This is a genomic window from Sphingomonas molluscorum (assembly GCF_039522995.1).
Taxonomy (GTDB): domain Bacteria; phylum Pseudomonadota; class Alphaproteobacteria; order Sphingomonadales; family Sphingomonadaceae; genus Sphingomonas; species Sphingomonas molluscorum.
The window spans coordinates 56090-113760 of the sequence record NZ_BAAAEL010000011.1 but is presented as its reverse complement, the minus strand read 5'-3'; the positions used below and the strand labels follow the sequence as shown (position 1 = coordinate 113760).

General features: G+C 67.1%; 43 protein-coding genes (2 of these 43 running past the window's edge). 11 read left to right on the top strand and 32 right to left on the bottom strand.

The genetic code is table 11. The annotated features are described in order from the left end of the window. Both ABDZ92_RS12670 and ABDZ92_RS12665 read left to right on the top strand, forming a co-directional pair. A protein-coding gene (locus ABDZ92_RS12670; RefSeq protein ID WP_125961186.1) for a TonB-dependent receptor crosses the window boundary here: on the top strand, positions 1 to 1062 show its final stretch. 1569 nt of this gene lie to the left of the window's left edge; 1062 of the gene's 2631 nt are visible here — the last part of the coding sequence; its start codon lies beyond the left edge, outside the window; its stop codon occupies positions 1060 to 1062. A gap of 2 nt (positions 1063 to 1064) precedes the next feature. After that, positions 1065 to 2153: a Ca2+-dependent phosphoinositide-specific phospholipase C gene (locus ABDZ92_RS12665; protein ID WP_241211877.1), complete on the top strand. Its 1089-nt coding sequence runs from the start codon at positions 1065 to 1067 to the stop codon at positions 2151 to 2153. Positions 2154 to 2319: 166 nt separating this feature from the next. Here the strand turns inward: ABDZ92_RS12665 and ABDZ92_RS12660 are convergent, their stop codons facing one another. Next, on the bottom strand, positions 2320 to 3297 hold the full coding sequence (locus ABDZ92_RS12660; protein WP_125961222.1) for a ParB/RepB/Spo0J family partition protein: 978 nt from the start codon (positions 3295 to 3297) through the stop codon (positions 2320 to 2322). A 255-nt stretch (positions 3298 to 3552) separates the two neighbouring features. After that, positions 3553 to 4755 (bottom strand): AAA family ATPase, encoded by a 1203-nt coding sequence (locus ABDZ92_RS12655; RefSeq protein WP_125961187.1) that lies wholly within the window; start codon positions 4753 to 4755, stop codon positions 3553 to 3555. 550 nt (positions 4756 to 5305) lie between these two features. Here ABDZ92_RS12655 and ABDZ92_RS12650 point away from each other — a divergent pair. Beyond that, positions 5306 to 6610: a replication protein RepA gene (locus tag ABDZ92_RS12650; RefSeq protein WP_125961224.1), complete on the top strand. Its 1305-nt coding sequence runs from the start codon at positions 5306 to 5308 to the stop codon at positions 6608 to 6610. 239 nt (positions 6611 to 6849) lie between these two features. Here the strand turns inward: ABDZ92_RS12650 and ABDZ92_RS12645 are convergent, their stop codons facing one another. The 4 genes from ABDZ92_RS12645 to uxuA form a co-directional block, all read right to left on the bottom strand. Beyond that, positions 6850 to 7611: an ABC transporter permease gene (locus ABDZ92_RS12645; RefSeq protein ID WP_125961189.1), complete on the bottom strand. Its 762-nt coding sequence runs from the start codon at positions 7609 to 7611 to the stop codon at positions 6850 to 6852. Next, positions 7608 to 8537, bottom strand: a complete 930-nt coding sequence (locus ABDZ92_RS12640) for an ABC transporter ATP-binding protein (protein WP_125961190.1) — start codon at positions 8535 to 8537, stop codon at positions 7608 to 7610. The genes ABDZ92_RS12645 and ABDZ92_RS12640 overlap by 4 nt, the downstream gene beginning before the upstream one ends. Positions 8538 to 8678: 141 nt before the next feature. Further along, positions 8679 to 11183 carry a PhoX family protein gene (locus ABDZ92_RS12635; RefSeq protein WP_125961192.1) on the bottom strand — a complete coding sequence of 835 codons (2505 nt, stop codon included), beginning with the start codon at positions 11181 to 11183 and terminating at the stop codon, positions 8679 to 8681. A 195-nt stretch (positions 11184 to 11378) separates the two neighbouring features. After that, positions 11379 to 12554, bottom strand: coding sequence for a mannonate dehydratase (uxuA, locus tag ABDZ92_RS12630; RefSeq protein ID WP_125961194.1), 1176 nt, complete (start codon positions 12552 to 12554; stop codon positions 11379 to 11381). Positions 12555 to 12721: 167 nt separating this feature from the next. Between uxuA and ABDZ92_RS12625 the strand changes: the two genes are divergently transcribed. Both ABDZ92_RS12625 and ABDZ92_RS12620 read left to right on the top strand, forming a co-directional pair. Beyond that, entirely contained in the window at positions 12722 to 14215 is a 1494-nt protein-coding gene (locus ABDZ92_RS12625; RefSeq protein ID WP_125961196.1) for a UxaA family hydrolase, read from the top strand. A 58-nt stretch (positions 14216 to 14273) separates the two neighbouring features. After that, a complete protein-coding gene (locus tag ABDZ92_RS12620) occupies positions 14274 to 15032 on the top strand; it encodes a FadR/GntR family transcriptional regulator (RefSeq protein ID WP_125961198.1) in 759 nt (252 codons plus the stop codon). A gap of 2 nt (positions 15033 to 15034) precedes the next feature. On the opposite strand, the gene ABDZ92_RS12615 is transcribed toward ABDZ92_RS12620, so the two are convergent. The 4 genes from ABDZ92_RS12615 to ABDZ92_RS12600 all read right to left on the bottom strand — a co-directional run bounded on the left by ABDZ92_RS12615 (position 15035) and on the right by ABDZ92_RS12600 (position 21778). Continuing rightward, positions 15035 to 16474, bottom strand: a complete 1440-nt coding sequence (locus ABDZ92_RS12615; RefSeq protein ID WP_125961226.1) for a mannitol dehydrogenase family protein — start codon at positions 16472 to 16474, stop codon at positions 15035 to 15037. Between the two features lie 23 nt (positions 16475 to 16497). Further along, positions 16498 to 17913: a glucuronate isomerase gene (uxaC, locus tag ABDZ92_RS12610; protein WP_125961199.1), complete on the bottom strand. Its 1416-nt coding sequence runs from the start codon at positions 17911 to 17913 to the stop codon at positions 16498 to 16500. A gap of 100 nt (positions 17914 to 18013) precedes the next feature. Then, complete coding sequence (locus ABDZ92_RS12605) at positions 18014 to 19036, bottom strand: LacI family DNA-binding transcriptional regulator (protein ID WP_125961200.1); 1023 nt, start codon at positions 19034 to 19036, stop codon at positions 18014 to 18016. 120 nt (positions 19037 to 19156) lie between these two features. Next, positions 19157 to 21778 (bottom strand): glycoside hydrolase family 3 protein, encoded by a 2622-nt coding sequence (locus ABDZ92_RS12600; protein ID WP_241211878.1) that lies wholly within the window; start codon positions 21776 to 21778, stop codon positions 19157 to 19159. 231 nt (positions 21779 to 22009) lie between these two features. On the opposite strand from ABDZ92_RS12600, the gene ABDZ92_RS12595 reads away from it, so the two are divergent. From ABDZ92_RS12595 to ABDZ92_RS12585, 3 genes are all read left to right on the top strand, one after another. Continuing rightward, positions 22010 to 22840 (top strand): 2-keto-4-pentenoate hydratase, encoded by an 831-nt coding sequence (locus ABDZ92_RS12595; protein ID WP_125961202.1) that lies wholly within the window; start codon positions 22010 to 22012, stop codon positions 22838 to 22840. Continuing rightward, a complete protein-coding gene (locus ABDZ92_RS12590) occupies positions 22821 to 24107 on the top strand; it encodes an MFS transporter (protein ID WP_125961204.1) in 1287 nt (428 codons plus the stop codon). The genes ABDZ92_RS12595 and ABDZ92_RS12590 overlap by 20 nt, the downstream gene beginning before the upstream one ends. A 62-nt stretch (positions 24108 to 24169) precedes the next feature. Beyond that, positions 24170 to 25777 carry a family 43 glycosylhydrolase gene (locus tag ABDZ92_RS12585; protein ID WP_125961206.1) on the top strand — a complete coding sequence of 536 codons (1608 nt, stop codon included), beginning with the start codon at positions 24170 to 24172 and terminating at the stop codon, positions 25775 to 25777. Between the two features lie 176 nt (positions 25778 to 25953). Here ABDZ92_RS12585 and ABDZ92_RS12580 read toward each other — a convergent pair whose 3' ends face one another. The 9 genes from ABDZ92_RS12580 to kduI all read right to left on the bottom strand — a co-directional run bounded on the left by ABDZ92_RS12580 (position 25954) and on the right by kduI (position 40679). Next, the gene (locus ABDZ92_RS12580; RefSeq protein WP_125961207.1) at positions 25954 to 27138 is read right to left on the bottom strand and encodes a DUF885 family protein; all 1185 of its coding nucleotides are present in this window, start codon (positions 27136 to 27138) and stop codon (positions 25954 to 25956) included. After that, positions 27135 to 30971 (bottom strand): LamG-like jellyroll fold domain-containing protein, encoded by a 3837-nt coding sequence (locus ABDZ92_RS12575; protein WP_125961209.1) that lies wholly within the window; start codon positions 30969 to 30971, stop codon positions 27135 to 27137. The genes ABDZ92_RS12580 and ABDZ92_RS12575 overlap by 4 nt, the downstream gene beginning before the upstream one ends. A 240-nt stretch (positions 30972 to 31211) precedes the next feature. Continuing rightward, the gene (locus ABDZ92_RS12570) at positions 31212 to 31940 is read right to left on the bottom strand and encodes a 2-keto-4-pentenoate hydratase (protein ID WP_125961228.1); all 729 of its coding nucleotides are present in this window, start codon (positions 31938 to 31940) and stop codon (positions 31212 to 31214) included. Positions 31941 to 32063: 123 nt separating this feature from the next. Beyond that, positions 32064 to 33053, bottom strand: a complete 990-nt coding sequence (locus ABDZ92_RS12565) for an alpha/beta hydrolase (RefSeq protein ID WP_272695569.1) — start codon at positions 33051 to 33053, stop codon at positions 32064 to 32066. Between the two features lie 64 nt (positions 33054 to 33117). Next, positions 33118 to 36072: a TonB-dependent receptor gene (locus ABDZ92_RS12560; RefSeq protein ID WP_125961211.1), complete on the bottom strand. Its 2955-nt coding sequence runs from the start codon at positions 36070 to 36072 to the stop codon at positions 33118 to 33120. Positions 36073 to 36359: 287 nt separating this feature from the next. Beyond that, entirely contained in the window at positions 36360 to 37934 is a 1575-nt protein-coding gene (locus tag ABDZ92_RS12555; protein ID WP_125961107.1) for a carboxylesterase/lipase family protein, read from the bottom strand. Further along, positions 37921 to 38934 (bottom strand): sugar kinase, encoded by a 1014-nt coding sequence (locus ABDZ92_RS12550; protein WP_125961108.1) that lies wholly within the window; start codon positions 38932 to 38934, stop codon positions 37921 to 37923. Before ABDZ92_RS12550 ends, ABDZ92_RS12555 begins: the two co-directional genes overlap by 14 nt. Then, a complete protein-coding gene (kduD, locus tag ABDZ92_RS12545; RefSeq protein WP_125961109.1) occupies positions 38934 to 39689 on the bottom strand; it encodes a 2-dehydro-3-deoxy-D-gluconate 5-dehydrogenase KduD in 756 nt (251 codons plus the stop codon). The genes ABDZ92_RS12550 and kduD overlap by 1 nt, the downstream gene beginning before the upstream one ends. Positions 39690 to 39836: 147 nt before the next feature. Next, on the bottom strand, positions 39837 to 40679 hold the full coding sequence (gene kduI / locus ABDZ92_RS12540) for a 5-dehydro-4-deoxy-D-glucuronate isomerase (RefSeq protein WP_125961110.1): 843 nt from the start codon (positions 40677 to 40679) through the stop codon (positions 39837 to 39839). 379 nt (positions 40680 to 41058) lie between these two features. Between kduI and ABDZ92_RS12535 the strand changes: the two genes are divergently transcribed. Beyond that, positions 41059 to 41610, top strand: a complete 552-nt coding sequence (locus tag ABDZ92_RS12535; protein WP_125961111.1) for a hypothetical protein — start codon at positions 41059 to 41061, stop codon at positions 41608 to 41610. Between the two features lie 47 nt (positions 41611 to 41657). Here the strand turns inward: ABDZ92_RS12535 and ABDZ92_RS12530 are convergent, their stop codons facing one another. The 7 genes from ABDZ92_RS12530 to ABDZ92_RS12500 are packed head-to-tail and all read right to left on the bottom strand — an operon-like array spanning position 41658 to position 50285. Further along, a complete protein-coding gene (locus ABDZ92_RS12530; RefSeq protein WP_425542291.1) occupies positions 41658 to 42806 on the bottom strand; it encodes an MFS transporter in 1149 nt (382 codons plus the stop codon). Between the two features lie 47 nt (positions 42807 to 42853). Further along, positions 42854 to 44170 carry an MFS transporter gene (locus tag ABDZ92_RS12525; RefSeq protein WP_125961113.1) on the bottom strand — a complete coding sequence of 439 codons (1317 nt, stop codon included), beginning with the start codon at positions 44168 to 44170 and terminating at the stop codon, positions 42854 to 42856. 47 nt (positions 44171 to 44217) lie between these two features. After that, positions 44218 to 45366 (bottom strand): Gfo/Idh/MocA family protein, encoded by a 1149-nt coding sequence (locus tag ABDZ92_RS12520; RefSeq protein WP_125961114.1) that lies wholly within the window; start codon positions 45364 to 45366, stop codon positions 44218 to 44220. Positions 45367 to 45415: 49 nt separating this feature from the next. Next, positions 45416 to 46696: a Gfo/Idh/MocA family protein gene (locus tag ABDZ92_RS12515; RefSeq protein ID WP_125961115.1), complete on the bottom strand. Its 1281-nt coding sequence runs from the start codon at positions 46694 to 46696 to the stop codon at positions 45416 to 45418. Further along, complete coding sequence (locus ABDZ92_RS12510) at positions 46693 to 47538, bottom strand: FAD:protein FMN transferase (RefSeq protein WP_125961116.1); 846 nt, start codon at positions 47536 to 47538, stop codon at positions 46693 to 46695. Before ABDZ92_RS12510 ends, ABDZ92_RS12515 begins: the two co-directional genes overlap by 4 nt. A gap of 4 nt (positions 47539 to 47542) precedes the next feature. Further along, complete coding sequence (locus ABDZ92_RS12505) at positions 47543 to 48853, bottom strand: Gfo/Idh/MocA family protein (RefSeq protein ID WP_125961117.1); 1311 nt, start codon at positions 48851 to 48853, stop codon at positions 47543 to 47545. A 16-nt stretch (positions 48854 to 48869) separates the two neighbouring features. Then, a complete protein-coding gene (locus ABDZ92_RS12500; protein WP_241211869.1) occupies positions 48870 to 50285 on the bottom strand; it encodes a 3-keto-disaccharide hydrolase in 1416 nt (471 codons plus the stop codon). 221 nt (positions 50286 to 50506) lie between these two features. Between ABDZ92_RS12500 and ABDZ92_RS12495 the strand changes: the two genes are divergently transcribed. Both ABDZ92_RS12495 and ABDZ92_RS12490 read left to right on the top strand, forming a co-directional pair. After that, a complete protein-coding gene (locus ABDZ92_RS12495) occupies positions 50507 to 51250 on the top strand; it encodes a FadR/GntR family transcriptional regulator (RefSeq protein WP_125961118.1) in 744 nt (247 codons plus the stop codon). A gap of 204 nt (positions 51251 to 51454) precedes the next feature. Beyond that, positions 51455 to 54514, top strand: coding sequence for a TonB-dependent receptor (locus ABDZ92_RS12490; RefSeq protein ID WP_125961119.1), 3060 nt, complete (start codon positions 51455 to 51457; stop codon positions 54512 to 54514). A gap of 82 nt (positions 54515 to 54596) precedes the next feature. Here the strand turns inward: ABDZ92_RS12490 and ABDZ92_RS12485 are convergent, their stop codons facing one another. The 6 genes from ABDZ92_RS12485 to ABDZ92_RS12460 form a co-directional block, all read right to left on the bottom strand. Continuing rightward, positions 54597 to 55643, bottom strand: coding sequence for a hypothetical protein (locus ABDZ92_RS12485; RefSeq protein ID WP_164521294.1), 1047 nt, complete (start codon positions 55641 to 55643; stop codon positions 54597 to 54599). A gap of 40 nt (positions 55644 to 55683) precedes the next feature. Continuing rightward, positions 55684 to 55950, bottom strand: coding sequence for a hypothetical protein (locus tag ABDZ92_RS12480; protein WP_125961213.1), 267 nt, complete (start codon positions 55948 to 55950; stop codon positions 55684 to 55686). Continuing rightward, a complete protein-coding gene (locus ABDZ92_RS12475; RefSeq protein WP_241211871.1) occupies positions 55947 to 56462 on the bottom strand; it encodes an SAM-dependent methyltransferase in 516 nt (171 codons plus the stop codon). Before ABDZ92_RS12475 ends, ABDZ92_RS12480 begins: the two co-directional genes overlap by 4 nt. A gap of 11 nt (positions 56463 to 56473) precedes the next feature. Next, positions 56474 to 56737: a hypothetical protein gene (locus ABDZ92_RS12470; protein ID WP_125961121.1), complete on the bottom strand. Its 264-nt coding sequence runs from the start codon at positions 56735 to 56737 to the stop codon at positions 56474 to 56476. Between the two features lie 203 nt (positions 56738 to 56940). Then, the gene (locus tag ABDZ92_RS12465) at positions 56941 to 57333 is read right to left on the bottom strand and encodes a hypothetical protein (protein WP_125961122.1); all 393 of its coding nucleotides are present in this window, start codon (positions 57331 to 57333) and stop codon (positions 56941 to 56943) included. Further along, positions 57330 to 57671, bottom strand: the 3' portion of a protein-coding gene (locus tag ABDZ92_RS12460) for a hypothetical protein (RefSeq protein WP_125961123.1). The gene runs 78 nt beyond the window's last position; 342 of the gene's 420 nt are visible here — the last part of the coding sequence; its start codon lies beyond the right edge, outside the window — the gene reads right to left on this strand; it ends in the stop codon at positions 57330 to 57332. The genes ABDZ92_RS12465 and ABDZ92_RS12460 overlap by 4 nt, the downstream gene beginning before the upstream one ends.

Here is a 57671-nt window from a genome sequence, read left to right as displayed (position 1 = left end):
GCCTTCTACGACGCCTTCTTCACCGATGCGGTGGCGAACGCTCCCCTCACCCCGGCCGACCAGCGCGCCTCCTATGTCGTTACGGAAGAGACGGCGAGCGGCTATGTGCGCGCCGATTACGGCTTTGTACTGGGCGGGATCGACGTCACCGGCAACCTGGGCGTGCGATACGTGCATACCGACCAGGTGGCGAGCGGCACGCTCACCATCGGCACCGCTCCGACGCCGGCAAGCTTCCCGCAGACCTTCAACAACTGGCTGCCGAGCTTCAACCTGCGCGCGGAACTCAGCCCGACCCTGGTGGGGCGTCTTGCGGCCAGTCGCGTGCTGACCCGGCCGAACGTCACCCAAAGCGCCCCGCAGATCAGCGTCTCCACCGACGCACCGACTGCGAGCGGCGGCAACCCGGAACTGCAGCCGTTCCTCGCGACCCAGTTCGACGGCTCGCTGGAATGGTATTTCAGCCGCAAGGGCTCGCTCACCGGTGCGCTGTTCTACAAGGCGATGGACGATTACATCACCGCCCAGAACATCAACGTCGAGATCCCGGGACGCGGCACGGTGCTGCTGAGCACCCAGGTCAACGGCGGCGATGCCAAGGTCTATGGATTGGAAGCGGCCTACAACCAGGTGTTCGACTTCCTGCCCGCGCCGTTCGACGGCCTGGGGGTACAGGCCTCCTACACCCACACCTCCGTCGAGGCGAACTACACCGCCGGCGCCCGGCCGATCGAGGATCAGCTGATCGGTCTTTCCAAGAACAGCTTCAACATCGTCGGCTTCTATGACTACGGTCCCTTCTCCGCGCGCCTGTCTTACGTGTGGCGGGACAAGTATCTCGCGGGCACGGGCAGCACGACCCAGGCTCCCACTTATGTCGATGCATTTGGATCGTTGGACGGAAACCTTTCGTTCCGACTGAGCGAAAAGACGATGCTGAGCCTGGAAGCGATCAACATCGCTGGCGCGAAACAGTACAGCTACAATGACGATGAACTTCGTTATGGTGAGATCAACTATTGGGGTCGCACCATCTTGTTCGGCGTGCGGACGGAGTTCTGAGGGTGAAAGCACTCCTTCTTGCAGCCGCGGCACTGGTTGTCGGCGGCAGCGCAGGCCCCCGCGCGATGAACGACGTTCAGATTGTGGGGTCACACAACAGCTTCAAGGCGCGCATCCCTGCCGCAGTGATGGCGAAGATCCGGGCAATCGAGCCGAAGCTGGCGGACGGGCTCGATTATTATCACCTGCCGCTTGCGCAGCAGCTCGATGCAGGCATCCGCCAGCTCGAACTCGACATCTTCGCCGACCCGCAGGGCGGGCGTTACGCAGACCCGAAGGGCGAAGCCTGGGCGCGTGCGGCGGGTGAGCGTACCGTCTTCGACCGAGAGGCAATGCTCAAGCCGGGGTTCAAGGTCTTCCATATCCCGGATGTGGATTATCTGAGCACCTGCCCGACACTGGTGCGCTGCCTGGGTGAGGTCGATCGCTGGTCGCGCGCCCATCCCGATCACCTGCCGATCATGATCACGATCAACGCAGCGGACACACCTTCGGACAGGCCGGGGATCACCACCCCTCTGCCCCTCGACAATCCCGAGCTGCTCGACGCCCTCGACGCCGAGATCCGGTCGGTGCTGCCGGGCAGGCGGCTGATCACACCGGACGAGGTGCGCGGGGGTAGCGCGACCCTGCACCAGGCGGTGCACAGCCGCGGCTGGCCAGCGCTGTCGGCGGCGCGGGGCAGGATCTACGTGCTGCTCGATGTCCGTGCCGCCGTGTCCGAGCTGTACCGCTCCGGCCACCCCTCCCTCGCCGGCCGGGCGATGTTCGGCTGGTATCCGGACGACCAGCCCGAATCCGCGATCCAGATCGTCCAGGACCCGCTGGTCGACGGCGACCGGATCCGGAACTGGGTCGCCAAGGGCGTCGTCGTTCGTACCCGCACTGATGCCAACACCGTCGAAGCGCGCAGGCGGGACTACAGCAAGGCCGACGCGGCCATGGCAAGCGGCGCCCAAGCCGTGAGCACCGATTATTATCCGGGAGCGCCGAACCCGCTGCGCACGAACTTCACGATTACCTTGCCGCAAGGTGCAATGGCGCGGTGCAGCCCGGTGCGCGTGCCGGAGGGATGCTCACTGGCGCCCTAGCGGCAAGCAGGAAGGCGCAAGTCCTCCTGCCTGCCAGGGGGCTGCGCCTGGCGGCGGTTCGGGTCCGGTATAGAGGTGGCGCCAAGGCCGGGGCGAGTCCCGGCCCTGGCAGCCGATCCTGCGCGCGGAGCCGCCTAGGACAGGACGCCCACCTCCCCGCTGCCGATCAGAGCGGCAGCAGGTCCTCGATGGCCTTCAGCAACTCTGCCCTGCTTGCCGCAGGCTTGGCGGGAATCTTGATCGTCACCCCCCCGCCCCGGCCCCTGGCATAGCGCAGGATCGCCTTTCCGCTCGGCCCGCAAACCTCCTTCTCGCCTGCCGCTTTCTGCGTCGGCTCCACCGTTGCGCGAACGAGCCGTTTAGCCACTTCCGGGCCGCTGAGCCGCAAGCCGCCGGCACGTTCCTCCGCGATCCGCTTTGCCTCCTCGCGCATCCGCGTGAGCGCCCTTGGATCGTTCGACAGCGGCTTGATGTCGCGCGCGATCCTGACGGTGATGTCGTGGGTGTCGGCGAAGGCGGCGACGATCTCGTCCGGTAGGCGCGCCACGTCGAGCAGGCGGCTAAGCCACGACCGTGAGAGCTTCAGATGCTCCGCCATTTGCGCCTGGGAGCCGTCGTAGAACTCGGCGAGCGCGAGCGTATATTCCTTTGCCCGCTCCCAGTCCGAGATGTCCTTGCGCGAACGGTTCTCGACGTCCGAGATCCGGAACGCCTCCTCGTCGCTGACGCTCTGGATCGTGACGAGATAGTCGAATTCGGGGTGGTGGTGCGCCCGGAGCCATCGCACCGTCCACCAGCGCCGGACGCCAGCGATGATCTCGAAGTCATGATCCGGATCATCCTTCAAGCGGCGGACGATTGCGGGAATGCGCTGTTTCTTGGCGGCAAGGAACGAGTCGATCAGATCGCGGCACGTCTCTTCGCTCAGATGATCCAGATCGCGGTTGTGCAGCCTCCAGGGCCGGCACCGCGCCGGGTCGACCCACTCCGTGCGATCGGCGACGGTCTTCCCCGTCGCGATGCGGGCGAGCGTCTGGCTGCGGCTGGCGATGATGCCCTCCGACGGGCTCGACTTGTCCAGCTGGCTTTCGTCGTCGAGGTTCTCGGTGAACATCGAGCCGAAGCCTCTATTTCCCTTAGCCATTCGGCTCGCTCCTTCCACCTTGCGCGGCCGGCACGCCGCGCGCTCCAAACCTCGGTTGCCACGTGGCAACATCCTCGCGATGAGCATTTCGACGACCGATTGCCGCGCGCGTAGTCGAGCGACAGACAACCCGTAAGTTATTGTTTGTTGGCATAATTCGCTGCTGGTTGCCACGTGACAATCGCTCTCCCGGCTGTTGCGAAAGTCCGAGATGCGCGACCGCTATTGGCCACCGTTGCCACGTGGCAACGCGCCTCAAAGCTGATCCCCCGCCCTGCTCGCCCATGTCCGCAAAACATCCTGCTCGATGTCCCGGCACACCTCGTTCAGGTGCTTCATGCAGCGGTTATACACCTCATGCGAGGTGACCGGCTTCTCTAATTCGAACACGGTCTTCATCCGGGAGCTGGCATTATCGATCTCGGCACTCGTCACCATGACTGACGATGACATCGATCCGCCGAACACCTGGCGCATCATCGACAGCACCTCCCGATGCATCGACTTGCTGTCGTCCACGCGGCTGCCGACGAGACGGATGAAGTTATAGGCCGGCCGCCCCCTGCCCGCGAGCTCTTCGAGCTGCTTCATGGTGGTTTTGGCCATGTCGATGAACGACACGGTCGATGCGAAGTCGACCAGGCTCGGCGGCACGGGAATGACCATGGCGTTCGCAGCCTGGAGCACTGCCATCGAGACCATGCCCAGGGCAGGCGGCGGGTCCATGATGATCACGTCATAGTCGTCCACGACCGTGTCGATCGCCTCGGCGATCAGATCGATGATCGCCAGGTTCTGGTTCCGCGCCAGATACCCCGCAATTTCATACTCGAGGTTGTAGAGGCGCAGGTTGGCCGGGATGAGATCAAGGCCATGGAAGTGGGTCTTGCGGATGATTTTCCGGATCCCCAGCAACTCCGGATTGTGGAAATGGCCATAGAGCGTGTCGTCCTCACCCAGATCCACGTCCGGGCGGTACCCGAACATCATCGTGGAGGATGCCTGGCTGTCGCAGTCGATGAAGAGGACCCGGTAGCCCCCGATCGCGAAATGCTGGGCGAGATGCAGCGCGATCGTCGACTTACCCACACCGCCCTTGAAGTTGCAGACCGAGATGATCGCGGGCACGTCGCCAGGATCCCGCCAGGGGCGGGTGCCGAACACCTCGCGCATATGGTCCAGCTCTTCGAGTGTATATTGCACGCGGTGCCCGGAGGCCGTCCGGCCGCGCTCCGGAAGACGCCCGTCTCGTTCGGCTTCGCGGATCGCGGATGCGGTTCTACCCACCAGCTTGGCAGCCTTGGAGATGGGGAAGGTCGGACCACGCTTCTGCCCGGTTTCAGGGTCTACGGCACTGTCGCGGATCCGTTTCAGGATCGTGAGTGCCTTACGATGGAGGACCTCCAGTCCGCCCTCGATCAAGTCCTCGTCCCGGACGTGTGCAGGTTCATTGGCCATTTCAATCCGCTTTTGAAGAGTGCGACCCCGTCCGTAGCTTTCCTGGCAGTTTCGAGCAACGATCGGCCACCAAAGTTACAATTTGACCGATGATCTTCGAGCACATTCGACAGGGGCGGTCGCAATACCGGGCGAGAGGCGGGCTCCACGGGGGCTAGCAACCTCAGCAAGATGGCCGCTGTCAGGGGTCGGTCAAGCAAGACGGCCGGGTGAGAGCACTAGCTCAAGGCGCACCGATGATCTCGGTGCCAGACGATGATGTCGGTGCGAAGCGGCGATGATCTCGGTGCGATTCCACCGATGATCTCGGAGCGCCAACCTATAATAAGAAACCCTGTATCAAAACCGATACGCGAATCGGCTTTGATGATTTTCCGGAGTAGAGGGCAGGTGAGGGTGGTCCCACCGCTTTAGCACCGAGATCATCGGTGGATTTGCAGGTTTTGACGCGGGATCGGCTCGCAAACTGCCAACCATCTTGATTTCGGCGTCCAAAGCTGTTGAACACGACTCATCCGAGGCCCGCGAGATTCGGGGAAGGGCAGAGACGATGAGCGGGGATGAGCACAGGCCGATCGGGCATCAGTATGCCCTAGCGATGCTCGACGGGGGAGCGGCGCGCGTTCGCGAAGTGGCTACTGCATCCGGTACGCAGGGTACGTTGGACGCATTCCTTCGGGTCCATGACGAAGAGCCAGTGCCCGCCTTCCTGCACTCGGCGCTGTGCGCGATGTCGCTGCCGACCAAAAGGCCCAAGGACGATACCCAGCCGATCGTCCGGGAAGACGGCAAGTACGCGCTTGCGATCAACCCACGGCCCGTGCTGCAGAACGTGGACGGCAAGTCCGTGCTGCGAAGCCTGGGTGTGCCATATGGCGCCTATCCGCGGGTCGCGTTGATCTACCTGCTTTCCCAGGCCGTGATGAAGCGGTCGCGTGACGTCTATCTGGGACGCAACTTCACCGAATGGATGCGTCGCCTGGGATACCAGACCGTCTCCTATGGCCCACGGGGTACGGCGAACCTCATGCGGGAGCAGGTGGATCGGTTGCTCGCCTGCGAGTGGCAGATCCGCTGGGACGGCACGGGTGCGGAGGACAATGCGTTCGCGGTTCGCGATGTGAAGATTTCCAATGAATACGCAGGGTCACTGGACAAGAACGGTGCTTTCGCGCGCGAAATCCGGATGTCGGAGGTGTTCTACAGCCACCTCATCGAGCACGCGGTTCCTCTCAACGAAGTGGCGATCCGGGAGCTGAAGGGGACGCCGACCGCACTCGATCTCTATACCTATCTTGCCTATCGCCTGCCTCGCATCAGCTCCGACAAGGGGCAGGTGATTTCATGGGATCAGCTGGCCAAGCACCTCGGCAACGACGCCGATAGCAAGCGCTTCCGGCAAACCGTGCGTGAGACCATGCAACTCGTCTCGGCGGTCTATCCCAACGCGAACGTGGACCTCTCCGGTCGCAAGGTCATCCTCCATCCGTCTCCGGCCCCGATGGAGCGCAAGCTGGTCGGCCCCCATCTTCGTCTCGTGAGCCCAGCGGTTCCTGAAAAGGCTCCGAGATCATCGGTCGGAGCAAGGGCAGGGAGGGGCGCTGCACCCGCCAAGGACGGGGAGCCACGCGTCGCCTTTCCCGAAGGGACTCTCTCCTATGGTGACCGCGAAAAGGCGTTCCGCGCCATCGGGCTCAGCAAGGGGCATCCCTGGTCGGTCGATGACATGGCGGCAGCCTTCCGGAAGGGGTTTCCCGATATCAAGAAGCTGAGGACGGAAGCCGAATGGCTTCGCGTCTGGGAAGCGTTCGTGATCCGGTACGCCGAACGTCGGGCGCTGCGACCCGACGACTGACCGATGATGTACGAGCCGTTTTCCCGAACGGCTCGTCGTTTTCGCGCGCCCATGAACCCTGTCTCGTCCGCCTTCGATGCCTCGCCAGCGGGGCACCGAAGACGGAGCGACGGGAAGCTGCGACTCTTCATCTTCTCCGCAGCCCTTGGTGAACGCCTACGCACATCGAACTCCAGCGCTCGCCATAAGGCAACGTTTACCCTCGCGGGAGAGCAGGGAAGGGGCCGCGACTGGAACGGTCAGTTCTTCAGCCGCCAGCCGCTCTTGAAGATCCAGGCGACGACCGCGAGGCAGGTCACGAGGAACCCCAGCGTCACGGCCAGGCTGACCGCGATGTCCACGTCGCCCTTGCCGAAGAAGCTCCAGCGGAAGCCGCTCACCAGGTACACGACCGGGTTGAACAGGCTGATCGTCCGCCATGGCTGCGGCAGCATGTCGATCGAATAGAAGCTGCCGCCCAGGAAGGTGAGCGGCGTGATCAGCAGCATGGGCACGAAGTTCAGCTGCTCGAAGCTCTTGGCCCAGATGCCCAGGATGAAGCCGAACAGGCTGAACGCGACCGACGTGAGCAGCAGGAAGGCGATCATCGCCGCCGGATGCATCACCGTAAGCGGCACGAAGAAGGCCGAGGTGGCAAGGATGATGGCGCCGATCACGATCGACTTGGTCGCGGCCGCGCCGACATAGCCCAGCACCATCTCCATGGCCGAGATGGGGGCGGACAGGAGCTCGAAGATCGTGCCGGTGAACTTCGGGAAATAGATGCCAATCGACGCATTCCCCACGCTCTGCGTCAGCAGCGAGAGCATGATGAGGCCGGGCACGATGAAGCTGCCATAGCCGACGCCCTCCACGCTCTGCATCCGGCTGCCGATCGCGCCGCCGAAGACGATGAAGTAGAGGCTGGTGGTCAGCACCGGGCCGACGAGGCTCTGCCACAGGGTGCGGAGTGACCGGGCCATTTCGAAGCGATAGATCGCCCAGATTCCGTGCAGGTTCATGCCCGTTCCCCCACCAGATCGACGAAGATGTCCTCAAGGCTCGACTTGGAGGTCTCCAGGTCCTTGAACGCGATGTGCCGGTCCGCCAGCGCGCGCAGCAGCGAGGGGATGCCGGTATCCTCCCGGGTGGAATCGAATACGTAGCGCAACGTGGTGCCGTCGTTCACCAGGCTGAGCTGCCACGCTTCCAGGCCCGCGGGCACCGCGTCGAGCGGCTCGACCAGCGTCAGGTCGAACTCGCGCTTGCCGAGCTTCTGCATCAGCGCGGTCTTGTCGTCGACCAGCAGCAGCCGGCCCTTGTTGATGACGCCTACGCGGTCCGCCATCTCTTCGGCTTCCTCGATGTAATGGGTCGTCAGGATGATGGTCGTGCCGCGCTCGCGCAGGCGATGGACCAGCTTCCACATGTCACGGCGAAGCGCCACGTCGACGCCGGCGGTGGGTTCGTCGAGGAACAGCACCTCCGGCTCATGGGCAAGCGCCTTTGCGATCAGGACGCGGCGCTTCATGCCGCCGGACAGTTCCATGATCCGGGCGTTGCGCTTGTCCCACAAGGACAGGTCGCGCAGCACCTGCTCGATGTAGGCGCTGTGGCCTGATCGCCCGAACAGCCGCCGTGAGAAGGTGACGGTGGCGAGCACGGTCTCGAACATGTCGACCGAAAGCTCCTGGGGAACGAGGCCGATCAGGCGCCGGGCGGCCTTGTAGTCGCTAATTGCGTCGTGACCGGCAACCCGGATCGTCCCGGTCGACGGCGTCACGATGCCGCAGATGATGCTGATCAACGTGGTCTTGCCGGCGCCGTTCGGGCCCAGCAGCGCGAAAATCTCGCCCTTGTTGATGGCGAGGTCGACGTCGTGGAGTGCGGTGAAGCCGCCCTTGTAGGTCTTGGACACGCCGCTCACGGCGAGGATCGGTTCTGGCATGAGGCCCCCTTTGTCGCGCGTAGATAGGAGCGGGCAGGGGGGCATTAAAGCCGTTCCTGCTCCTGGGGGCGCGCCGTCCCTCTCGCCGGTCGGGGGGAGCGCGTCCTGTCCAGCCTCACTGGCCGAACAGGACGCACCCGATCAGAGGCCGACGACGCCGCCGTCGTCGCGCGTGATCACGATCGTGGACGAGCGCGGACGCTGGCCGGGCGCCGCGGCCGCCTGGTTCGCGGGCCAGTTGCTGGTGATGTTGGCAGGATTTCCGTTCTCGCCAGGATGCTGGATGTTGACGAACAGCGAGCGACCATCCGGCGTGGAGTGGATGCCGGTGATCTCGCACTCCTTGGGCCCTACCAGGAACCGGCGCAGGGTCGCGCCGGGCGCCCGGCCTGCCCGCGTCGTGACGGTGGCCGTCTGGCCGTCCAGCGTGCTGGTCACCGTCTGCGCCTTGCCGTCGCCGACGATGCCGGGGATCGCCGCCAGCATCATGCAGTTGGTTTGGTCCGTGAATGCGCCGTCGTCGGTCTGCATCCACATCAGCGGCGTGACCTGTCCCGACGGATTGCTGGGGAGGCCGAACCAGAGGCCGTCGGGCGACGAAAAGTCGTTGGTCGCGTCGAGCCCCGACAGGTTGATGCCGGCCGGGTCGAGATCCGACCCGGCACCAAAGGCATAGATGTCCCAGGTGAAGCTGGTTGCCTCCGACGTGTCACCCGCTTCGCGCAGCCGCACGACATGCCCGTTGGCATTGCCGCGGGTGGGCGAGCGGCCGTCGCTGCGGGGGTCCAGATACGCGCGCGGATTGGCCGCATCGACCCGGCGCTGGCTCCCGCTCGCCGGCGCGACGGCGCGATTGCTGTTGTTGGTGAGCGTGCAGTACATCTCGCCCGTGACCGGGTTCACCGCCGTCCACTCCGGCCGGTCCATCGGCGTCGCACCCAGCGCATCGGCCGCGAGGCGGGTATGGATGAGCACATCGGCCTGGCTGGTGAAGCCATTGGCGGGGGTGAGGGGGCCCTGGCCGAAGACGAGCGGCAGCCACTCACCTTCGCCGCTAGCGTCGAAGCGGGCGACGTACAGGGTGCCGGTGTCGAGATACTTGTCGCCTACCGCCAGACGGTCGGGGCGGTTTGCGTCTGCGGCTGCCCAGGGCTGCTGCGACACGAACTTGTAGATATACTCGTTCTGCGCGTCGTCGCCCATGTAGAAGGCCGGACGGACGCCCGCCACCGTGCGGCCGATCTGGCAGCCCTCGTGGTTCATGCGACCGAGCGCCGTGCGCTTGCGCGGCGTGGAGGTGAGGTCGAAGGGATCGATCTCGACGACCCAACCGAACTGGAACGGCTCGTTGCGGAAGTCGCCGGTACCGTTCGCCGGTAGGCCTGCCGATGCGGTCGCATTCCAGCGCCGGAAGATCGTGCTGTCGACCGCGGCGGGCATAACCGTGGTCCAACCGTAATTGCCCGTGCGGCCTTCCGCGATACCGTAGCGGGCGAGCGATGCATTCTGCGCTGCTCGACCGGCGGCCGCGCGGGTCGCTGCATCGCCCGCGTTGCGCCGGAAATAGCCCGCCCAGTTCTCTTCATTGGTGAGATAGCTGTGCCAGGGCGTGGAGCCGTTGGCGCAGTTGTTGATCGTGCCGCGTCCGGCGGTGCCGTCCGGCGAGTAGGCGGTGCGCAGGCTGGCGTCGCCGCGTGCGGGGCCGTGGAACGCCATCGGCGTGTTGGGGGTGATGCGGCGGTTGAAGGCCGACCCCTGTGCATAGCTCCATCCGCCGTTGCTGCCGCGGGTCACCTCGATCACCGAGACGCCATGCGCCTCGATCTCCTTGAGCGCCTCGGCTTCGGGACGCACGCCGGCGACCGACGTGGGCCCGTTGGCGTGGAGATACGCCTGGGTGATGTTTTCATGGTTCAGCACCAGCAACCCGCGTGTGCTGTTCGCAGCATCGGGCGCGCTGCCGCTCGCCTGAAGCCCGAAGTAGCTCATGCCGTCATGGTGGTCGCCGGCGCGCCGGGCGAAGTCGCCGTCGGTGCCGTTGTTGCCATAGGGCGCGAGCGAAGATGCGATCGGATCACCCAGGCGGTACAGCACCGACACGGTGTAGCCGGCAGGTACGGCCACGACGTCTGCGAGGCTCTTGGGTACCGCCGCGAAGCCCAGTTCGGGCGCCCCTACCAGAACCGTCACCGTCGCCGAGGCGGTCGCAAGATTGGCGCCCGCGCCGGTGAAGCGGAAGGTGAGGTTGGTCGGTGTCGCCACCGCAGGCGCGATGAAGGTCGCAACGTTGGAGGTGGCATTGACCAGCGTGACCGACGTGCCGCTCGTCTGCGCCCAGGCGACGCTGCTGGCACTGCCGCCCGAGACCGTGCCGGTCAGCGTCACCACGCGGCCGGCCTTGGCCTCACCCGACGACGTAGCGGACACGGTGAAGCCGGGCGTGGAGCCGGTGTCGTCATCGTCGTCGTTGCATCCGGCCAGCACCGCGCTGCCGAACACGGCCGTCGCCATGGCCGAAATCCCGCCCATCAGGGTCTGCCGCCGCGAATAGCGCTCGGAGACCAGATCGTTCAGATGCCGCGAAGCGGTACGATTGGTGTCGATATCGCCATCGTCATAGCCGATGTCCGTCGTGTTCGAAGTCATGCAGAGCCCCCGAAGTTCTATTACCCTGGGGTGCCTGTGCCCGCGCCGTGCGTCAGGGCGGTGTAAGCTCGGCGAAATCCGCGTTGCATCCCGAAGTCAGGCTGATGACAGCCCTCCGATGGCGGGTGCTGCCGGCCTGTGCGCCCGTCTCACTCCTCGCTCCTGGAGCGGCCAGCGTACTTCCCGGTAAATGCCTCAGGCGACAGTACGTGCCGCCTGCGCAATGCCGCGCTCCAGACCGCGCAACTCGGCCAGCCCGCGCATCCGCCCCAGCAGCGAATATCCCGGGTTCGTGTGCTTGTTGAGGTCGTCCAGCATCTGGTGCCCATGATCCGGACGCATCGGGATCGATCGGCCCTCGCGCTGCTGGAGCGCGTAGATCGCCGCGACGACAGCGGGCATGTTCGCATCGCCTTCCAGGTGCTCCGCCTCGTGGAAGGCGCCGTCCGGCTCGCGCTGGACGGACCGCAGATGCAGGAAGCCGATGCGATTGCCCAGCCGTTCGACCATGCCCGGAAGGTCGTTGTCGGCGCGCACCCCGAACGAGCCGGTGCAGAAGCAGAGCCCGTTGGAGGGGTTGGGGACCCGGGCGAACAGGTCCGAAACGTCCGCCTCGGTGCTCACCACGCGCGGCAGGCCGAAGATGGGGAAGGGGGGGTCGTCCGGGTGAACGACGAGCCTGATCCCGAGCGCGTCCGCTTCCGGACAGACCGCCTCCAGAAAGGCCAAATGGTTGGCGCGCAGCCGGGCGGCGTCCACATCCGCGTAGGTGTCGATGCAGCGAAGGAATTCGGCAGAGGTGAAATGCTCTTCGCTTCCCGGCAGGCCGGCGATGATGGTCCGCTCCAGGCGGAGCCGTGCCGCCTCCTCCATGGCGTGATGGGCACGGTCGGCGGCATCGCGTATCGCGGGATCATAGTCCGCGGCGGCATCGGGGCGGCGCAGGATATGCAGGTCATAGGCCGCGACCATGACCGGATCGAAGCGCAGCGCGCGGGCGCCGGTCGGTAGCGGCCACGCAAGGTCCGTCCGCGTCCAATCGAGCAGGGGCATGAAGTTATAGGTGACGACGGTGATGCCGCACGCGGCGAGGTTGCGCAGGCTCTGGAGATACGCGTCGATCAACTGGTCCCAGCTGGCCGAGCGGGTCTTGATCCCCTCATGCACCGGCAGGCTCTCGACCACCGTCCAGCCAAGTCCCGCCTCCTCGATCTGCGCCTTGCGAGCGGCGATCGCCTCTCGCGACCAGACGGCGCCGTTCGGCACCTCATGCAATGCGGTGACGACTTCGCTGGCCCCGGCCTGGCGGATATCGGCCAGCGCGACCGGATCCGCGGGGCCGAACCACCGCATGGTCTGCGTCATCATCATGGGCGTCGAACCTCTGGAGAAACGGCACCGCCGGAACGGCGGATCGGGAGGATACGACGCTAGTACGCAGCCCGCGGTCAGACAAGTAGATGGGCACGATGGCACGCCTTGCAGACGAGCCCGGCTGAAGTTATCTGAGTAATGTCTCGAACAGGCGAACCTTCCCGATGCACCTGATCCGTTCCGCGCTCCAGGTCGATCCCCGCGACGATGTGGCCACTGCCCTGCGCGACCTGCCGGCAGGGGAGACGGTGACGGTTGGCGACACGACGGTGACGCTCTGCGACCCGGTGGCGAAGGGCCACAAGCTGTCGGTGCGGCCGATTGCGACCGGCGACGAAGTCGTGAAGTTCGGTTGGCCGATCGGACGCGCGACGATCGACATCCCGGCCGGGGCGCACGTCCATACGCACAATGTGCGTACGCTGCTGGAGGAGGCGCAGCAGTATGTCTATGCCGCGGCTCCGCCGGTCCCCGCCGTGTCCGCCGCGCCGCGTACCTTCGAGGGCTACCGCCGTGCGAACGGGGCGGTTGGTACGCGCAACGAGATCTGGATCCTGTGCACGGTCGGCTGCGTGGGCGCGACGGCCCGGCGGCTGGCCGAACTCGCCGCGCGGCGCTTTGCGGGTCGCGTGGACGGCATTCACGCCTTTCCGCACCCCTACGGCTGTTCCCAGCTGGGCGACGACCTCGATCATACCCGGACGATGCTGGCGAGCCTGGCGCAGCATCCGAATGCCGGCGGCGTACTGCTGATCGGCCTTGGGTGCGAGAACAACCAGATGGACGCGCTGCTCGCCTCCGCGCCCGGCATCGACCGCAATCGCCTGCGCGCCTTCACCACCCAGATGGTCAGCGACGAATATGAGACCGGCCTCGCGATGATCGAGGAACTGGTCGCGTTGGCCGAGCAGGACCGCCGCGAGCCGGTGCCGCTGTCGGAACTGGTGCTGGGGCTGAAGTGCGGCGGCTCCGACGGGTTCTCGGGTGTTTCGGCGAACCCGCTGGTCGGGCGCGTCGCCGACGCGGTGGCGAACGCAGGAGGAACCCCGGTGCTGACCGAGATCCCCGAGATCTTCGGCGCCGAGCGCATCCTGATGGCGCGCGCCAAGGACGAGGGGGTGTTCGGCGAGATCTGCACGCTGGTCGAGGACTTCAAGGGCTATTTCATTGCCCATGGCCAGCCCGTCTATGAGAACCCGTCGCCTGGAAACAAGGCGGGCGGCATCACGACGCTGGACGAGAAGTCCCTGGGTGCGGTGCAGAAGGCGGGTCGAGCGCCCGTGGTCGACGTGCTGCGCTATGGCGAACGTGTGCGGCAAAAGGGGTTGGTGCTGCTGGAAGCGCCGGGTAACGACGCGGTATCCTCAACGGCGCTGACGGCCGCGGGCGCGACCGTGATCCTGTTCACCACCGGGCGCGGGACGCCAATGGGCTTCCCGGCGCCGACGCTCAAGATCGCCTCCAACACCGGGCTTGCCGAGCGTAAGCCGGGATGGATCGACTTCGACGCGGGGCCGCTTCTGGAAGGGGAGGCGCCGGAGGCGGTGACCGAACGGCTGCTCGACTTGGTGATCGCCACGGCCTCCGGTGCAGAGACACGCGCCGAGCGCAACGGCGAGCGGGAAATCGCGCTGTGGAAGCAGGGTGTGACCGTCTAAGTCGATGGATGACAGGGCCAGTCGTGCCGCCTAGGCTGACGGCGTGCAGGAACCCAGCATGACCCGACCCGCCGGACGCAAGCTCTACCAGGCGATCATCGATGCCCTTCAGGCCGACATCGTCAGCGGGCGCTTCGCACCGGGCGATCGGCTCCCCACGGAACGCGAACTCGTCGATCGTTTCTGCGTCAGCCGGCTGACGGTGCGGGAGGCGGTGATCGGCATGGAGATCCTCGGACTCGTCGAGGCGCGGCGTGGATCGGGCGTCTATGTGACTGCCCACGCGCCGGGATTGCTGCAGCCGTCCGACCTGGACATCGGGGCGTTCGAATTGATCGAGGCGCGCCGGCTGGTGGAGGGGGAGTGCGCTGCGCTGGCTGCGCTCACCCGAAACGAGGCGGACGTGGCAGCGTTGCGCGACATTCTGGAGCGGATGATCGCCGAGAACGCGATCGACAGCCCGGACGAATATGCCGATCGCGAGTTCCATCGCCAGATCGCGCGGGCGACCGCCAACGACGCGATGGTGCTGACGATCGAGACGCTGTGGGACGTGCGGCATCGCTCGCCCCTCTGCATGGCCGTGCTCGACCGCGCGCGGCGGGCAGGGGAGAAACCGCGCATCGAGGACCATCGTGCCATCCTCGATGCGATCGCTGCGGGCGATCCGGACGGGGCGCGCCACGCCATGCGCCGCCACCTGGGCCGCGTGATCGAGCACCTGCTCGAGGCGACGCAGAACGATGCCCTCGAACGAGTCCGGGCCGAGGCGGCCCAGTTGCGGGATCGCGCAAACCGTTTTTCCGCGATCCGCTGATCCTACAGCCGGGCGAGGGTCGCGCGGGCGCCCTCCGTCTCCAGGCGGTGCAGCCAAGCCGCGAGAAGCTGTGCCAGAGCGGCGTCTTCGGCCAGAGCAGGGGGGAAGATCGCATCGAGCGCGAGCAGCGCTGCCACCTTCTCCTCGGCCGTGACGGTGCCTTCCAGTACCGCGGCGGTGCGCGCAGCGAGTGGATCGTCGACGGTGAAGGCTCTGCCCTGATCGTCGATGCCCTCTTGCCAGCGCATCCAGGCGGCAACGGCGAGCTTCAGGGCGGGGCAGCGGGTATCCGTCGCCCGACACGCGGCGATGCTTGCGAGCAGTCGCTGCGGCAGCTTTTGCGACCCGTCCATCGCGATCTGCCGGGTACGGTGCTGGAGCGCGGCGTTGGCGAAGCGCGCCATCAGCTGTGCCCGATAGGCTGCGACGTCGAGGCTGGGCGGCGGCGACAGCGTCGATTCCGCCTCGTCCCACAACCGCTCGACGAAGCGACGGCCTTCGGGCAGCGCCACCACCTCGTGCACGAAGTCGATGCCCGCGAGACCGCCGAGATAGGCGATGCCCGAATGTGCCCCGTTGAGCAGCCGGAGCTTGGCCTCTTCCCAGGGCGCGACGTCGTCGGTGAGTTGGACGCCAAGCGCTGCGAAGTCCGGCCGCGGACCCGCGAAGCGATCTTCGATCACCCATTGGGAGAAGGGCTCGGTCTTGACCATCGCCTGGTCTTCCACGCCCAAGCTCCGGGCGAGTTCGGCGATATCGGCGTCGGTGGTGGCGGGGACGATCCTGTCGACCATGGTCTGCGGGAAGGCGCCCTCCGCCTCGATCCAGGCGGCGAGCTCCGCGTCGTGCGCGGCGGCCATGCGCAGCACCGCCTGGCGCAGCCGCGCACCATTGTGCGGCAGGTTGTCGCAGCTGATCGCGGTGAAGGGGGGAAGGCCCGCAGCGCGGCGGTTGGCGAGGGCCGCGACCAGGAACCCCGGGGCGGTGCGAGGCGCTTCAAGGCTGGCGAGGTCGGCGGCGACATCCGCATCCGCCTCGATCAACGCGCCGGTGGCGGGATCGAGCTTATAGCCTTTCTCGGTGATCGTCAGCGTGACGAGATGCGTGTCGGGGCTGGCGAGCGCGGCGACGACAGCCGCCGGATCCTCGGGCGCCACCAGCACGGTCTGCACCGCCCCGATCAGCTGCAGGCGCCGGGCGCCGCCCTCGCGCTCGACCAGCGTATAGAGCCCGTCCTGCGGTACCAGTTGGTCGCGCACGCTCGGAGACCGCAGCGATACGCCGATGATGCCCCAGCGCAGGTCTCCTGCGGTGAGCGCGGCGTCGAATACCGCGGCCTGATGTGCGCGATGAAAGGCGCCGATGCCCAGGTGGACGACGCCCGCCTTCACCGCGGCGCGGTCATAGGACGGGCGGGCGACTTCGGCGGGCAGCGTTGCCATGGTCGCGTTCGAAAGGCGTGCGCTCACAGCTTGTAGGCCTGCTTGACGAGGTCATAGGTTAGCGCCTGCGCGACCTCGTGCGCCTCGTCCTCGGGCAACCGATGCTCGGCGACGAGGCGCGCAAGGAAGGCGCAGTCCATCCGGCGGGCAACGTCGTGGCGCGCGGGGATCGACAGGAAGGCGCGGGTGTCGTCGTTGAAGCCGACCGTGTTGTAGAAGCCGGCCGTCTCGGTCACCCGCTCGCGAAAGCGGCGCATGCCTTCGGGACTGTCGTTGAACCACCAGGGCGGACCCAGCTTCAGCGCGGGATAATGGCCCGCGAGCGGCGCTAGTTCGCGCGCATAGCTGTCCTCGTCCAGGGTGAAGAGGATGATGTTGAGCCGCGGGTCCGAGCCATAGCGGCTGAGCAGCGGATGGAGCGCGCCGACGAAGTCCGTCGCGATCGGGATGTCGGCGCCCTTGTCGCGGCCGAACTGCGCCATGACGGTCGCATTGTGGTTGCGGTGGACGCCGGGGTGGATCTGCAGCGTCATGCCGTCGTCGATGCTCATCCGGGCCATCTCGGTGAGCATCTGGGCGCGGAACAGCTCGGCCTCGGCGGCCCTGCAGCCGCCGGAGCGAACGCGGGCATAGAGGCGCTCGGCTTCCGCTTCCGAGAGATCGGCAGTCGCGGCGCTTGGGTGACCGTGGTCGGTCGCAGTCGCGCCGCCGACCTCGCGGAAATAGGCGCGGCGGTTCTCGTGGGCGCGCAGATAGCCCTTCCAGCTCGACACGTCCTCACGGCCCAGCTCGCCCAGACGCTCGACGTTCTCCTGGAAGCCTTCGAACTCGGGGTCGAGCGCGGGGTCGGGGCGGTAGGTGGTGATGACCTTGCCCTGCCATCCGCTCGCGCGGATCGCGCGATGATGGTCGAGCGGGTCGAGAGGACCCTCGGTGGTGGCGATTGCCTCGATGTTGAAGCGCTCGAACAGCGCGCGGGGGCGGAACGCCTCCTGCTTCAGCGCAGCGTCAATGGTGTCGTAATAGGTGTCGGCGTTGGCGGCGGACAGCACCTCGTCGAGCCCGAAGATCTCGACGAACACCCAGTCGAGCCACATGCGCGATGGGGTGCCGCGGAACAGGTAATAGTGGCTGGCGAAGCGGCGCCAGATCGCCCGCGGATCGGCCTCGGTGGGACCGCCGTCGACACGGGGTACGCCCAGTTCCTCCAGCGGCACGCCCTGGCTGTAGAGCATGCGAAAGACATAATGGTCCGGGATGATCAGGAGGCTGGCTGGATTGCCGAACAGCTCGTTGCGATCGAACCAGGCCGGATCGGTGTGCCCATGGGGCGAGAGGATCGGAAGGCCCGCGATCCGCTCATACAGCCGCCGCGCAATCGACCGGGTGGTCGGATCGGGCGGCAGCAGCCGATCAGGGTGAAGCGAAAGCTGGGTCATCGAACGGCCTCGGGCAGAAAGGGAGGCGGGCGGCCCGCCGGCAATGGGCGGGAGGATGCAAAAGCGGCTGGATACTGTCCAGCCAATTTGTCAGATATCTTTAGAGCGATGGTGCCGCGACCGAGGCACGCCGGATTAGCGTCGAGAGGAACAGTGCGTGCTCGCCGTCCTCGTCACCGACACTGTTGCCGATGAGCTTGAGCGCGGCCGCCCGTGCCATGGTCTCGATCGGCCAGCGTACCGTGGTGAGCGGCGGCCAGAGGTGCGACGCAATGGTGGTGTCGTCAAAGCCGATGATCGACAGATCGGCCGGAATCTCCAGCCCGCGCTGTCGGGCAACATGGATGGCGCCGGCCGCCATCTCGTCGTTGGAGGAAAAGATCGCGGTGGGACGGGGCGAGAGGTCGAGCAGCCGCTCGGTCGCGCGCATGCCGGAATCGAAAGTATAGTCGCCGGGGGCGATCCAGGTGCGGTCGAACGGCAGTCCGGCAGCCTTCATCGCTTCCTCGTAGCCAGATTGGCGTTCGAGCGCGGAGCGGAAGCCGCGGGGACCCGCGATGACGCAGATGTGGCGATGACCCGCTTCGATCAGATGGCCGATCGCGTGCCGGACCGTTTCGCGGTCGTTGGAGGCGACCATGTGCTCCGGCACATCGAACGGGGCCGATCCCATGCGGACATAGCGGCAGCCGATGGACGCGCAGAGACCGGCGAGCTGGTCGTTCTCGGAAATGGGCGGCAACAGCATCACGCCATAGGGGCGCTGGCGTTCGAGGAAGCGGCGGATCTCGCCCAGCATCTCCGGGTCACCGCGGTCGACGGGGTGGACCAGCAGCTCGAATTCGGTGTCGCGCAGCACCTCCAGAAGTCCGTGCTGCACGCCCAGCACCATCTGCGCATTGGGATTGTCGTGGATCAGCGCGATCACGAAGTTCCGGCGCAGCGCCAGCGCACGCGCCTGCGGATTGGGCGTATAACCCAGCTCGGCGATCACCTGCTCGACGCGCTTGCGCGTGTCCTCGTTCAGGAGGTCGCTGTTGTTGATGACGCGGCTGACCGTCTTCTTCGAAACGCCGGCGAGACGCGCGACGTCGTTGATGGTGGGCTGGGAGGCCTTGGTCATGGCGCATCCATAGCGACCGAGCGAAGTTGTTTGCCAGCGGCATTTCGACGCACCCCTGCGGCAGGGGTGCGTCCGATGATCCGAACCGGCAGCGACGTGATCCGAGCCACTGGCAGTGTTTCAGCGCGGCAGCAGCTTCTCGCCAGAGACTGCGAATGAAGCGGCTGCTCCGGCCGCCGGGGTGTGCCCCGGCCTGGATACCGGCTGGCCGCCGCCAACCCAAAGGTCGACCTGGCCGGTGGAAATGCGACGGCGCCCCTGCGGGTCCACGTAGCTGAGCTGTCGGTCCTTCAGCGCGAAGCGAACCGTGCGCGTCTCGCCCTTCTTCAGGTGCACCCTTTCGAAGCCCTGCAACGTGCGGATGGCAGCGCCGGCCTTGCCGGGATGCGCGACGTAGAGCTGGACGACCTCGTCGCCGTCCATGCCGCCCGCGTTGGTGACATCCACCGACACCGTCACCGAGCCATCCGCCTGGATCGTCTTGTCGCTGACGCGTGCATTCCGATAGGCGAAATCGGTGTAGGAAAGGCCATGGCCGAACGGGTAGAGAACCTCCCCGTTGAAATAGCGGTAGGTCCGCCCCTTCATCGCGTAATCGTCGAACGCGGGCAGATCGTCGGCGGACTTGTAGAAGGTGACCGGGAGGCGTCCGGCCGGGCTATAGTCTCCGGCGAGAAGGCCGGCGACGGCATGGCCGCCCTCGCCACCTGGATACCAGGCCTCGACGATCGCCGGGATGTTCTTGTCGGCCCAGTTCACGCTCAGCGCCGACCCGTTCATCAGCACCAGGACGATGGGCTTGCCGGTGGCATGGACCCGTTCGAGCAGCTTTTGCTGGGGCTCGGGCAGGTCGAGGCTGGTGCGATCACCGCCGGCAAAGCCCTTCGCCTGGACCTTCATCTCCTCGCCCTCGATGCGGGCGGAAAGCCCGCCTGCGAAGATCACGACGTCGGCCTGGCTGGCGACCGCGACCGCATCGTCGCCATTGGCGCTCGGCAGGCTCCACAGAAGCTGCTGCTCGCCGCGCGCGCCGCGCTGGAAACCTTCGACGCGGACGGCATAGCTCTTGCCCCGCTTCAGGCGGATGGATCCCGACAGGATCGAGGGTGCGTCGCCCACGCCCCACTCGTCCACGACCAGCTTGTTGTCGACCCAGACGCGGTAGCCGTTCTCGCTGGAGAAGCGGAAGCGATACTCGCCGGTTTCCGGGGCCACCAGCGTGCCCGTCCAGCGTGCGGAGCTTTCGCGGTCGCCGCTCCACTCCACCCGTGCGTTGATTGCGGCTTCCGTGGCGCTCGGCGCCCCCTGCAAGTCGCGGTTGGCGTAATGCTGGACGCGGAGCCCCCGGAAAGCAGCGTCCGGCACCGGCGCTTCTGCCGGCCCGATGAGGCCGACGCCCTGCGCATGCAGGATCCGCGCGTTGGGATAGCGCGCGCGAATGCCGTCGAGCACCGTCACCGGCCGGGACGGCGTGCCGTAGTAATTGCCCACCAGCGTATCGAAGCTGTCGGCGTTAGGCCCGATGACGGCGATCGTGCGCGGCGCGCTCTTGAACGGCAGCAGGTTGCCCTGGTTCTTCAGCAGCACCATCGAAGCCTCGGCCATCTCGCGCGACTTGGCGCGATGCGCGGGCGTGTCGTAGTCCTTCGCCGTGATGGCCGGGAACGGCAGCTGCGGGTCAAACAGGCCGAGCCGGATGCGTGCCTCGAACAGGCGCTGGAGCGACCGATCCACGGTCGCCTCGCTCATATGCCCCGCCTTGACGGCTGCGACGATGTTCTCCGGATCGGTCGTCATGCCGTTGCGGTAGTCGCCGCAGATCAGGTCCATGCCGTTCTCGAAGCCGGCTGCGACACCTTCCGGAGCGGTGTTGGTGTAGTGCAGCGCGTCCTTGCGATAGATGTTCGCCGCTGCCCCGCAGTCGGAGACTACATAGCCCTGAAAGCCCCAGTCGCGGCGCAGATACTGTTGCTGCAGCACCGCGTTGGCACAGCCCGGCACGCCCCAGACCGCATTGTACACGCACATGATGGAGGCGACCTTGCCCTCCGTCACCGTGGTGCGAAACGCCGGCAGGTAGGTGTCCTCCAGGTCGTGGAGGCTCGGGTACACGTCTTCGCGGTGGCGGTTGCTTTCCGGGCCGGAATGGACCGCAAAATGCTTCGAGGTCGCGATCGTCTTGAAGTACTTCGGATCGTCGCCCTGCAGGCCCCGGATGAAGGCGGTGCCGATCTGGCCCGTCAGATAGGGGTCCTCGCCGTAGGTCTCCTGCCCGCGTCCCCAGCGCGGATCGCGAAAGATGTTGAGGTTGGGCGACCACACGGTGAGCCCGCGATAGAAGTCGCTTCCGCCGTCGGGATGGCGCCGCTCGAGATATTTGGCGCGGAATTCGGTAGAGATCACGTCGGCGGTATCCCGCATCCGATCGACGTCCCATGTCGCCGCCATACCGATGGCTTGCGGAAATACCGTTGCGATGCCGGCGCGCGCCACGCCATGCAGCCCCTCGTTCCACCAGTTGTACTTGGGGATGTCCAGCCGGGGCAGAGCAGGCGCATCGTGGCCGAGTTGGAGCGCCTTTTCCTCAAGGCTCATCCTGGAGACGAGATCGCGGGCGCGTTCGGCAGGGGGCAGCTGCGGATTCCGATAGCGGAGCTCCGAAGGCGCGGACTGCGCGGTGGCCACGCTGACTGGCGCAACCGACGACAGCAATAGAAGTCCGATCAGCAACGTGCGAGCCACGCGACACCTCCCCAGTTTTTCTGTTTGGACCAAACTGTGCACATTGACGGCAGACGGTCAACGAAAATGGTAACGCTATCTTGAACTGCCTCTGCGCTTCCAAACGCAACGCGGCCGGCTGTCTGCTGAAGGGGTTCTGAGTCCGCCTTGAGCCGCAAACTCACAATCGGCCTTGCTCCTGACACCGGTTTCCAATAGCCATGCCTGCGAAATGCTGAGGATGTTCTGTCGATGAGTGGGGAAGAGGCGATCGCACGGGCCTTTGTGGAGGCTCGGCGTGCGGGTGCGGCGCTTCCCATCTATCCGGGCGGGCGCCCGACCTCGCTGGCCACGGCCTATCGCGTGCAGGACCATGCAATCTCCTTGCGTGGCGGTGCCGTCGCCGGGTGGAAGGTGGGCCGCGTTCCGGCGCCCCACAGCGACACGCTGGGCGTGCCGCGGCTCGCAGGGCCGATCTTTGCCGACCAGATCCAGAGCGCCAGCGACGATCCGGCGGCGCTGCCGGTGATCGCGGGCGGCTTTGCCGCGGTGGAAGCCGAATATCTGCTGCGCATCGGCCATTCGCCACGCCCGGGTACGCAGCGGATCTCACTGGAGGAAGCCGTCGAGCTGGTCGACGCGGTGCATGTCGGGTTCGAGATCGCGAGTTCGCCCTATGCGGGGATTAATGCGGACGGACCGCTGGTCACGATCAGCGACTTCGGCAATCATAACGCATTGCTGATCGGCGCGCCGGTGGCGGACTGGTCGAGCCGGGCCTTTGAGGACTGGCAGGTTGCGACCTTCGTCGACGGCACCTGCGTCGGTGAGGCGAGCGCGCGCACCATGCTCGATGGCCCGTTCGGAGCCGTCGCGTTCCTGGTCGAGAGTCTGGCTGCGCGCGGTCGGACGCTGGAGCCGGGGCAATGGGTCTCCTCAGGCGCGGTGACCGGCGTCCACCAGGTGGCGGTCGGGGCACGGGTCGAGGCGCGGTTTGGAACACTTCGGGTGAGCGGCACGATAGAGGCCGCCGCCCGGCAGGAGAGTATGTCGGAGACGAAGCATGGAGAACGGACGGGCTGATCCGATTGCAGGCGCGGTAGCGCGGGCGGGTCGCTATCGTTGGGGGATCGTCGCGCTCCTGTTCACGGCGACGGTGATCAACTACGTCGATCGGCAGATGATCGGCGTGCTCAAGCCGACGCTGTCGGCGGACCTCGGCTGGAGCGAGACCGACTTCGCCGACGTGATCTTCTTTTTCCAGTTCGCCTATGCGATCGGCTATCTGGGCTTCGGCCGGATCATGGACGTGATCGGCGCGCGCTTCGGCTATGCCATCGCCTTTGTCATCTGGCAGATCGCACACATCGCCCATGGCGGCGCGTACAGCGTCACCCAATTCGCCATTGCCCGCTTCGGCCTGGGCCTGGGTGAATCCGGCAATTTCCCCGCGAGCATCAAGGCGGTCACCGAGTGGTTCCCGGCGCGCGAACGGGCACTGGCGATCGGCGTGTTCAACGCCGGCGCCAATGTGGGCGCGATCATCACGCCGCTGGTGGTTCCGATCATCACTGTCACCTATGGCTGGCGCGCGGCGTTCATCATCACCGGCTTGGTCAGCCTGCTGTGGCTGGTCGCCTGGCTGATGATGTATCGACGCCCCAGTGAGCACCCCAAGGTGACCAATGAGGAGCGCGCCTGGATCGAGCAGGATCCGGCCGATCCGGTGACGGCGATCCCGTGGAAGCGGCTGATCCGCGTGCGCGAGACTTGGGCCTATGCGCTGGGCAAGTTCTTCATCGACCCGATCTGGTGGTTCTTCCTGTTCTGGCTGCCGGGCTATCTGGGCGAACGCTATGACCTGGACCTGCTGAGCTTCGGGCCGCCGCTGGTCGCCATTTATCTGCTGTCCGATCTGGGCAGCGTCGCGGGCGGCTGGCTGTCGGGCCGGTTCATCAACGCGGGCAAGAGCGTCAACTACGCGCGCAAGATGACCATGTTCATCTGCGCCTGCGCGGTGGTGCCCGTGTTCTTTGCCCAGTCGATCGACAATCTGTGGCTGGCGGTGCTGGTGATCGGCGTTGCGACCGCGGCGCACCAGGCGTTCTCGGCCAACCTCTACACCCTCCCGTCCGACCTGTTCCCGCGTGCGGCGGTGGGTTCGGTGGTCGGCATCGGCGGCACCGTGGGCGCAATCGGCGGCATGCTGATGGCCAAGTACGCAGGCTATGTCCTCGACAGCATCGGCAGCTATGTGCCGCTGTTCGCGGTGGCGGGCTCGGCCTATTTCCTGGCGCTGCTGTGCGTCCACCTGCTGTCGCCCAAGCTGGCGCGCGCGCAGGAAGTCTGAAGGCAGGCGCGGGCGGCGCACGCACGCCGCCCGCTGCCGCACCCCCAAGCTGGAGAAGTGCGATGGGATTGAGCAGGCGCGACGCGCTGGGGACGGCGTTTGCCGGCGGTGCAGCGGCAATGCTGGGCGGAACGCCCGTACGGGCAGCGGCACCTGAGGCTTGCGACGCGGGTCCGGCCACGGATTGGAAGCGGGGCTTCGACAACCAGCGGATCGCGGACCTGGGCGACGGGAGATTCCTGAACCCGCTGCTGGCCGGCGACCATCCCGATCCGGCCATCCTGAAGGATGGGCGCGATTACTACATGACCTTCTCCAGCTTCGACAGCTATCCCGGGCTGACGATCTGGCACAGCCGCGACCTGGTGAACTGGCAGCCGCGCAAGGCCGCCCTCAACCGCAACATCGGATCGGTGTGGGCGGTGAGCCTGGAAAAGCACAAGGGGCGGTATTTCCTCTACATCCCGGTCAAGGCCGAGCCGAACGACATCTATGTCAGCTGGGCCGATCACATCGACGGGCCGTGGTCCGATCCCAAGTCGCTGGGGCTGCACGAGCATATCGACCCGTGCCATGCGGTGGCCGAGGATGGTTCGCGCTGGCTGTTTCTGTCGGGCGGCGACCGCATCCGGCTGTCGGACGACGGGCTGTCGACCGTTGGCAAGGTCGAGCATGTCTATGACCCCTGGCGCTATCCGGACGAGTGGGACGTCGAGAGCTTCTCGCCCGAGGGCCCCAAGATCGTGCGGCACGGCGGCTGGTATTACCAGCTCACCGCGGTCGGCGGGACGGCGGGACCGCCCACCGGACACATGGTGATCGTGGCCCGATCGCGCTCGCTCCACGGGCCGTGGGAGAATGATCCGACCAATCCAGTAGTGCGGACCGAGGATGTATCGGAGCGCTGGTGGTCACGCGGCCATGCGAGCCTGGTCGAGGCGCCGGACGGGAGCTGGTGGTCGGTGTACCACGGGTTCGAGAACGGGTTCTGGACGCTGGGGCGGCAGGCGCTGCTGGACCCGATTGAATGGACCGCCGATGGCTGGTTCCGGATGAAGGGCGGGGACCTGTCGCAGCCGATCGCCAAGCCGAAGGGCGGGACGGCGCTGCAGCATGGGCAGCCGCTGTCGGACGATTTTCGCACCCTGCAGCTGGGGGCGAAGTGGAATTTCTTTCAGCCCGGACCGGACGAGGCCGCTCGGGCGCGGGTGGAGAATGGCACGCTGGTGTTGAAGGCGACCGGCAAGGCTCCAAGCGACTCCTCGCCGCTGATGCTGATCGCGGGCGACCGGGCGTACCAGTTCGAATGCACGATCGAGATCGCAGCCGGCGGGACTGCGGGGCTGGTGCTGTTCTATGACGACAAGCTCTATTGTGGGCTTGGCTTCGACGAGACCCGGTTCGTGACGCACCAGTACGGGATCGAGCGCGGGCGGCCGGCGAACCCCTATGGCCGGCGCCTGCGGATGCGGGTGGCGAACAAGGAGCACATCGTGGCCATCCACCTGAGCGGCGATGACGGGCGAACGTGGAAGCGTTTCGACCGCGGGATGGAGGTGTCGGGGTACCACCATAATGTGCGGGGCGGGTTCCTGATGCTGCGCCCAGGGCTGTATTCGGCCGGGACGGGCGAAGCACGGTTCCGGGATTTCCGGTATCGGGCGTTGTAGGGGACGGAACCGGGTTCCGCCGGGCCCGGGAGCCCGGTGAGGGCTAGAAGCGGGCTACTCTTCTTCTTGTACCCCGGCGGAGGCCGGGGTCCAGTTGCGGTGCAGTGGCGATCGGTGCGCGTTCTTCCGGGGCCTTCCCGACTGGGCCCCGGCCTTCGCCGGGGTACGGGAGTGGTTCAGGCCAGGCGCTTCCAGTCACCATAGGCTTCGGTGCGCATGCGGCCGTGGCGGAGCATGGCCTGGTGGAACGCCACGCGCCTCGCAACCGGTACGCGGGCAGCGGTGTCGGCGAGGTCCAGCCAGGCCATGGCCTCTGCGGCACGGGTGGCGGGTTCCTTGGCGATGCGGGGCAGGTCGATCTCGAACGGGGCGAAATAGCCGGGCTCGCCTTGCCAGACGATCAGTTGTGCACGGGCCTGGTCGATGCTCCATCCGTCCAGGTGGATGCCGAGGTCGGCGAGGCCGCGGGTGACGCGGAACAACAGCCAGTGGATGTGACCGAGCTCGCCAAGCGGGTCGCCCTTGTAGACGCCGTCGGCGGCGGCGAGCTGTTCGGCATACATCCCCCACGCCTCGGCATAGGAGGGGGCGTAGCGCAGGCGCAGCGGATGGGGGTGGGCAAGCACCTCCATCGGCATCTGCGTCATGTGGCCCGGGAGCAGCTCGTGGTGGACGGCGCCCGTCAGGCTCCAGCTCGGGCGGCGGGCGATATCCTTGAGGTCGACGACGTAGGCGCCGGGCTTTCCCGGGGTCGGCAGCTCGCGATAGCCGCCGCGGCCGGCGGCGAGTTCGGCGGGTGAGAGCCGGCGTGCCGTGACGTCGAGGCAGAAGGGCGGGACGGGGCCGAGCAGCGCGGGGACGCGCGCGCGCGCGGCGTCGAGCACGCGGTTCATGTCGGCGGTGGCTCGGTCGCGGCCGGCGCCGCTGTCTGGATAGTGCCATTGCGGGTCGGCGAAGAGGGCGCGGTAGCGCTCGCCGATCGCGCCTCGCGTCCGGCCGAGGCCGCGGAACAGCCGGTCGGCGCGCGCGGTGAGGTGCTCGAGCTCGCGCGTCAGCCGCTCGCGGGTGCGTTCGGGCGTGACGTTGCTGCCGCTGCGTTGCTGGAGGAGAAGGGCGTAGCGCTCGGTACCGGTGGCGGTAGCGAGCTTCGCGTCGGTCGCGAGCCCGGCGCGGGCGGTGAGCAGGTCGAGGCGCTGGCCGGGCGGGAGCGTCCGGGCGTCGAAGCCCGCGAGGTGCGCGGGGTCGCCGTCCTTCTCGGCCGCGTCCAGGGCGGCGCGAAGGTCGGCCCGGCCCCCGAGCGCGAGTGCCGGGGTGGCGAGGACGCCAAGCCCGGCCAGCACGGTGCGCCGTGTCGCCTTCATTTCCGCACGAGCCCGGCGAGCGGGACCTGGTTGTTCTGGCGTGTCACCTCCGGAGCATCGCCGGGAAGGGCGATGCGGACCGAAAGGGTGGCAGGATCGACGCCGCCGGGGATGCTCAGGCGCACGATGGCGGTCTTGGGCGTGAGGTCGGTTGGGGCGGCGAGCGCGGGCACGGCGGCGCGGGCGACCTCGTGGCCGGCGCCGTCGACCAGCGTCACTGCGCCGCCGGCCACAGGTTGCGAGCCGAGGCTGTGGACCGTCACGGACACGCGGCGGCCCTGTACGATCACGTCGTCGGTGCCGATGCCGAGGTCGGGGCGCTGCTCGACCGGGCCGCTCGCCTGATCGAGGGTGAAGTCGAGCACGGTGGTGGTGCCGGGCGCGAAGGTCACCTCGGTCGAAGCGCTGCGCTCGAGGGTGAGCTGGCGGCTGTCGGCGGGGGTGAGGGTGGTGCCGCCGTCGCTGCTGGTGGCGGCCTTCATCGTCCAGGTGCCGGCGGTTACCGTCCACCCGGTCATGGTCGCGCGCTGGGGCTGGTTGGTGGTGTTGTAGGCGATGACGCGGAAGGCGTCGGGCTTGGGGTTGGGAACGAGGATCGCGACCTGGGTCGCGGCCTCGGGCTGGTCGAAGCGCCAGCTGACCGTGTTGCCGGGCCAGGTCTGGTTGCGACGCAGGGCAATGCCGCCCAGGCGCTCGCGTTGCAGGATCTCGTTGGGCTGGTCGACGCGATCGGACCACCAGTGCCCTTCGGTGTACATGTACATGTGCTGCGCCTTGTCGGCGACGGCGTCGGCGTGGAGGCGTTCGAGCCAACTGCGATCGCCGGTCGCGGCCCAGGCGCTGTAGAGCGCGAAGGGATCGCCCGAAGCCTCGGCCTTGGCCGGTGCGGTTGCGAGGAGCTGGCCGCCTATCGGGAGGGCGTGAAAGGCGTTCTCATTGAACTCGGCGAGCGCGCCGAGCCCGGCTTTCGCGAGGCGCATTTCGATCGGCCGGAGGTATTTCGCGTCGCCGGTGAAGCGCCAGGATGCCCAGGCGGACTGGAGCGGGGTGGTGGCGCCGCCGCCGTCGCCGACGCGAGTGGCATCGGTGCGCCAGTTGACCTCGTTGGGATAGCTCCAGTTGCCGTCCGCTCCTTGGGTGCCGTGCGCCATCAGGCCGTCGACGACGCCGGTCACCAGATCGCGTGCGGCGGGGCTGGCGTTGTAGAGGCCGAGCAGGATCGGGCCGTGGAGGACCGTGAAGCTGTAGGGTTTCTGCCACTCGAACGCGCCCTCGCGGTAGACCTTGCGGGCGCCGTACCAGTTCGAGGAAAAATGGAGATGGCCGGCGGGGTTGCGGGTGATGATGCCGCCGAGCGCCTTGGTCGTGGCCATGATCCGCTCGACCGTGCGCGGCTCGCCCCAGTTGAGGTAGAGGCGTTCGGCGTCGGCGTTGAGGCCTTCCTCATAGGCGTGGAGCTCGTCGGTGGTGAGGACGCCCAGACCGTTCTCGATCATGCCGTTCCTGTAGACGGCCTCGTCCAGCGCGCGCAGCGACGCGTTGATCTTGTCGGGATCGACGCCCATCAGCGCTAGGCCGGGCCATTGCTGGGTGAGGTCCGTGTCGTCGGAGATGCCGCCGCCGAAGTCGCCGTACGGCACCTGGCGCTCGTCGATCCACCAGTTCACGAAGGGGCGGGCGAGCTTCAGGTCCTCAAGCTGTCGGAACGCCCAGAGCGGCACGCCCGCGCGCGGCTGCGGCTGGGTGAAGGCCGGCATGTTCTCGGGGCGGTAGTTGATGTCCGCCCAGTAGCGCCGCGCCTCCGCATGGTCGGGATCGACGCGCAGCAGGTCAGAGATGTCGGCGAATAGGCGGCGATAGAGGCCGGCGTTCTTGGAGGCGGTGTGCTCCTCGACCAGGAAGCCCCAATTGTCCTTCACCTGGTTGAAGCGGTCGGCGACATGCTCGCGGGCGGCCTCGGCGCGATCCTTGAAGACGAGGCGCAGCTTGGCACCGTTCAGCGCATCGGCGCTGAAATTGGGAGCTGCGGACGCGATCGTAAGATAGAGGCTGTCGTTGGTGAGGATGCGGTCGCGCAGGTCCAACCACAGCGTGCGCGCCTCGCCCGGGCGGACCGAGACCTGTACGTCGATCATCTGGCGATCGGGCCAGATCGGATCGTGGACGGTGATGCTGAGCGGGATCAGGCCCTTGGCGTCAGGTTTCAGCTGCATCGCCGGCAGGTCGATGGCGATGCCATCGAGCCCGGCGTGGAGGTTCTGCCAGCCATAGTCCCAGGCGCGCGCCAGCGGCCTGTCCGGAAAGGCGTCGCCGAAGTTGGAGGGAACCAGCAGGTGGACGATCGGGCGGGCATCGGCGCGGCGCACGGCAGCGCCGGTCTCGGCCGAGCTGCCGGCACCCACCGCCGTCTTGATCCCGCCGGCCGGCATGGCGACGGCGGTGGCCTGCTCGTCGGGGGCATAGCGGCCCGCCACATAGGCGTTGAGCGCGGAAAGGGCGGGGAGCCGCGACGATGCCCTGGCATCGACGACATAATCGAGGCTGAACAGGCCCTTGGCCGGCGTTCCTGCCGTGACGTTGTAGGCCCAGATCTCCTGGATGGGCTGTTCCTGCATCACGTTTGTGAAGCGCAGGCGCCCGCCTGTCTTCGTGGCGAAGCTGTCGCTGGTGCGGACCACGCCTTGGGGCCGCTTGGCCAGCGTCGCATAGTCGCCGCCGTCGGGCGCATAGGCGAGCGTGCCGTATGCGGCGCCGCGGATGGCAACGCGGTTGAAGCGCTCGCCCGCGGGGACGGCGAGGTCATAGGTCTTGCCGCCCTCGACATAGACGTTCCAGTCGGGGAGCTGGAAATAGTCGTCGCGGCCGGGGAGCTTCGATCGGTTGTAGACGCCGGGCCAGGTCGTCTCCGGGATGCCGTCGACGCCCTTCCACATCCACTGCTTCAGGTCCTTCGCGTCGGCGAACTCGACCTTGCGGATGGTGGTGGCGGAGTCGGTGAGGACGGGCGGGCTCTGCCGGTCCCAGCCATAGCGGTGGAGCCAGGCGGTCCGACGGGCGGCGGCATCGTCGGCCGGGGGTGCGGCGGGCTCCTGCTTGGCGGCGAGCGCCGTCACGCCGGTGGCGCCGAGCATGCGATCATAGACACGCAGGTCGTCCACGTCGGAACCACGCATGAAATTATAGCGGCTCTGCACCTGGTGGGGCGAGATCACGCGGCCGGCGAGACCGAACTGGTCGAGGCCGGAGTCGAGATCGGCAGTCTGGCGTTTGGCGGCGACTTCGCGTCCGTCGACATAGAGGCGGACGCCCACCGTTTCGTCCCAGGCGAAGGCGAGGTGGTGCCAGGCGTTGGGATCCTGGATTTCCGGGATGGTGTAGGAGACGCGGATGCGCGCGAGGTTGGCGTCGGTGACAAAGGCGTCGAAGCCGTGGCCGTTCCAGTCGATGCGCAGGAACGCCATGTCCCAGCTGGTGTGATCGGCAAATCCGGTGCGGAAGATCACGAAGGGGACGTCGTTCAAGGGATCGCGCGCACGCCACCAGAAGGCGAGGGTGCCGCGTTCGGCGCGCATGTTGCCGGGTGCCTTCCAGGCGACGTAGCCCGCGTCCGACCAGCGCGCCGCGCCGCCGATGGCGCCATCGGCGACGGTGCTCATGCCGCTGCGGAAGTTGGGCACCGGGTCGCCGGCTGCGTGCTCGGCGGTGAAGCCGGTGTCGAGGGTGGCGTGGAAGATCAGGCTCTGGTCGGCGGCAGGTGCCTGGGTCTGGGCTGCGGCCGGGACGGCGAGGAGGGCGACGGCGAGGGCCAGCGCGGAAACGGGGGAACGGGTCATTCTCTCTCCTCGGGCCGGCGGAGGTGCGGGGTGGTCCCCGTCTGTTTGGCCGGTGGCGGTAGTTCTACAGTGGCAGGTCAGGGCGGCGAGCGGGAAGTTTCAGGCGGACTTGTACCCCGGCGGAGGCCGGGGTCCAGTTGCGGCACGGGTCGAGCGGGAACGCGCTGTTCAGAGGCTTTCCCAACTGGGCCCCGGCCTTCGCCGGGGTACGGGAGGTTGGGGCGGGACGAGCGGGACTTGTCACCGCGCCACGATGGTGCAGGCGGTGGCGAGGCGGTTGTCGAAGCGGACGTCGACGCGGGCGCCGACCGACACCAGGTGGACGCCGGTGACGGCACCGGACGAGATCCAGTCGCCCGGCTGGAGCGCGATGCCGCGGGCGGCGAGCAGCTCGAACAGGAAACGCGCCGCGCCGAAGGGTCCGTCAAGCATGGTGGCGGCGGTGGCGGCGCCGATCGGGGCGCCGTCGATGGTGAGCTCGACCGGCCAGTCCGTGATGTTGGCGTCGCGCCAGTTGTCGATCGCCGGGCCGATCACCAGGCCGTTGTTGTTGCCATAGTCGGAGATGGTGACGGTGGCACCGAGCGCATTGATGCCGGAAAAGGGAGAGCTGGCGATCTCGATGCCCGCGTGGACGGCGTCGATCAGGTCGATCGCCTCCTCCATCGTATAGTGGAGCTTGGCGGGATCGGGCGCAGTGCCGACGCGCAGCAGGAACTCGGCCTCGGCTGCGGCGAAGCCGCCGCGGAATACCGGCATGGCGACCGGCGTTCCGGCGCCCGTGGCGGTGACGATCTGGTCGGCAAAGATCGGGCCGGCGAGGCGGTTCACGCCTTCGATCGGCGGGTCGATCTTGCCGACCTTCCACCCCGCGACGCGGCGGCCGTCGAGCGCGAGGGCGCGATCCTGCACCGCATAGGCCTCTGCCAGCGCAGCGGGGATGGTGCCGGGATAGTGGACGATCGCCATGCCCTCACGGCGCGCTCGCACGAAGGTATCGGCGATGCGTTCGATATTCTGCTGCAATACGGTCGCCACCTGGAGCTCCTCCAATCCAAATCTGATAGCGGTGTCAGCGACACCGGTTCGCGTTCAGCCGAAGCCGTGGGTCTTTGCCCAGCGCGCGAACAGTTCGGGCCAGATCCCCGCCGGCTTGCCCGCCGCACCGCGGATGCCGAAGCCGTGGCCGCCCTCGGTAAACAGGTGCGTCTCCACCGGTACGCCCGCGCGCTTGAGAGCGGCGCGCAGCGCGAGGCTGTTTTCGGCCGGCACCGTCGCGTCATCCTCGGCATGGACCAGGAAGCAGGGCGGGGTGGTGGCACGGACGTTGTCCTCGGGGCTGTGCGCAGCTTCGAGCGCGGGCGTGGGGTTGGCGCCAAGCAGTTGCTTGCGCGATCCGCCGTGGGCGAAGGGGAGGCGCATCGACTGCACGGCGTAGATCGGGGCGGCAATGTCGGGACGGGCGCTCAGCCGGTCCGCGGCATCCACCGGCGCATAGACGCGCGCATCGTAGCGGGTGGCGAGGTCGCCGCAGACGTGGCCGCCGGCGGAAAAGCCCATCGCGGCGACGCGATCCGGACGGATGCCGTAGCTCTGCGCACGCGAGCGGATGAGGCGCATCGCCCGCTGGCTGTCCTGGAGCGGGGTGTCGGGACCCGCCGCCCAGCCATCGCCTGGCAGGCGGTAGAAGAGCACGAACACGGTCCACCCCCGCTCTGCGAGCCAGCGGCCGATCTCGAAGCCTTCCTTGTCGAGGACGACGCGGACATAGCCGCCGCCAGGCGCCACCATCAGCGCCGAGCCGTTAGGCTTGCGCGGACGGAACACAACGAGGCGCGGGCGGTGGGTGCCGGTCACGGCGCGGTCGGAAAGGGCGGGATCCTTGCTGCGTTCCTCGATCCGCTCCACCGGCAGCGTGGCGGGGGTGCCGGGAGCGCCGTTCGGCCACAGCTCGAGGACCTCGGTGGGATCGGGGGACGTGCCCCGGGCGGGCGGGGTGGGTTGCTGGGCCCGCGCGGAGCCTGCGGCGGCCGCGGCCATCACGGAGCCGAGCGCGGCCAGCGTCTGTCGCCGATCGATCATGCAGAATTCCCGCGGAAGAAAAGAAGGGCGCCCCAAGGGAGGGGAGCGGGGCGCCCGGGACGACCTACATCTTGAACCGGCCGCCGATCAGGAATGTCCGCCCGAAGTGGTTGGACTCGTAGTTGCGCTTCGCGTCGATATCGACCCACCGATCGCGATATTCGTCGGTCAGGTTGGTGCCTTCCAGCGACAGCTCGAAGCTCGGCGTCACCTTGTACCGGAGCGATGCGTCGACGTTGACCGTCTCGTCATAGCCTTCGAACAGGTTGCCGGTCGCCGAGGCACCGTCGATGTACGGGCTGCGATAGCTGACCGATGCGCGCGCGGAGAACCTCGCATCCTCATAGTAGAGCGTGCCGTTGTAGGCGCGCTTCGACAGGCCGTAGAGCGTCGCGTCCCGGGTGGTGTTGGGAAGCGCGCCGAGCGTGCCGCCGGGGATGGGTGCGCCGGTTGGGCTGACGCCGGGCTGGATCACCTCGGTCGCCGGACCACCTTGCGAATAGCTGGCGCTGGAGTCGACGAAGGTGGCGTTGGCGAGGAAACCGAAGTTCTTGAGGAAGCCCGGCAGGAAGGTGAAGCTCGCCTGGAGCGAGATTTCCATGCCCTTCAACGACGCACCCTCGCCATTCACGGGGCCGCTGATCTGCCACAGCTGTCCTTCCGGCGCCTGGGCGGCCGGCGAACTTGCCGGGATCACGCTGAGCGGCAGGCCCGTCGAGGCGAAGGTGCCGCTGCGGGTGCCGGAGACCGGGAAGCTGGCGATGTTCTTCTTGAACAGCGCGACCGAAAACAGCGATTGGGGTGCGAAATAATATTCGGCCGACAGATCGAACGAGGTGGCGCGGAACGGATCGAGCTGCGGATTGCCGAAGTTGACGCGGTAGTTGAACCCGTCGACCGAACCGCCCGGCGTCAGGCTGCCCAGCGACGGCCGGGTGATGACCTTCGAAATGGCGCCGCGCAGGACGATGTCCTCATGCGGGAACAGCGCGACGTTGATCGCCGGCAGCCAGTCGTCATAGCTGCGCTCGACGGTCACGGGCGTATTGGTGGTGACGCCGCCCGCCGTAGCCGAGGTCAGGCCGGTCGACTTCTGCGCAGTGTGTGCATAGCGCATGCCAGCGTTGGCCGCGTAGCGGAGGCCGAACAGGTCGCCTTCCATGTCGAACTGGACATAGCCGCCGGTCACTTCCTCGGAGACGCTGCGGGTGTCCCCGACCAGCACATTGGCGGTGCGATCATAGAGGCCGGTGTAGTTCGCCGCTGCATCGATGTTCGGGATCAGGAACTCGGTGGTGGTGCCGCCGGGCTGACCGGCCTTGCCCAGGTTGAACAGCTCGCCGAGGTTCCCGGCCGGGAAACCGTACACCGCCGTCGGGCCGATGTTGCTGTTGGGCGTGCAGGTGATGGTGCCGAGCACCACGTCGGTGCCGCCGGCGTTCGGGCAGACCACCGCATCGCGCGAGAAGCCCTGGGTATCGAACGAGAAGCGGCGGTACATCGCCCCCGACCTGATCTTCAGCCCCTCCGTCACGTCCCATTCCGTCCGCAGCTGGACGGTGCGGAAGTCGTTGACCGTCTTGGACGGGCGGTCGCGGATCTCCGAGAGCTGGAAGTTGGCCGGATCGGTGACGCTGGTGCCGAAGCTGATCACCGGGCGCTTCATGTTGGTGTAGTCGTAGCTGAAGCCCTGCGCGTCGCGATCGTCGAACACGAAGGTGGTCTCGACCGGGATGGTGGCGTTGGACTTGGAATAGCCGCCCATCAGCGTGAAGCGGAACGTGTCGCTGACATCCTGATCCCAGCTGCCGCCGATCTGGTAGAATTCGGTCTGTGACTCGCGAAGATAATGCTCGGTGCGGACCCAGGCGTCATCGATCGTCGCGGAGATCAGGTTGTTGTTGTCGTCGATCGTATAGTCGCGGACGTTCATCTGCCGCTCGTTGGAGCGCAGCAGCACTTCGCCCCATTTCTCTTCGCGAGTTTCCTTGAAGCGCGAATAGAGCGCGTCGATCGAGACCTTGGTCGCGTCGGTCGGCGCCCATTGCACGCTGCCGGTCAGGCCGAGGCGCTTGCGGTCATGGCGGACCGAGCCGTAGCGGGGGATGCGGGGGTGGAAGGCGAGCCCGACCTGGTCGCAGACGCCGCCGGGGGTGCCGACATAGGTGCCGCCGCGGTTGGGCTGCGTGAAGCAGGGGGTGCCGTCGACCGAATCGAACACGCCCTGGGCCCAGCGCACGGTGTTGTTGCCGAGCTCCAGGTTGTTGGTGCTCTGATAGGCACCGGACACCGCAACCCCGAAGGTGCCCGCGTCGTTCTTGTACGACAGCAGGCCGGCGAGACGCGGACCCCAGTTCTCCGAAAGATCGTTGTACGACGCCTGACCCGAGGCGACGAAGGTGACGCCGGTCTTGCCGGCCAGCGGGTTGCCCGTGTTGAGGTCCACCACGGCGCCGAGCGACCCTTCGTCGAGCGAGGCCTCTGCGGTCTTGTGGACGACGATCGAGTTGAAGAGCTCCGACGCGAACACGTTGAAGTCGAAGGCGCGGTCACGGTTGGAACTGGCGCCGTCGGTGGAGGTGGCGACCGTCTCGAGCCCATTGACGCGGACGCGAGTGAACTGGGCGCCGAGACCGCGCACGGTGATCGCGCGGCCTTCGCCGGCATCGCGCTGGATCGAGATGCCGGGAATGCGCTGCAGCGACTCGGCGAGGTTCTGGTCGGGGAACTTGGCGATGTCTTCCGCCACGATCGCATCGACCGAGGAGACGGTGTTGCGTTTCAGCGCGATCGCGGCGCCGAGCGACTGGCGAAAGCCGGTGACGACGATGTCGCCCCCTGTGTCCGCTTCGGGCGGCGCGACCTGGGCAGCGGGGTCGGGCGTGGCCTGATCGGCCGGCACGATCGCGGTCTGGGCCGGCGACGGATCCTGCTGCGCCGGGGTGCCGGGTGCGACCGGCTCCGGGACCTCGGCGGCTTGGGCGAGGGCCGCCTGCGGAAGCAGCAGTGCGGCGGACATCGCGCCGAGCGAAACGCCGGCCAGGCGCAACGATCCGCGGCACGTACGACGGGACATGGTCATGCGAAATCTCTCCCCTCACGGCCGACGTCTGGCATCGGCAACGATTCCTGACACGCTGTATCGCGCACGGTTCGGGAGGGCGGGCGACAGGCCCGCGTCCGACATCCTCTCGATCCGACGCTTGTCTGGCGCGTCGTTCAACCGGCCTGTTTTGCTCTAGTAACCGGTGTCATAGACATGCGGCCGATCGGAACCGGTGTCAACCGTCTGCCACATGGTGGATTTCAGCTACCCGGCTGGATGTAGGGCACGCGGGCGAACAGCTCGCGCTGCCAGCGGCGGGGCTCGTTCTCCACGCGCGAGCGGGTGTCGAAGATCATGGTGCTGCGCGTCGCCCGATCGTAGCGCGGCCAGTGCGGCAACCCGGCATGGTTCGGGTCACCCGTCTTTGTGAAGGCGACGAAGCTCTCCTGGATGGCTGCCGAGGCCGTGCGCGCATCCGCGGCGGTGCCGGTCTGCGACCCTTGGGCATCGAGCGTGCCGAACACGAGCGGGATGTCCATGGTGTGAAAGGCGCCTCGCCTGGGATCGGTGCGCGATCCGAAGTTGAGCTGATAGACCCATCCGGGCGCGCCACCCCTTGCCCGTTCCTCCGCCTCGATCACCTGGCCGCGCCAGCTGCGCCCGCAGGTGGTGGCGTCGTAGAAGACCTGGGTGGGCGTCCAGCTCGGGAAGTGCTCGCGATATTGCGCGACGACCCATTCGGGCAGGATGTCGATGCGCAGCTCGGGTGCGATGCGATCGGCGACATTGTCCCAGGTGAGCCCCTGCACCTTGGGACTGTCCGGGCTGAGGAAGGCGCGGGTCTCGTCATGCGTATTGCCGAGCAGCATCGGGATGGCGAGGCCCTGAGGATGGGCGTCCGGCCAGAAGGGGTGGCGCGTCAGCCACTTCATGTCCAGCACGGGGCCGAAATAGACACCGCCGCCGAGGATCGGGTCGGTCGCGTCGAGGGCGTCCACGAGCCGTTCGGTGGGCATCGCCAGCAGCGGCTCGAGATTGGTTTCCGTCACGCCGAGCCGCTGCAGATAGGCCCGGGTGCGGGCGGTGGCGTTGAGCGGGCCCGACGCCGTGACCTGCTGTCCGCTCATGGTCGCGGCGCGGTGGAACAGGCCCTTGGCCGCCGGCATCGCCATCATCGTGGCGATCTTGGCGCCGCCGCCGGACTGGCCGAATACCATCACGCAGTTCGGATCGCCCCCAAAGGCGGCGATGTTGTCGCGCACCCATTGCAGGGCGAGGATCAGGTCGAGCTGGCCGAGGTTGCCGCTGTCGGCGAAGCGTGGGTCGAGGCGCGCCAGGTAGAGATAGCCGAAGGCGTTGAGGCGGTGATTGACGGTCACCACCACCACGTCGCCGCGCGCGGCGAGATGATGACCATGCGTCTGCGGATCGGTGACGCTGCCGTTCGAATAGGCACCACCGTGGATGTAGAGCATCACCGGCTTCTTGGCGCCGACGCGCGGCTCTGCGGTCCAGATGTTGAGGAACAGGCAATCCTCGGACCGGGCCTCGTCGCTTTCGGCCTTTTGCGGGCAGATCGGGCCGAAGCGCTGGGCGAGAACTCGGGTCCCGGGCTGGGCGACCGGCACGGCGGCGCGGAAGCGTTCGGCCCGGCCGTAGCGGATGCCGCGAAAGACGTGGACGCCGCCCTCGCGGGTGCCGACGAAGTCGCCGGCGGGCGCGCGCACCATTCCGGCGGGAGCGGCCTTTGCGGCGCCTGCCGCCCACAGGGCCGCGCCGCTTGCCGCCACGCCGGTGAGGGCGCCGCGGCGGGTCCAGCCGTCAGCGGCGGACATCAAGCCCGCCTTGGAGATACGCGTCGAGATCGGCCTGGCGGAAGATGCTCGCGTCGCCCGGCAGCGAATGCTTCAGGGCCGTGAGGGCGAGGCCGGTGTGTGCGGCGGTGTCGAGATCGTCGCCGCGGCGCAGCGCGTGGAGCACGCCTGCCGCAAAGGCGTCGCCGCCGCCGATGCGGTCGACGATGCCGGCGAGTTCCATCTCCTCGGTTTGAGCGGCCCGATCGCGCGCGTCGATGCGCGCGGAGAGCCGGTGGAGGTCGACATGCTCGACGTGGCGGGCCGTGGAGGCGATCATCTGGAGCTTGGGGAAGGCGGCGAAGGCGGCTTCGGCAGCCTCGCGCCGGCGCTCCTCGGCATTGCTCGAGAATGTGCGGTCGAGCAGCAGCGCGATGTCGAGGTGGTTGCCGAACATCAGGTCGGCGTGGGAGACCAGTTCGGTCAGGATGGTACGCGGATCGGAGTCCCAACGCTCCCAGAGCTTGGCCCGATAATTGCCGTCGAACGAGATCGCCACACCACGTGCGGTCGCGGCGCGGACGGCGGCAAGCGCGCTCTCGGCGGGCACCGGGCCAAGCGCCGGGGTGATGCCCGACAGGTGGAGCCGGTCGACGCCGTCGAGCAGCGTGTCCCAATCCCAGGCCTCGGCCGGTGCCTCGGCAAAGGCGGAATGGGCGCGGTCGTAGATGACTTCGGTCGCGCGCATGCCCGCGCCCGAGGTGACGAAATACAGCCCCATGCGGTCGCCGCCGAGCTGGATGCCGCGCGTGTCCACGCCATGCCCGCGCAGCGTGCTGATCGAGGCGCGGCCAAGGTCGTTGTCGGGCAGGCGGCTCGCAAAGGCGACGTCGTGGCCGAGGCGGGCGAGCGCGGTCGCGACATTGGCCTCGGCGCCTGCGACCCACAGGTCGAGCTTGGGCGTCTGGAGCAGCAGTTCCCGTCCCGGCGGGGACATGCGGTACATGATTTCGCCAAAGGCGAGCAGGCGCTGCGTGGCCATCAGCGAGCCAGCCATCCGCCGTCGACGGCGAGGATATGACCCTGGACGTAGTCGGCGGCTCGGCTCGCGAGGAACACGGCGGCGCCGCCGAGATCGGACGGATCGCCCCAACGTCCCGCCGGGATGCGATCGAGGATCGACTTGTTCCGGACTTCGTCCGCCTGGAGTGCGGCGGTGTTGTTGGTCGCGATGTAGCCCGGTGCGATCGCGTTCACGTTAATGCCCTTGGCCGCCCATTCGTTGGCAAGCAGCTTGGTGAGGCCACCGATGCCCGACTTGGATGCGGTATAGCTCGGCACGCGGATGCCGCCCTGGAAGGTCAGCATCGAGGCGATGTTGATGACCTTGCCGCCGCCGTTGGCGATCATGTGGCGGCCGGCGGCCTGGCAGAGGAAGAACACCGACTTGAGATTGGTGTCGATGACCGTGTCCCAATCCTCCTCGGTGAAGTCGACCGCGTCGGCGCGGCGGATGATGCCGGCGTTGTTGACGAGGATATGGAGACCGCCGAGCTTTGCCACCGTCTCCTCGATCACGCGCCCGACCGGCTCGATCGTGGAAAGGTCCGCCGAGACGATCTCTGCCTTGCGGCCGAGCGCGCGCGCCTTGGCGACGGTGTCCTCGGCCGGAGTGCGGCCGACCGCAGCAATGTCGGCCCCGGCTTCTGCAAGCGCGAGGGCGATCGCCTGGCCGATGCCGGTGTTGGCGCCGGTGACGACCGCCACCTTGCCGGAAAGATCGAAGGGATTGGTCATTTGCAACTCCTCCCCTCCCTGGAAGGGAGGGGTCGGGGGTGGGTGCGCGTCGCGAAGCGGCGCGCTCTTGGCTGGCGGAGAGAGCCGAGCCTGGCGGCTCGGAACCCACCCCCAGCCCCTCCCTTCCAGGGAGGGGAGCATAGGAAGTTACGCCAGCTGGCAGATGTCCAGCACGTTCATGTCGGTATAGTCTTGGTTCTCGCCGGCCATCGCCCAGATGAAGGCATAGGCCTTGGTGCCCGCACCCATGTGGATCGACCAGGGCGGCGAGATCACGACTTCCTCGTTGGCGGCGACGATGTGGCGCATCGCTTCGCCCTCACCCATGAAGTGCATGACGCGATCGGTGTCGGGATTGTCGAGTTCGAAGTAGCAATAGATCTCGCTGCGGCGCTCATGGATATGCGGGGGCATGGTGTTCCATACGCTGCCAGGCTTGAGCACGGTCAGGCCCATCACCAGCTGCGCGCTGTCGCACACGCCGGGGATGACGAGCTGATAGATGGTGCGCTCGTTGGATTCCTCCAGGCTGCCGCGCTCCAGCGCCTTCGCGTCGGCGATGCCGAGCTTGCGGGTCTGGAATTCCTTGTGGGCGGGGCAGGACGCCAGATAATAGCGTGCGCCCTGGCCGGCGAACACGACCTCCTTTGCCCCCATGGTGACGTAGAGGCAGTCCTTATTGCCCAGCGTGAACGTCTCGCCGTCGACGGTGACCGTGCCTTCGGTCTTGCCGATGTTGACGATCGCGAGCTCGCGGCGCTCCAGGAAGGGGTGGCCGGCGGCAGACGCGGGCTCGACCTGGTCGGGCAGCTTCACGGGCTCGGCGCCCGGGGCGACGCCGCCGATCACGAAGCGGTCGGCATGGGTGTAGTTGAGCACGCACTCACCCTCGCGGAACAGCCCCTGGATGAGATAGCGGTCGCGCAGTTCCTCGTTGGAGACGCACTCCATCATGTCGGGGTGGGTGGCGTAATAGGTGCGTTCGAACATGGTGGCTCCTCTTGGAACGTCAGGCGGCGCGGTGCGCAGCGGAAAGGCGGGCGAACGAGGGGGCGCCGAGCGCGTGGAGACAGCGGTACGCTTCGGACGGGCGTGCCGCAACGGGCGCGCGCGTGCCGACCACCCCGGCGGACCGGATCCGACGATCACAAGCTTGGGCGGTTGATTGCGGCACCGGCCTCTCCCCTGCCTCTTGATGGGCATGCGCCTTGGTAAGCGGTGTCAGAAGGGGATGCAAGGTGGGTGAACGACCGCACGCCGACTGCCGTCCGTGGCACTTTACCCGGGTAAAGTGCCATTCGTGGTCAAAACATGGGTGGGGCCGCGCTGGGGATTCACATCGGAGCTGCTCTGTGCTTGGAATGTTCCCATGTTCCAGCCCGATCTCTTCGCGGTCCCCGTGGCTCAAGAGCCGGCAGCGCCGGTGCCCGCGCGGTCCATGGACCTGCCTGCCGTCCTCGAACGCCTGTCCACCTTGTGCGAGCGCCCCCGCTACAGCTTCATGGTGCTGAACCTGATCGCCCAGGCGAGCGCCCAGACCGGTTCGGCCGGTCCCTTCGTGCGGGAGGGCAATCGTCGCGTGCCGGTGCGCGATTGGCTGTGCGACGCGCTGATGCCGGTGGCCCAGCGGGATCCACGGCGGCGCGCGATCGCGGGCAGGGTACGTGCGGAACTGCAGGCCAAGCGCGCCTTGCCCGCCGACCCGGCAGAGGCGGAGGCCGTGATCGAGAGCCAGGTGCGCAAGCGCGTACGTCAGTCGGGCCGGACCAACGTCAGTCGAGCGGTGTCGGAGCTCGTGCGCGCTGGGCTCGTCCGGCGACATTACGAGGGCTATCGCGTCGACCACCACAACCGCGGTGCACAGCGGCAGGCAGTGTATACGGTGACGGAGGAGGCCCGGCGCGCGCTCCGGCAGGGCTGAGGAGGCGCAGGGGTTCGCCGGTCGAGCGCGGCGTCGCCGCGGGCGTGTCACCACGTCACCCGCTCTGCTGCGTGCCTCCGCCCGGCAGTTCGAAGGCCTATGGTGACCCACAGGCCGACGACCGCGCAAAGGGCCGCTGCGGCGAAGGGAAGGGCGTAGTTCGAGCGTTGGGCGATCGCGCCCGCGAGCGGACCTGCTGCGCACAGCGCGGCATCGACGAACAGTGCAAAGGTGCCGATCGCCGTTCCGCGACTTTGCGGCGGCACCTGTTCGATCACGATGACGCCCAACGCGGGGAAGATCATCGCAAAGCCGAACCCCGTGATCGCGGCACCAGCAACGGCCATCTGGGGGCTGGCGGACAGGTACAGAAGCGCGAGGCCCGCCGCCTCCACCGCAAGGAAGCGGGAGGCGCTTCGCAGACCGCTCCGGCTTTCGAGGCGTGCGGCAAAAAGCATGCGTGAGACGACAAAACCGCCGCCAAAGGCGGAGAGGGCCATCCAGCCATCCGGCCATCCGGCCGCCGCAAAGAAGAGGGTGACGAATGCCGTCACCACTCCGAACCCCATCGTCGCCAGGGCGAGCGCTGCCCCGAACGGAAAAACGCGGGCGAAAACGCTCCGTATCGGCATGCGAACTGCCTCTGGGCCGCGCATTGCCGGCTGGACTAGTGCGAGCGCGCAGCCGGCGATGCCGATCGACGTCAGGGCCGCACCGAGCAGCACCAGACCGCCGCGCTCGCTGAGGACTACGCCCAGCGGCGCACCTGCCGCGATCGCTGCATAGGTGGCGATGCCGTTCCAGGAGATCATCCGCGCGGCTTGTGGAGCACCGATGCGGGCGATCCCCCATAGCATGGCGCTGGTGCTGACAAGGCTTTCGCCTGCGCCCAGCAGAAGCCGGCCGGCCAGCATCACGGCCAATGCCGCGGCGGGTGAGGGGAACTGCAGGGCGGCGACGGTGGCGATGCCCGCGCCTGCGCAGCACAGGAACCCCAGCACGACACCTCGGCGGGGACCTGAGCGATCGATCATCGGCCCCACCAGCAGGCGGTTGGCTACCGTTGCCAGGTACTGGGCCGAGACAAGGAGCCCCCCGACCACCGGGCCGAACCCCAGATCCAGCGCCCAGCCCGGCAGCACTGCGAGGGGAAGCCCGACCGCCAGATAGGCAAGGGCGGTATAGCCGGCGCACAGAAGCATTCCCGGTCCGCGACATTCTCCGGTCACATCGCCGCCCCGGCTCACACCACAGCCGGACCGGGCCCGGTTTCCGCGCCGGCTTCGGCTTCGCCGATCCGCGGCAGGAGCAGATGGAGGATGAGGAGCGCGATCAGATAGGCGCTGCTAGCCCAGACGAACACCGGCCAATAGGATCCAAAGGACTCCAGCGCGTGGCCGACATATTGCGCCATGATCATGCCGCCGATCGCCCCCGCAGCACCACCGATCCCCATGACGGACGCGACAGAGCCGCGGGGCACCGTGTCCGACACTACGGCGTAGAGGTTGGAGGACCATCCCTGATGCGCCGCCGCGGCGAGACCCAGGATCGCGACGGCACTCCAAAGATGGGAAGCGCCCGTGGCGAAGAGGATCGGGATCACGCACAGCGCACAGCCCAGCAGCGCGAGCTTACGCGCGGCGTTGACCCCGAACCCCCGCTTCATCAGTGCGGACGACAGCCAGCCGCCGCCGACGCTGCCCGCGTCGGCCAGCAGATAGATCGCGACCAGTGGGGGGCCGAACGTCTTCAGATCGAGCTGATATTGCTTCGACAGGAAGTCCGGCAGCCAGAACAGGAACAAATACCAGACCGGATCGGTCAGGAACTTGGCGATGGCGAACGCCCAGGTCGGACGCTGCCCGAAGAGGCGGCGCCAAGGCACGCGGGTCTGCGGCTCTGTGGCGGCGTCGGCTTCGATGTAGGCGAGCTCGGATGCGCTCACCCGAGGGTGCGCGGCAGGCTGGCGATAATAGCGGAGCCACGCGACGAGCCACAGGAAGCCGATGAGCCCGGTCACCACAAAGGCTGCCTCCCAGCCGAAGTGGATGGTCAGCAGCGGCACGACGATCGGCGTGGCGATCGCGCCGACATTGGCACCGGCATTGAGGATGCCTGCCGCGAGCGCGCGCTCGTGGCGCGGAAACCACTCGGCGACCGTCTTGATCGCCGCAGGGAAGTTCGCGGCCTCGCCCAGGCCAAGGAGGAATCGCGCGCCGGAAAAGCCGAGCGGCGTGCGTACCAGGGCGTGCAGCATCGCTGCCAAGCTCCAAAGCCCGATCGCACCCGCATAGCCGAGCCGCGTGCCAATACGGTCGATCACCGGCCCGCACGCAAGCAGCCCAAGTCCGTAGGCAGCCTGGAACCAAAACACGATGTTGCCGTAGTCGACCTCGCTCCAGCCGAGCTCAACCTCCAGGGTGGGCTTCAGGATGCCGATGATCTGGCGATCCACATAGTTGATGGTCGTCGCCAGGAACAGCAGCGCGCAGATGATCCAGCGGACGTTGGTGGCAGGACGGGCAAGCGCGGGGGCGGGAGCTTTTGGCAACACCATCTTCTGCCTTCTTCCTGTAGTGCCGGCGAAGCCGCGGGACCGGGTGCTCAGGCGCGGGTCGCCTTGGCCTGTGCGTTCAGCACCAGCTCGGCCGCCAGCAGCGCGCCTTCCTGGTCCTGCGCGACGGAGGTGCGCTCGACGATGTCGGTGATGAACTGGGGGCCGAACGGAAGCGGCACCTTGGAACAGTCGAGATAGCGCGTGCCCTTGCGGTCGGCCAGGAACAGGTGGTTGCCGCCGGGCCGCCCCTCGATGTCCACGTATTTGCGCAGCTCGATATAGCCTTCGGTGCCCAGGATGAAGAGACGCCCGTCGCCCCAGGTCGGTAGGCCGTCGGGCGTGAACCAGTCGACGCGGACATAGCCGGTGCCGCCGTCGCCATGCAGCACCATGTCGCCGAAGTCCTGGAACTGCGGATATTCGGGATGGGCGAAGTTGCCGACCTGGGACGCGACGACCTTGGCGCGCTTGGTACCGGTCAGATAGACGAACTGGTCTGCCTGGTGGCTGCCGATGTCGGTCAGGATGCCGCCGTTCCGCTCGGTGTCCCAGAACCACTTCGGCCGGTTCGGCGCCCCCAACCGGTGCGGCGCGAGGTTCACGGTCTGGAGGACGCGACCGATGGCGCCGTCATGCACCAGCTGTCCGGCCTGTACGGCGGCGGGCACCTCCAGCCGTTCGGAATACATGATCCCGAACTTCTTGCCCGTTTCCTTGATCGCGGCGCGCACCTGGGCGAGTTGCTCCAGCGTGACGACCGCGGCCTTGTCGCCGAGGAAGTCCTTGCCGGCGCGCATTGCCTTGATGCCGAGCGGCGCGCGCAGGCCCGGGACCGCGGCGCTGCAGACCAACTTGATCCGGCGGTCCTCGATGATCTCGTCTTCCGAACGGGCGAGCTTCGCGCCGGGGTAGCGCTTCTGGAAGGTCGCGACCTGCTCCGGCACGGCCGAATAGAAGCTGGTCAGCACCCCCCCACCGCGGATCATCGCGTCGGTGATGGCGTAGATGTGGCCATGATCCATGCCGATGACGCCGAATGGCACGCGATACTTGGCTTCCGGCGCCGGGCGCGCGGGCGCACCTTCCGTCGGGGCGTCCCCGCGGGCCGCAGACTGTGCGAGTGCATCGGCAGCAAGGCCGGAAAGGCCGGCGGCAGCAGCCAGGCCGAGAAGGGTGCGGCGGTCTGTGTGGGTCACGGCGAGTCCTTGGGCAGAGGGGAAGTCTGGCAACAGAGGGTGGGGAGGATCAGACGTCAACCAGGCCGGTCGGCCAGGGCATCGCTTGGCCACGGTCCATCGCCTGTTCGCCGAGCAGCGAGGCGACGCTTGCCTGATAGGCCTGTGCGAGCAGCCCGGGCAGCGGCCTGCCGGAACGGACCGCTTCGCCGAAGCCCTCGAACTGGAGCATGGTCTCGTCATATTCGCCCCAGCCCAGGGACTCGCCCGGCGTGGTGACGGGCAGCTCCGGGAACCAGGTGGCCCCTCCGATCGGCACGGTTCGCTTGTGCCCGCGCGCCACGTCCTGGCGCATGCGCTGGAGTGCGAGCACCTTCGGCGGCACCTCGGCATAGATGCGGCCGAGTTCGGGCTCGATCGTGCCCTTGCTTCCCTGGATCTGCTCCTCGCAGCCGTAGCGCGCATTGTTCAGCAACGAGGTGTAGATGAACTTCCGCCCGCCGCTGTATTCATAGATCAGCGCGACATGGTCATAGACCTCCCGCCCGTCCTTCCAGAAGCAGATGCTGCCGGACCCGATGACGCGGGTCGGCACCCCGTCTAGGAACCAGTTGCCGACCTGTAGCTGGTGCGTGGCGAGCTCCGTCATCAGCCCCGCGGAGCTGTCGCGATACAGCCGCCAGTTGACGTGGCGGTCGTCGGCCCCGGCGGGGACCGGCCGGCGCCAGCTGTTGTTGCGGTGCCAGCTGGCGCGGATCTGGGTGACACTGCCGATCTCGCCCGCCTTCACACGCTTCAAGGCATTCAGGTAGGTGGGGTGGAACATGCGCTGATGGCCGATTTGCAGCACCTTGCCCGCCGCCTTGGACCTGCTGACCATCGCTCCGCAGTCCGCGATCGTCCGGGCCATCGCCTTCTCGCACCAGACGTGCAGCCCCGCATCGAAGCCATCGATGGTGTGGCGCGCGTGCAGGTCGAGCGGCGTGGCGATCACCAGCGCGTCCAGCCCACCTGCGTCGAGCATGGCACGATGATCGGTGAAGGCTGGCACGCTCGCGCCGGCGATCTCGCGACCCTTGGCCAAGTTGGGAGCATAGATGTCGCACACCGCGGCAACAGTGCAGTTGCGGGTCTTTACAATGTTGCGCATCAGCGCGCGGCCGCGATCGCCGGTGCCGATCACGCCCAGCCGGACGCGATCGCCCGCGCCGGCCAGAGCTGACCCGCCGGAAGCGGCGTTCGCAGCAGAGACGGCCCAGGGTGCAGCACCTGCGACTCCCGCGGCGGCGGTAGCCGCCAGCACGCGATCCAGGAACGACCGACGCGTGAAATCAAAGCTTTGGTCGGTCATGCAGCGAAGGTCCTTGTGCGCTGTGGTGAATCGATCGGGCCGAGGCCGAAACGGAAGCGGGAGTTCGACCGCCCGTGAAGAAGGCGTTCCGCCGCATCCTCATCGGCGGCGACCAGCGCGGTGCTCATGATCTCGGCGCGGGTGCCGTTGGATTCCACCGCCACCGCACAAAGCGGCGCACCAACGGGGACGCGGGTATGCGGCCGGATGATCGCGGCGCGTTCCGGCGCTCGTGTCCCGGCCCCCACGGTCGCCGAGATCGAAAGCGCCTTGTCGGCAAGCTCCAGCGCCAGCAGCTCGATCTCCGGATCCTCCGGATGCGGGATCGCGAATGGCCAGCCTCCGCCCAGCGGGTGCTCGCCCAGCACCGCGATCGAGCTCTCGCCCAAGGTAAGGAGCGCGGAAGTCGCCCCGGCTTCGCGGAGCACCGTCGTCGCGCGGTCGAGCGCGATCCCCTTGCCCAATCCGCCGAAGTCGAGCGCCAAAGACCGGTCCGCCCTGACCCGGCGCGCATGCCGATCGAAAGCGACCATGGTCCATGTCGTGCCCGTGCGGACGTCCGCTGCGATGTCGAACAAGCCCACCGTCTCGGCATGGCCGTCCGCTGCGGCCTCCAGGGCATCGAACAGCAGCGCGTCGTCGACGGGGGCGGAGCGGCCCGACAACAGCGCCTCGTTCAAGGCCGTGGCGGGCGAGGGGCGGTGGATCGTAAGCGCGTCATCTACCGCCTCGATCGCGCGCCGGGCGACGGCGAGCGCGTCATCGTCGCCGCCGTCGAAGCGATGAAGCTCGACGCGCGTCCCCATCGCCGCGAAGCGCAGGACGCCGGGCTCGGTCGTCACCGGCTCAGGCCTTCAGCTCCCATCCCGGCTCATAGTCGACCGCCCACAGCTTCATCGCCTCGGCGTTCGAGGGACGGCCCGTCGCTCCCTCCACGGTCAGCGCCTGGTTGGTGCGATAGGCCATGTTGCCGAGGTGGCAGATGGTGGTGCTGATGTGCGCCTCTTCGATGGGCGAGTTCAGCGATGCTGCCTTGCCGCGGATCACGTCCACGAGATTGCCCGCGTGGTAGACGTCCAGCACGCCTTCGCCCACGGTGCCGGTCGTCTCCGATGTCGCCGCGGCGCTAACGGCTCGGGTCTGCTTGCCTTCGCGATCGTAGATCTCGAACCCGTTCCGGTCGACCACGGCCGATCCCTTGGTGCCGAGCAGCAGCACGCCGCGACCGCGGCCGAAGCGCGGCATCGCATTGCCGCTTTGCCCGTCCCAGCGGATCATGCGGTCGCCCTCATAGGCGAGGTCGAGCGCCATCGTATCGTACATTTCCCAGTCGTCGTTGGTGAAGAACTGGCGCGATCCGCGCGCGGCCACCTCCTTGGGATAGGCGAGGCCCATCAGCCAGCGCGCCACGTCGATCTCGTGCATGGCGTTGTTGCAGATCTCTCCCGTTCCGTACTGCCACACCCAATGCCAGTTGTAGGGAACGAGATTGGACCGGTACGCCGCGCGCGGCCGCGGACCTTGCCACAGGTCCCAATCGAGGTTGGCAGGGGGCGGCACTGGCCGGCCGCGCCCGATCGGCTTGCGCGCGATGCCGTACCATGCTTGCGCCTCATAGACATGGCCGAGTTCGCCGGACTTGATCCGCTCTGCGAGCTGCCGCGTCTCGGGACTGGAACGCTGCTGGTTCCCGATCTGCAGCTTGCGTCCGGTACGCTTTTGGACCGCGATCATCGCCTCGCCCTCTGCGGGAGCGATGCCCACCGGCTTCTCGCAATAGACGTGGTGACCTGCGTCCATGGCGTCGGTGGCGATCTTCACGTGCGAGAAGTCGGGCGTTGCGACGGTGACCACGTCGACGACCTTGCGGTCGAGCAGGCGTCGGTAATCTCGCTCCGTCTTCACCGGGAACCCGCGCTCCGCAGAGGCCGCGGCGCGTTTCGCCAGCACGGCGCTGTCGCAATCGACGAGGTAGGTGACGGCAACATTGGGCAGTTTGGAAAACGCGCTCATGTGCGCCTGTCCGCGGCCGTTCACGCCCACGACGGCGACATGGACGCGGTCGTTAGCTCCCTTGATCCGCCCATAGCTGCGCGCCGACATCGCCACGCCCACCGTGGCTCCGGCACCCTTGATCATCGTTCGACGGTCGAGCATCGTTCTTCCCCCCGATCTAGAATTGACGGATCTTGATCGAGCGGAAATCCACCCGGTCGCCGTGGTCCTGCAAAAGGATCGGGCTCTCGGCCCAGGTGCCGAAGCCTTGCTGGCCGGCGAATTTGCTCTGCGCGACCGCTTGGCGGAATTCCGGCGATCCGCGTTCGAACTCGACCATCTTGAAGCCGTTCAGCCAGTGCTCGACATGGTTGCCGCGCACGACGATCACCGCGCGGTTCCACTCGCCCGGCGGGTTGATCCGCTTCCCCGGGTTCGATGGGTCGAGAAGATTCTGCGGCGCGATCACGTCATAGAGGGCGGCCAGCGTGCGGTTGCCGTCGCGGCCCATCTTGGCATCGGGATGCCGTGCATCGTCCAGAAGCTGATATTCGAGGCCGACCGAACCGGTGCCAGGCGCCACCCGATATTTGATGCCGCTGTTCGCGCCGGGGGTGAGCCGATAGTCGACGGACAACTCGAAGTCGCGGTACGGGGCCGCAGTAGCGAGGTCGCCGCCCCCTCCGGTGACCGAAAGCGCCCCGTCGGCGATCGCCCAGCCCTTTACCGGAAAGCCGTCGCCCTTGATGCTGCGCCAGCCCTTGGTGCTGCGGCCGTCCCACAGCAGCGACCAGCCCGCCTTGCGCTCGCCCGGGCTCAGCTGATTGGCGAGCCATCCCTGCTGCTCCAGGGCGTTCTCGGGAAGCGCATAGCGTGCGGGCGCCTGCGTGATCACGCGGATGTTGCGGAAGCGCACTTCCGGCCCTTTCAGCGCCTGCTCCTCGGGGATCGCGTGCACCTGGAAGGCGATGAAGCCCCGCGCGTCCGCGTCGTCGACGATGTCGGCCGCGGGAACGCCATTGACCCAGGTCCGCAGACGGTTGCCGATCGCCTCGATCCGGTAGTGGTTCCAGTCGCCGGAGCGGAAGGTCTTGCGGGCGGGATCGTTGCGCCCGAGGCTGTAGAGCCACAGGCGGCGCTGTTCATCGTACAGGCCGCCGCTCCATGCTCGCGCCGACGGATCGATCTCTGCCTGATAACCGTGTACGACGCCGTTGCGGTAGTCGGGCCGGCTCTGGCCGCGCACCATCACCCCCGAGTTGAGCAGCGGATCGGTCTTGGCGTCGAACTCCATGATATAGTCGCCATAGGTGGCGTCGGAGACGAGCCAGCTGTTCGTCTTGCCCGGCGCGGCTCGGCCGATCAGTTCGCCCCCGACCACCGTGTAGCGCGCATTCCCGCCCGTGCTGTGCCAGCCCCTCAAGGCGGCGTCGGGCGTGATGTTGCGCCACGGCTCGGCAGTCTCGGCGCGGAGGGAGGCTAGGGGTGGCGCGAAGCCGACCAGCATCGCTGCCGTCCAGACGGCTGCTGCCAGCACCGCCTTGCCCACCGCGCGACGCGACTTGCTGCTGGACGCGATTGCGCTTCCGCTCATTCCGCCATCATCCTCATCCCCGGACGCGCATTGGTCGTTGCCACGCGCTTTATGCTCCATGCGTAAAAGGCGGTCCGGCCACATGCAAGAGGCTGTCAGACATTTTAAGGAGGTACTGTACCGTCAGATGCGCCCAAGGGGTTGACGCAGCGCGACTTCATGCAGGAAGGCCGATGCGGAAGCGGTGTCGGATCGCGCGCAGTTAGAGATCGGGAATAAACATGTCAGGCAACAATGGCGGCAAGCTGTATCGGAAGATCGTGCAGGCCATCATCGCGGACATCGGAGCTGGCGTCTTTCCCATCGGGTCCCGCCTCCCTGCCGAGCGGGACCTCACGGAACGCTTCGGAGTGAGTCGGCCGACCATTCGCGAGGCGATGATCGCGCTGGAGATGCAGGGCCTGGTGGAAGCGCGAAAGGGATCGGGCGTGTTCGTCCTCGCCTCGACGACCGACGAGGCAGGCGAGGAATACGACATTGGAGCATTCGAGATCATCGAGGCGCGCCGCCTTGTAGAGGGGGAAGTCGCGGCGGTGGCGGCAACGGAGATCGACGACGCCCAGCTGGCACAGCTGCGCGCGCTAGTCGCTGAGATGGCGCAGGAGGATGTGACCGCGGCCGAGGACGCGGATCGCCGCTTCCACATCGGCATCGCCGAGGCGACGGGCAACGCCGTCATCATCTCCGCGGTGACCGACTTTTGGGATCTACGTTTTCGATCGCCGCTGGCGCGCGAGGTGCTGCGCAAGGCTGGCAGCCTGGGCACGAAGGAGCGTCTCGAGGAGCACGGTCGCATCCTGCGCGCGCTGGAAGCGCGCAATCCGGCCGAGGCGAGACTCGCCATGCGCGATCATCTGACGCGCGTGATCGACCACCTGCTCCATCTCAACGAAGCCGAGGCGGTGGAGCGCGTCCGTGCCGAGACCGCGCAACGCCGACGCGCCTTTGCACGCCGCGCTGTCTGATCAAGCTCTATGGTTCCGCTAACATTGGTCAGTTGAACCGTACATTCCAGTAAGAGAACTACTGCCGCCAACTGCCCGACCACTTGGCCTCTATTGTCATACAGGTTGTGCAGTGTTACCCGACAGCAGGATTGATGCCGGTGATCGGCACATCACTGCCAAGGACGTCCATCAAGGGCGCCGGGTATAACAGGGAGAGGCGGCGTGAGGCTCAACAGCGGCAACAAGAATCGTTTGCTCCTTTCGACCAGTGTTCTCATTCCGCTACTCACGGCCGCGATCCAGGCGCAGGCACAAACCGCTGCCGCGGGAGTGACGAGCGACATGGGCGTGCCCGAGGCGGGACAGGCGGACCAAGCGGCGGCTTCCACACAAGCCCCACAGGAGCCAACCGACGGCGCTCCGCAAACTGACATCGTCGTCACGGGATTCCGCGCGTCGCTCAACAGCGCCCTCAATGCGAAGCGCATCGAGACCGCGGCAATCGACAGCATCGTTGCCGAGGACATCGGCAAGTTCCCGGATTCGAACCTGGCCGAGTCCATGCAGCGCATTCCGGGCGTCGCGCTTTCGCGGGGCGACGGCGGCGAGGGGCGCAACATCTCCGTCCGCGGTCTCGGTGCGCAATTCACCCGTGTACGCATCAACGGCATGGAAGGCGTCTCGCAGGTCAGCGGAAGCGACATTCGTGGCGGCGTCGCGAGCGGGCGCTCATTCGACTTCGTGACTTTCCCGACCGAGATCTTCTCTGCTCTATCCGTGCGAAAGACGCTGTCTGCCGATGTGGAGGAGGGGTCGCTGGGTGCGACCGTCGATTTGCGTGCGCCCAAGCCGTTCGATCAGCGCGGTGACGACCTGGTCCTGACGGGCACCGCCCGCGGCATCTACAACGACATCCGCAAGAAGGTGGATCCGCGCCTATCCGCGCTGGTCTCAAAGAAGTTCGGCGACACGTTCGGCGTGCTTGGAAGCATCGCCTATTCGAAGCGCCACATCGACGAATACGCCTATTCGGCGGTCGATGTCGTCCCGACGACCGTCTATGGCCTGGCCCAACCGGCCGGCACGGCCAACGCAGGCGTGATCTTCCCGTTCTGCACGCCGGTAGGCTATGTCTATAACGGCGTTCCAACGACCAGCCCGGTGCCCGGCTATACCCAGCCGAACGGCACGCCGATCGGCGCCGACGCCAACAACTGCAGCACCAACAATCCGCGCACCGGCACGGCGGCTGCCTACGACTATATCATGAGCCGTACGGGGGTGAACGGCAAACCAGGCGGCGGCGTGTACCTGCCGCGCCTGCCGCGCCCCGTGAAGAGCAGCCAGAACCAGGAGCGCCTGGCAGGGTCGCTGACGCTGCAGTGGAAGCCGACCGACGACACCGACATCTCGCTCGACGGACTCTATTCCCGATTCAAGGTCCATCGGCTCGACACCATGTTCGACGCGCGTTCCTTCGGTCGCGCCATCTCGAACAACGGCCAACCGCTCACCTCCGTGCGCGACATCGAAGTCGACGACAATGGCTCACTGGTCCACGGCCTCTTCGACGGCGTCGATCTTCGCTCGGAGATGCAGGACGAGCGCTTCACCTCCACCTACAAGCAGGTGAACTTCAACTTCGACCATCGCTTTTCGGACAGCTTCCGGCTTTTCGGCTTGGCGGGGATCAACCAGTCGGTGCTCGACGTGGATCGCCTGCAGGTGGCGATCGACTCCAACGATACGCGCGACTTCTCGATCGACTTCCGCGACAATCCCGACATTCCCAAGATCACCTATGGGATCGACACGACGAACGCAGCGCTGTTTCAATATGGCCCACCGCTTCCCACCGGCGACCAGCGCGGGCAATTGTCGAACTTCATCCGGCGTAACAAGATCACGAGCAAGACCTTCGAGCTGAATGGCGAGTGGGAAGCTGCGTCGCAGTTCACCGTGCAGGTCGGCGGGCAATATCGTACCAACAGCTACACCGCGCGGGAGCGTCAACTCGCCACCAACACGCCGCTCGAACTGCCCACCGGCGTATCCCTCTCAAGCCTCACCTTCGTGACGAACGGGGTGGGCAAGAACCTCGACGGGCAACTGCAGGACTTCGTTTCGATCGATCCGGACAAGTTCCGCTCGGCGGTCGGTCTGGACGACTATGTCTACTGCAATCTGGAATGCGCCAAGGGAACCTATGGTGGCGTGAAGGAGACCTACGGCTCGGGCTATTTGATGTTCAAGTTCGACACGGAGAACATCCTGCCGTTCACCCTGCGGGGCGATGCCGGTGTCCGCTATGTCCACACCGGGCTGAACACCTATGGTCCGATCACCACCGCGTCGCCCTCCGGTTCGACCTACCCATCGATGTACGTGATTTCCGAGGTTAGCCGATCCTACGAGGATTGGTTGCCGTCGATCAACCTGGCCCTGAACATCACGCCGGACCTGATCGCGCGCGTCTCGGCAGCGCGGGTGATGTCGCGCCCCTCCTATGGCCAGTTGATCCCCGCCGGTTCCGCCAATCTGGTGATCCAGACGGCCTCCTTCAGCAACCCGTTCCTGGACCCCATCCGGGCCAACACCTTTGACGGCTCGCTCGAATGGTATTTCGCTCCGGGATCGCTGATTTCGGTCGCCTATTTCTACAAGAACATCGAAACCTATATCCAGACGACGAGCACCCAGGTTCCCTTCGAGGAAATCGGCCTGCCGCTGAGCTTGCTCTCGGGAACGCAGCTGCGGCCGACCGACCTGTTCACCGTTCAGCGCAGCAACAACACCCCCGGCGGTCCGCTGCGCGGCTGGGAAGTGAACGTACAGCTGCCGTTCCGCTTCCTGCCGGGGGCGCTCAGCAACTTCGGTGCGCTGGCGAACTTCACGCGGGTGCGCTCGAACATCGACTACATCATCTCGCCGACCCTTACGCGCACGGCTCCGCTCGTCGGCCTCTCACCGGAAACCGCCAGTGGCACGCTGTACTATGAGGACGAGAAATTCAGCATCCGTTCTACCGTGAACTATCGGTCCTCGTTCCTCACGGCGGTGCCGAGCGGTTCGGTCGATGCGGACTCGACGTCCAACGCCAGTTCGATCTTTGTGGACGCTTCGGCGTCCTACAACATCAGCGAAAACCTCAAGCTGATCGCGGAAGTCTCGAACATCACCAACGAGACCAACCGGCTGACGGTCGACACCACGCGCCAGGACCCGCTGTACACGGCCTATTTCGGCCGCACCTACGCGCTAGCCGTCAACTTCCAGTTCTGAGCGTTGCACCGTACGGGGCCGTGTCTCGCCGGAGACACAGCCCTCTTCGGCTTGAAGCTGGGTCCGATAGCAAGGATTATGTCTATAAGTGGGAAATATCCGGAAGCGCGGAGGTGACGTTTTCATAGCCTCTCGCGGCACGACCAGCCAGCGTCGCGGCAGGCAAGCGATCCGCCTCCATCTCACACCGGCTTCCGTCCACCACCACCAATTGCGACATGGGGTCCCGATCCGGGTGGATCATGACGAGATCCCCGCGTTCCACCCAGTCGAGTGTGGCTCCGGGATCAGCATGCGGCGATCTCGCACCTGGAACCCTGGCCAGCATGTGGGGGCTGCGAGGCTGGACGGCGTGGAAGCCGCGAAAGACCGCACGCCCGGCATCGACGAAGATGCACGGTCCCACCGGCGTGCGCTTCACCCGCAGCACGCGGGTCAGGAGCACGGCCGCCTCCGGCGGAAGACCGGCGACGGGAATTCCCAACACAACATCCGAGGCGCTTGCGCACCTGCTTAGCGCATCATCGTCCATGCCGCCGGGCACGGCGGTGAGATCGACGCGTTCGACGCGATGCCCCTGCGCCCGAAGGTGGCCGATCAGCGTCCCGATCGCGGCAGGTTCCATTGCCGCGGCGGCAGAAATCGACAGCCCGCAGAGATCGAGACCGGCCAAGCGGGAGAGGCGGTTGTACGCGGCGGGAAAAGCGGCCGGATTGGGAGCAAGACTGGCGACGCGCAGCAGCGCTCTTGCCCGGGTTCCGCGTGCGAGCGCCAGGGCCGAGAGCAGCGCGCCCTCCTCCTCCAGCTCGAGCGTGAAGCGGCCGATGCCGGCCGCAAGCGCTGCGGCCAGTGCAGCGCCGTTCCCGGAGGAGCCGGAAAAGCCGATCTCAGCGGGTGGTATCCCGGCTGCGAGCGCCTGGTGCATTTCCGGACCGGAGGTTACGTCGGCGCTGCAACTCTCCGTTGCCAGCCGGCGCAGCACCGCCGCGCTGGCGATCGAGCGGATTGAAAGGACATGCTGGACACGGGGTACCGGCCGCGGGGTGGCAGCCCCGAGGGCAGCGGCCGAGACGACGAGAACCGGTGTCCCCACCATTGCGGCGACAGCGGAAAGGGGTACGTCCTCCACGTGGAGCACGCCTGAACGGAACGCGCACTCCATTCGGCTCTCAGCGCCGCACGCGATCGGATCGACGCTCTTGGCGACGCATCCGCTGGGTGTGGATCGCGGCCGCCGTTTGGCAATGGCCGCGGCGCTCCGCGCGCAGGGCCACCGCTACCCGCTTGCCATGGAGCATCAGCACGATGCCGCAGATCGCTCCCAGAAAGAAGACGATCGTAAGCGGTGAGCCGTCGCGATGGAGAAAGGTGCCGGCGCACGCGATGGCGCTCAGCAGCAGGCCGGCCGCCCGCCACCGGAGGTCACGCCCGGTCATGCCGCCCACCGGTCTGCGGCAGCGGAGCTGTCGTCGATCACGACCTCTGCTGCACGGCCAAGCGCCGCCCTGATGTCGCCGGCTTCCGGCGCCGGATAGCGGTGCCAGAGCAGCAGGTCCGCCGGCAGGTCCGCCTCGTCGCGAAGTGCGGCTGCGACGTCGCCGACCTCGAAGGTCACGCCGATCGCCCGGTCGCGCAAGCGGGCCGCAGAAGCGCGTGCGCGCCCGATCATCGACGAGGAGCCATCGATCCCCCGTCCCTCGATCGCAGTGAACCCGATCGCGCGGGCCTGAAGAAGCGCGCCCAGCAGCAGCGCGCCGGCGCCGCAGTCTGCGTCCACGATGCGGATCGCATGGCGCCCCTGCTCTTTCAACGCGGCGAGGTGCGCCGTGACGGCAGCCCAGCGCGGGTCATGGGCCGCCGAACGGTGGACGGATGGGCTGCGAGGGCCGGGCTTCGGCAGCCGGTGAACCGGGATCGGTCCTGGCGAGATGGAAAGGAGTTCGTGCATGACTGCCTCCCTCATGCCGCGCGGGCGAGCGCATGCCGTGGCGCCGGCGCCGGATCGAAGGAGACCAGCGGGACCAGCGGTGCGGATGCGATCGCGATCTCTGCCCGGTAGATTCCGCGCTCCTCGCGCGCATAATGCATGGCCGCTGCATAGGAGACGAAGCGGCCTTCCAGTGTCTTGCCGCTGTCCTGGACCAGCCAGTGGCCAGCGCAGTCCTGGCCCACGTAGATGATGCGCCCGGGTTGGTCGGGCTCTGGAGAAACGTCCGACATCATGTCGATTGTACCTCGGTAGGCCGGGCTCCATGGCCCGTCACCCGGCGATCTACGGACCGCCGCATAGCGTTTCGAGATCGTTTCCCGGCTTTCGCATAGCGCCCGCATAGCGGCGTAGCGCTGGCGCCAGTCGCGGACCTGGAACTGCCGTTGGGCATTCGGCTATTCTGTAGAGCAGGCCACAGCGCGGCCATGGGCCTGCGTCAGCGACGTGTGTGGAGAGGCTCAGGATCGGACGCGTGACGAGCCGCTTCCCGCAGCGACGCCGTCCGGATCGCGCGATCGGCCAGAAGCCGGGCGACACCATAGCGGGAGTCGAACGCGGCGGACTCGTCCATTCCGGCAGGCTCCGAAACCGGGAGCACCTCCGTCGGCTTCGCGGCCGGCGGCTCCAGACGCTCGAACAACCGGGCGCCGTTCGTCAGCAGCAGGACGCCAAGACTTGCGAGCACAAAGCTGAGCAGCCCGGTGGCGAACTCGGCTGCCTGTGCCGGGCCGCCTTGCGCCGCGACGAAGATCGCGCGGTGAAGGAGCGTGCTTGCCGCGGCGGCCGCGAGGCAGACGACGCCTGTAAGGCGTGCGGTGAGATTGGTCATGCCCTTGCCCTGTCGAGGGCCTGTCCCGCGCCTGAGCGGACCCCGTGCCAGGCCATCCCTGCCGCCGCCGTGGGTTCAGGCGTAAGCCAGGCGTCCGGCAATTCCGGCACGACGTTCGCGTTCGGGAGCAGGGCGTGGTGCCATGCGTCGGCGGGGCGAGAAGGGGCGGCGCGATTGTGGCGCCAGCGCGCACTGACCCGCACCGGTGTGAACAGGCGTGGTCCCAGGAATGCCAGCGCGCCTCCCGCGCTCGCGGAAATCACCCCGAGGCCGGCGAGCAGGTACGGGATCAGGCCCGGGGCAGTTGGCGGATAGCTCGCGAGCCTGGCGATTGCCGC

Excerpts from the sequence above, each read along its gene's own strand:
- ABDZ92_RS12660 (WP_125961222.1), bottom strand. The coding sequence starts at position 3,297 with ATGGCTAAGGGAAATAGAGGCTTCGGCTCGATGTTCACCGAGAACCTC.
- ABDZ92_RS12655 (WP_125961187.1), bottom strand. The coding sequence starts at position 4,755 with ATGGCCAATGAACCTGCACACGTCCGGGACGAGGACTTGATCGAGGGC.
- ABDZ92_RS12650 (WP_125961224.1), top strand. The coding sequence starts at position 5,306 with ATGAGCGGGGATGAGCACAGGCCGATCGGGCATCAGTATGCCCTAGCG.
- ABDZ92_RS12645 (WP_125961189.1), bottom strand. The coding sequence starts at position 7,611 with ATGAACCTGCACGGAATCTGGGCGATCTATCGCTTCGAAATGGCCCGG.
- ABDZ92_RS12640 (WP_125961190.1), bottom strand. The coding sequence starts at position 8,537 with ATGCCAGAACCGATCCTCGCCGTGAGCGGCGTGTCCAAGACCTACAAG.
- ABDZ92_RS12635 (WP_125961192.1), bottom strand. The coding sequence starts at position 11,183 with ATGACTTCGAACACGACGGACATCGGCTATGACGATGGCGATATCGAC.
- uxuA (WP_125961194.1), bottom strand. The coding sequence starts at position 12,554 with ATGATGATGACGCAGACCATGCGGTGGTTCGGCCCCGCGGATCCGGTC.
- ABDZ92_RS12625 (WP_125961196.1), top strand. The coding sequence starts at position 12,722 with ATGCACCTGATCCGTTCCGCGCTCCAGGTCGATCCCCGCGACGATGTG.
- ABDZ92_RS12620 (WP_125961198.1), top strand. The coding sequence starts at position 14,274 with ATGACCCGACCCGCCGGACGCAAGCTCTACCAGGCGATCATCGATGCC.
- ABDZ92_RS12615 (WP_125961226.1), bottom strand. The coding sequence starts at position 16,474 with ATGGCAACGCTGCCCGCCGAAGTCGCCCGCCCGTCCTATGACCGCGCC.
- uxaC (WP_125961199.1), bottom strand. The coding sequence starts at position 17,913 with ATGACCCAGCTTTCGCTTCACCCTGATCGGCTGCTGCCGCCCGATCCG.
- ABDZ92_RS12605 (WP_125961200.1), bottom strand. The coding sequence starts at position 19,036 with ATGACCAAGGCCTCCCAGCCCACCATCAACGACGTCGCGCGTCTCGCC.
- ABDZ92_RS12595 (WP_125961202.1), top strand. The coding sequence starts at position 22,010 with ATGAGTGGGGAAGAGGCGATCGCACGGGCCTTTGTGGAGGCTCGGCGT.
- ABDZ92_RS12590 (WP_125961204.1), top strand. The coding sequence starts at position 22,821 with ATGGAGAACGGACGGGCTGATCCGATTGCAGGCGCGGTAGCGCGGGCG.
- ABDZ92_RS12585 (WP_125961206.1), top strand. The coding sequence starts at position 24,170 with ATGGGATTGAGCAGGCGCGACGCGCTGGGGACGGCGTTTGCCGGCGGT.
- ABDZ92_RS12580 (WP_125961207.1), bottom strand. The coding sequence starts at position 27,138 with ATGAAGGCGACACGGCGCACCGTGCTGGCCGGGCTTGGCGTCCTCGCC.
- ABDZ92_RS12575 (WP_125961209.1), bottom strand. The coding sequence starts at position 30,971 with ATGACCCGTTCCCCCGTTTCCGCGCTGGCCCTCGCCGTCGCCCTCCTC.
- ABDZ92_RS12570 (WP_125961228.1), bottom strand. The coding sequence starts at position 31,940 with ATGGCGATCGTCCACTATCCCGGCACCATCCCCGCTGCGCTGGCAGAG.
- ABDZ92_RS12565 (WP_272695569.1), bottom strand. The coding sequence starts at position 33,053 with ATGATCGATCGGCGACAGACGCTGGCCGCGCTCGGCTCCGTGATGGCC.
- ABDZ92_RS12560 (WP_125961211.1), bottom strand. The coding sequence starts at position 36,072 with ATGTCCGCCGCACTGCTGCTTCCGCAGGCGGCCCTCGCCCAAGCCGCC.
- ABDZ92_RS12555 (WP_125961107.1), bottom strand. The coding sequence starts at position 37,934 with ATGTCCGCCGCTGACGGCTGGACCCGCCGCGGCGCCCTCACCGGCGTG.
- ABDZ92_RS12550 (WP_125961108.1), bottom strand. The coding sequence starts at position 38,934 with ATGGCCACGCAGCGCCTGCTCGCCTTTGGCGAAATCATGTACCGCATG.
- kduD (WP_125961109.1), bottom strand. The coding sequence starts at position 39,689 with ATGACCAATCCCTTCGATCTTTCCGGCAAGGTGGCGGTCGTCACCGGC.
- kduI (WP_125961110.1), bottom strand. The coding sequence starts at position 40,679 with ATGTTCGAACGCACCTATTACGCCACCCACCCCGACATGATGGAGTGC.
- ABDZ92_RS12535 (WP_125961111.1), top strand. The coding sequence starts at position 41,059 with ATGTTCCAGCCCGATCTCTTCGCGGTCCCCGTGGCTCAAGAGCCGGCA.
- ABDZ92_RS12525 (WP_125961113.1), bottom strand. The coding sequence starts at position 44,170 with ATGGTGTTGCCAAAAGCTCCCGCCCCCGCGCTTGCCCGTCCTGCCACC.
- ABDZ92_RS12515 (WP_125961115.1), bottom strand. The coding sequence starts at position 46,696 with ATGACCGACCAAAGCTTTGATTTCACGCGTCGGTCGTTCCTGGATCGC.
- ABDZ92_RS12505 (WP_125961117.1), bottom strand. The coding sequence starts at position 48,853 with ATGCTCGACCGTCGAACGATGATCAAGGGTGCCGGAGCCACGGTGGGC.
- ABDZ92_RS12500 (WP_241211869.1), bottom strand. The coding sequence starts at position 50,285 with ATGAGCGGAAGCGCAATCGCGTCCAGCAGCAAGTCGCGTCGCGCGGTG.
- ABDZ92_RS12495 (WP_125961118.1), top strand. The coding sequence starts at position 50,507 with ATGTCAGGCAACAATGGCGGCAAGCTGTATCGGAAGATCGTGCAGGCC.
- ABDZ92_RS12480 (WP_125961213.1), bottom strand. The coding sequence starts at position 55,950 with ATGACCGGGCGTGACCTCCGGTGGCGGGCGGCCGGCCTGCTGCTGAGC.
- ABDZ92_RS12475 (WP_241211871.1), bottom strand. The coding sequence starts at position 56,462 with ATGCACGAACTCCTTTCCATCTCGCCAGGACCGATCCCGGTTCACCGG.
- ABDZ92_RS12470 (WP_125961121.1), bottom strand. The coding sequence starts at position 56,737 with ATGATGTCGGACGTTTCTCCAGAGCCCGACCAACCCGGGCGCATCATC.
- ABDZ92_RS12465 (WP_125961122.1), bottom strand. The coding sequence starts at position 57,333 with ATGACCAATCTCACCGCACGCCTTACAGGCGTCGTCTGCCTCGCGGCC.